Origin of the sequence: Streptomyces sp. NPDC046215 (assembly GCF_040646215.1) — a bacterium.
Taxonomy (GTDB): domain Bacteria; phylum Actinomycetota; class Actinomycetes; order Streptomycetales; family Streptomycetaceae; genus Streptomyces; species Streptomyces stramineus.
In genome coordinates, this window is the sequence record NZ_JBEYZW010000061.1 from 1 (window position 1) to 43,320 (window position 43,320).

A 43,320-nucleotide genomic window follows, 5' to 3' on the forward strand; every position below is an offset into this window, starting at 1 on the left:
CCTCTTCTCGGCCGTCGGCGGCCGGGAGATCGAGCCCCGGCTCACCCTGTCCGGCTTCCGGCCGCGGCATCTCTACCTGGGCCGCATGTCCGAACGGACCGGCCCCACGGGGTGTTGGGTGCGTTGTGCCCGCACGGCCCGGTTCGCGGGGATATCGTCTGGGAGTGGACCGGAAGACGCATGAACCAGTGCAGTTGAACCCTGAGGCCACCGAGACCGCCGAGCCGATCACGTGCGCTCGCTGTGGCACCACCGCCGACGGCGCGCCACCGACCTGGATCTGCTCCGTCGAGAACGGCAGTCGCCGCTACTTCTGCGACGACTGCGCCCGCGCCAACATCAGAGCGATCGAGAGCCGTCTCGACTCGTCCTGGTGGTGAGGCCCCGGCCCCTGGCCCCGGCCCCTGGCCCCGGCCTCCGGCTCCGGGCCTTGGCCCTGGCCCGGGGCCTGAGGCCCGGGGGCCCTGGCCTCAGGCCGAAGTCTCCCGGCTCTCGGCGGCGTCCCCGGCAGCCGCCGCGAACCCGGGCACCCACGCCTCCATCTCGTCCCTCAGCCGCACCGTCGCACCCAGCTGGCACAGCACCCCGATGGTGCTGGTCGTCACCCGGTGTATCAGCAGATAGGCCGGCGGCAGATTGAGCTGCCGCGCCAGCTGATACGCGGGGGAGCGGGGGTCGGCGATCCGGGTCGCCTGCGCGCGCATCCAGTCCCGGGTGAAGGTGAACTCCTCCGTCTGCGCCGGCTCGATGATCGGCAGCAGATACTCCAGCACCGCCCCCGGGTCCAGCTCGATGCCCGGCTTGACGAAGCCCTCGTCTCTCAGCAGCTCATGGACCGCCTCCGCCTCGCCGTGCAAGGTCATCCGCAGCGCGGTACCGATCTCCGCCGGCAGGCCCTGCGGCAGCCGGTCCACCGTGCCGAAGTCCAGCACGCCCAGGCGCCACTTCTCCGGCGGACCGTCGGGGTGGTCCCCGGTCAGCAGCCGGAAATTGCCCGGGTGCGGGTCGGCGTGCAGCAGCCCCGTGCGCGCCGCACCCGAGAACAGGAAGCGCGCCAGCAACTGCCCGGCACGGTCCCGCTGCTCCCGGGTGCCCCCGGCTATCACCTCGGACAGGGGCACGCCCTCCATCCACTCGGTGACCAGCACTTGGTCGCTCCGGTGCACCACATCCGGGACCGTCACATCGGGATCACCCGCGAACTCCCGCGCGTGCGCGCTCTGGGCGCGGGCCTCCAGCTCGTAGTCCAGCTCCTCCGACACTCGGTCGCGCAGCTCGGAGATCAGGGGCTTGATGTCCATTCCGGGGATCAGCGGCCCCAGCAGCCGGGCGAAGCGCCCCAATTGGGTGAGATCGGAGAGCAGCGCCTCTCCCGCCCCCGGGTACTGGATCTTGACAGCGACCTCGCGCCCGTCGTGCCAGACGGCCCGGTGCACCTGCCCGATCGACGCGGCCGCCGCCGGCAGGTCCTCGAACTCCTCGAACAGCTCTCGCCAGTCCTCGCCGAGGCGTTCCGCCAGCGCGGCGTGCACCGACTTCGTCGGCATCGGCGGCGCGGCCTCCTGGAGCTTGGTCAGTGCCGCCCGATAGGGGCCGGCGACCTGCTCGGGAAGCGCCGACTCGAAGACCGACAGGGCCTGTCCGAGCTTCATCGCACCCCCCTTGAGCTGCCCGAGGGTCGCGAAGAGCTGCTCGGCCGTGCGTTGCTGCAACTCCGTCGCGATGAGCTCCGCCGGCCGCCCGCCGATGCGTTTGCCGAGCCCGAGCGCCGTGCGCCCCGCGAACCCCAGCGGCAGCGCGGCCAACTTGGCGGTACGAGTGACCGCCTTGCGGGGTAGATCAGACATGCGCCCCTCCAACTAGCTGAACAGCCACGCCGCGGACGGCGGTTACCTGCTCATTGTCCCGTGCGGTGTCCCCATGGCCGAGGCATATCCGGGATCCGGGAACCCCGCCGCGCCACAAGGACACCGTGGATGCGGCTCGACGGGCCGCGGGGACCAGGCCGGACCCGGCAGGGCCAGCTCCAGCCGCACCCCCGCGGTCGCCGGGGACCCACCGTCGAGAAAGGCCAGTGCCCGCGCCACGGTCAGCCCCGCCACCACCGTGGCCAGTGCCATGTCGCACGACGGTACCCCTGAGCCGCGACCGGACCGCCACTGGGCGAGCATCCGGGGCCAGGCGGCGTCCCGCTCGGCCCGCCCGAGCTCGATACAGCCCGCGCACGCCGACCCGCCGGGCAGGACCAACGGCCCCACCAGCCCGGTGACCTCCAGGACCCCCGCGTACATGTGGGGAGTTCCGGCGGAGACGAACTCCTGTGACGCCGCGGGATCGGGTGCGTAGGCGGCGAGTCCGTCGCGCGGGGCGAACACCACCAGCCCCAGAGGCGGCTCCGCGCCGGCGTCGCCCCGGTCGCGGGGGCGCGGCCCCGGTGCCGCCTCCCGGACGACGCGCCGGGCCGCGGCGTCCCGCCGGTCCCCGATCCGCTCGGCCCCCACGCCGCCCGGCGCCACGTCCCAGGGCTCCACACAGCCGCCGTCCAGGACATCGACGTGCCCCACCCCCGAGGCGGCCAGCAGTGCCGCGACGGAGGCCCCCACCCGCCCCGCGCCCCGCACCTGGACCCGCATCGCCTGCCGCGCGCCCATCAGCCCCATCGCCGCACCCGGGCCGGGATGGAGCACGGACAGGGACGCGAGGTCGGGGCGCAGTCGCTCCACCGCCGGACCGCGCTCCCGCAAGGCCGCGGCCCTTCCGCCGCCGCCCCGCGGATCGTCCAGTAACCCGGCCCGCGTCAACCTCTCGACCAGAGCGTCCGCCCGTCCGTCCGGGAGCCCGGCCGCTCGCGCCTCCTCCCGGAGCAGCGGCAGCCCGCGGGTGCCGTCCAGCAGGCCGAGGAAGCTGCTCGTCGCGGTGTCCACCGGTCCCACCACCACGGCGTGCGCCGGGGCCACGCCGAACTGCACGGTGTCGCGATTGCGCCAGCTACGGCGCAGCGCGGGCTTGAGCATGGGATGAGCCGGATCCGTGCCCGCGGCTTCTCCGCCGGCGGTGCCCGGGCGCACCGGACCCGGGCGGGCCGAGCCCCTGCGCGGGGCGGGGCGCGTGGCGTTCCTCTGCATGGTCTTCCCCCTCCGTCGGCCTCCAGCATGGGGCCTCCGGCGGATCACTGTGCGAAGTTGTCCACAGGCACGGAGTGATTGTCATACAAGCCAAGTGCTCGGAGAGTCATTCCCACCGACAACGACCGATGGGCGGGACTTCACGCGTCGCCAGCGGGTAACGTCTGGCCCGTGCCCGTCGATCCTCTGCACAGTGCCGCGAGACCACCGCGCAGCGCCCCGAGCCCGCTCACCGGCGGCCCGGAGGCCGGCCCGGTCGAGATCCGACGGAGCGCGCGCCGCCGCAGAACGGTCTCCGCGTACCGGGAGGGCGACCGGACCGTCGTGCTCATCCCCGCCCGGATGTCGGAGGCGGAGGAGCAGCGCTGGGTGACGGTGATGCTCGACAAGCTCGCGGCGCAGGAGAGCAAGCGGATGCTCGGTGACGCCGAGCTGGCCGAGCGTGCCGGGCGGCTCTCCGCGCAGTACCTCGACGGCCGGGCCCGCCCCGCGACCGTGCGCTGGGTCACCAACCAGAACACCCGCTGGGGCTCGTGCACCCCGGCCGAGGGCAGCATCCGCCTTTCGCACCGCCTGCAGGGCATGCCCGAATACGTTGTCGACTACGTCCTCCTCCACGAGCTGGCCCACCTGCTCGTCCCCGGCCACGGCCCCGGCTTCTGGCGGCTCCTCGAGGCCTACCCCCGGACCGAGCGGGCCCGCGGGTACCTCGAAGGTGTGGTCGCCGCCGACCGGCTGCCCCACCTCCCGGCGGCTCGGAGCGAATGAGGCGCGAGCGGCCCGGAGCGGTTCCGCACGGCTCCAGCCGTTAGCCTGACGCAACGCATTCATCACATGTTCGGATGGGGGACGGTCGTTACGCATGGCCAGGGAATTCCAGCGCGGCCACAAGGCCAAGATCAGTGACCTGACGGCGGGAACCGATCTGTACGTGGGTGTGCAGATCGCCGGTCCCGGTCTCACCTTCGACATCAGCTGCTTCGGCCTCGACGTCCAGGAGAAGCTCTCCGACGACCGGTACTTCGTCTTCTTCAACCAGCCCCAGTCCCCCGAGGGCGCGATCCAGCAGCTCGGCGCGCAGGCCGGGGACACGGAGTCCTTCCGCGTCACGCTCGACCGGATCCCCGCGCAGATCCACAAGCTCAGCTTCACGGCAACGCTCGACGGCTCCGGGCAGATGTCGCAGATCGGCCCCGGCTACCTGCGCATCGTCGCGGGCGGCGAGGAAGTCGCGCGCTACTCCTTCACCGGTGCGGAATTCAGCACGGAGCGCGCGGTGATGCTCGGCGACTTCTACGTGAAGGACGTATGGCGGTTCGCCGCCGTCGGGCAGGGCTTCGACGGCGGGCTGGAGGCCCTGCTGCGGAACTTCGGCGGCGAGGTGCTGGAGGAGGAACCCGACCCCGCCGCGACCCCGCCGGCGGCTCCCGCCTTCGCGCCGCCGGCCCAGGCGAGCGCGCCCCCCGCCTTCGCCGCTCCGGCCGCCCCCGCCCCGACGCCCGCAGCCCCTGCTCCGGCCCCCGCCTTCCAGGCACCACCCCCGCAGCAGGGCTTCCCGCCCCCGCCGGGCAGCACCCCGCCGCCCACCGCACCTCAGGTGCACGCGGCGGCCACGGTCGCCGCGCCGATCGCGCCGCCCGGGTTCTTCTCCGGCCAGGGCGCACCGCCCGCCGGCCAGACGCCGCCGCCCCCGGGCCCGCCGGGAGTGCCCGGCCAGACCGGCCAGACCGGCCAGTACGGTCAGCCGCAGCCCGGTGGATACGGTCAGCCCGGCCAGGCGCAGCCCTACGGCCGGCCCGCGCCGCACCCGCACACCCCTCACCAGCCCGTCCAGCAGCCCTACCCGGGGCAGCCCGCCCCCTACGGTCAGCCCGCGGCCTCGCCCGCCACGGCCGGTGTCCAGGCGGCGCTGCAGAAGTACCGGGAAGTACCCACCGGGCAGCGCTGGACCCAGCAGAACGAGAAGCTCGTCCGTGTCGACCTCGGGGTGGACCAGCAGCCCGTACTCGCCCGCCAGGGCAGCATGGTGCTCTACCAGGGCAAGGTCGACTTCGGTTACAAGGGCGCGGGCTTCGCCGGCCGCATCGTCGGCAACGCGACGGGCCAGGAGATGCAGTTGATGCGCTGCACCGGCCGAGGACAGGTGTTCCTCGCCGAGAACTCCGCGCACGTCCACCCCATCGAACTGCAGGGTGACGCCCTGTGCGTCTCGGCGGAGGCGGTCCTCGCCTTCGACGAGTCGCTGCAGCACGAGGTCCGCCGCATCGAGGGCCACGGCATCCCCGGCGGAGCGCTGTTCACCATGCAGTTCCAGGGCCACGGCACCGTGGTGGTCAAGACCCAGGGCATCCCCGTGGTGCTGCCGGTCACCCCCACCACCTTCGCGGACAGCAACGCCGTCGTCGCCTGGTCCGCCGGCGCCCAGGTGATCGTTTCCAGCCAGGTGCGACTGCGGCGCAGCGCCTACCCCGGCCACAGCGGGGAAGCCGTGAACCTCCAGTTCCGGGGCGCACCCGGCAATTTCGTCGTCGTCCAGCCCTACGAGGTCTGAGGGAGCCCGAAATGACCATGAACCAGACACCGATCTCGGGCTACGCCCCGGCTCCCGTCGCCGCCCGCATGGAGAACCACGGCAACAGCATGCTGAGGGTCGCCATGCAGACGGGCAACGACCTCCTGGCCCGTACCGGCTCGATGGTCGCCTACGAGGGATACGTCCAGTACGAGGCGAACCCGCCGGCCGTCCGTCAGATGGCCTCCCAGTGGCTCACCGGCGAGGGCGTCCCCCTCATGCGGTGCCACGGCGACGGCCTGCTCTACCTCGCCGACTACGGGGCCGACGTCGTCTGCCTCCAGCTCAACGGCGATTCGCTCTCCGTCAACGGCACGAACGTGCTCGCCTTCGACGCCTCTCTCCAGTGGGGCGTGCAGCGCGTCAAGGGAATGGCGAAGTTCGCCGGACAGGGCCTGTTCAACGTGGCCATCTCCGGCACGGGTTGGGTCGCGCTGACCTCCCGCGGCACCCCCATCGTCGTCGACTGCGGCCGCGGCGACGACGAGACCTATGTGGACCCCGACGCGCTCGTCGCCTGGTCCACGGGTCTCAAGATGAAGGGGAAGCGCAGCTTCAAGGCGTCGTCGATGATCGGCCGGGGCAGCGGCGAAGCCTACCAACTGGGCTTCTCGGGGCAGGGATTCGTCGTCGTCCAGCCGAGCGAGGACAGCACCGACCGGCTCCGGGCCCGGGGCTGAGGGGAAAAGAGAACACCATGCAGAGCCCGCTTTTCGCCCACACCGAGGCCCAGACGCAGGACCGCTACGCCCTGCAGAACCCGCAGTTGCTGCGCGTCTCCCTCACCGGCCACGACGACGTCCTCGCCCGCAAGGGCTCGATGGTCGCCTACCAGGGCATGATCGAGTTCGACGGCGAGTACCAGACACGTGGTCAGAGCAACGCCCGGTCGCACACCGGCGAAGGCCTGGACCTGATGCGCTGCTCGGGCCAGGGCACGGTCTACCTCGCCAATCTGGCCCAGCACGTCCACGTGATCGACGTGGACCGTGACGGGCTGACCGTGGACGGCACCTACGTCCTCGCGCTGGACTCCACCCTGCACTGGGACACCATCGCGGTGGACAGCCACGCGGGGATCTCCGGGACCGGGGCGTACAACCTGGTCGTCACCGGCCAGGGCAAGATCGCCCTGATGACCTCGGGCCAGCCGCTGATGCTCCAGGTCACCCCGCAGACGGTGATCAACGCCGACGCGGACGCGGTCGTCGCCTGGTCGACGTCCTTGCGCGTGAACATGCAGGCACCGACATCCTCGTCGAACGTCTGGCGCCGCCGCGGCAGCACCGGCGAAGGCTGGGAGCTCGGCTTCACCGGCCAGGGCTACGTGCTCGTGCAGCCCAGCGAGCTGCTCCCGCCCCAGGGCGCCGAGCTCGGCCAGGGCCTCATGGCCCAGTACGGCGTCGGCCAGCAGGGCGCCCACGCCCGCAACCAGGGCAACGTCTGGTCCTGACCTCATGGGTAAGGGGCGGCCGCCATAGGCGACCGCCCCTTACCGTCAGTTTTACCGCTGCGGCTCTTTACCGTTGCGGCGCCAGACGCGCGAGCGTCCGCTTCAGCAGTTGGACGACCGAGTCGTCCGCGACCTCGCCCACCTCGGCGTAGGGGAACCAGCGAAGGTCCAGCGACTCATCGCTGATCGCCTCCACGGCTGCCTCCGGCACCAGCGCCGCGTACTGCACGTCCAGGTGCCAGTTGCAGGGCGCCGGGATCGGGTGCCGGTCGAGACGCACCGGACCGCCCGGCAGCAGCGTCAGGCCGGCGATGCCGGACTCCTCCGTGGCCTCCCGCAGCGCCGCCGCCTCCAGAGTGACGTCACCCGGCTCGCAGTGGCCGCCCATCTGGAGCCACATCCGCAGCTTGCGGTGCAGGGTGAGCAGCACACGGCCGGCAGCCGGGTCGATCACCAGCGCGCTGGCCGTGACGTGCCCGGCCGTGCACGGCTTCCACATGCCGTCCGGATGCCCGGCCAGATGGTCGAGATAGAGCCCGCGCAGCTCCTCCTGGTCCGGGTACTCCTTCAGCACCCGGACGGCGTCCTCGTGCAGGCTCACTTCGTGTCGTCGCCCTCGTCCGCGCCGGTGTCACCGGAGTCCTTCTTGAGGTCCGGCTTGGCGGGGCCCCCACCAGCGGCCTCCCCGAGCATCTTGTCGATCTCGGAGAAGTCCAGGTGCTCGCGGTGGACGAAGCCGTCCGGGTCGTCCAGGTCGGCGGCGGTCGGCAGCATGTCCGGGTGCTCCCAGAGGCCGTCACGGCCTTCCAGGCCCCGGGCGTCCGTCAGCGACGCCCAGAGGCGGGAGGCGTCCCGCAGGCGCCGGGGGCGCAGCTCCAGGCCGATCAGCGTGGCGAAGGTCTGCTCCGCCGGGCCACCGGAAGCACGCCGCCTGCGGAGCGTCTCGCGCAGCGCGCCGGCGGACGGGAGGTGCGGCGCGGCGGCCGCGTGCACGACGGCGTCCACCCAGCCCTCGACCAGCGCCAGGGCGGTCTCCAGCCGGGCCAGCGCCGCCTTCTGCTCCGGGGTGTCCTCCGGCTGGAACATGCCCTGCTGGAGAGCTTCCTGCAACTGCTCGGGGTTGCTGGGGTCGAGCTGGCCGACCACGTCCTCCAGCTTGGAGGTGTCGACCTTGATGCCCCGGGCGTAGCCCTCGACGGCACCGAAGAGGTGGGAGCGCAGCCACGGCACGTGCGCGAAGAGCCGCTGGTGAGCGGCTTCCCGCAGCGCCAGGTACAGCCGCACCTCGTCCTGCGGGACGCCGAGCCCGGAGCCGAAGGCCGCGATGTTCACCGGCAGGAGGGCCGCCTTGCCCGCGGGGCCGAGCGGCAGGCCGATGTCGGTGGACCCGACGACCTCGCCCGCCAGCACGCCCACGGCCTGGCCGATCTGGGTGCCGAACATGGCGCCGCCCATGGAGCGCATCATGCCGAGCAGCGGGCCGGCCATGGCCTGCATCTCCTCGGGCAGCACTCCGCCCATGGCCGCGCCGACGCGCTCGGCGACCGGGTCCACGAGGTCCTTCCACACCGGCAGGGTCGCCTCGACCCACTCGGCGCGGCTCCAGGCGACCGCCGTGCCGGAGCCGGAGGGCAGCGACGTCACGCCGTCCAGCCAGAGGTCGGCCAGGCGCACGGCCTCCTCGACCGCGGCCCGCTCACCGGCGGTGACGCTGGAGTCCTTGGTGCCGTCGGCGGTGCCCTGCGCGACGGTCTGCCGCGCGAGGTCCTTGGCCATGTCCCAGTTCACCGGGCCGCCCTCGTACGAGAGCATCTGCCCGAGCTGCTGGAAGGCCGCGCCCAGGTCGTTCGGGTTCAGCGAACCGAACATCGCGGCGAAGGGGTTGTCCCCCGCGCCCGCGGGCCCGCCGAACCCGAACGGATTCGCGGGTCCCTGGCCGCCCTGGCCGTCGCCCTTCTTCTTGCCGTCGCCGCCGTTCTCCGGCTCCTCCGGCGGAAGACCGAATCCGAATGGGGTGTCACTCACGGGTTTCCTCGGCTCGTAGGGCCGCCGGCTTTCAGGACCGGCGGCGAATGCCCGACAACACCACCCAGCGTAGACACCTCGCCCGTATCCGGGCTTGGTGCTTCGCCGACCCGGGGCCTGCGGCAGGATGGACGTCACCTGGTACGTACGCGTCATCGCGCGTGCGTACTGAAGACAACCGCTGGAGACGCCCGGTGAGTTCCCCCGACCGAGAAGTTCGCGCAGCGCGAAACGGTTCCGCGCGAGACCGTACGACCCCGCACGGCCGCCGACCCGTGGTCGCGGTCACGGGCGCCGCCCGCGGAGTGGGCGCGCTGCTCACCCAGCGGCTCGCCGCCTCCGAGGACGTCAGACAGGTGGTGGCCATCGACGAGCGCCTCGGCGAGGTGGCCGAGGCGCAGTGGCACGTGCTGGACGTGCGTGACCCGGTGATCGCCGAGAAGCTGCGCGGTGCCGACGTCGTGGTGCACCTCGCACTCGACCTCGACCTGGAGACCGATCCGGCCGCGCGCACCGCCTACAACGTCCGCGGCACCCAGACCGTCCTGACGGCCGCCGCGGCCGCCGGGGTGCACCGGGTGGTGCTGTGCACCTCCGCCATGGTCTACGGCGCCCTGCCGGACAACGACGTGCCCCTCGCCGAGGACGCCGAGCTGCGCGCCACCGCCGAGGCCACGGGTGTGGGCGACCTGCTCGAGATAGAGCGGCTCGCCAGGCGTGCGCCCCGCGCGCACCCCGGCCTGAACGTCACGGTGCTGCGGCCCGCCGTTCTCGTGGGCGGCACCGACACCGCCCTCACCCGCTATTTCGAGTCACCCCGGCTCCTGGTGGTCGCCGGTTCCCGGCCCACCTGGCAGTTCTGCCATGTGGACGATCTGGTGAGCGCGCTGGAGTTCGCCGCCCTGGAGAAGGCCGAGGGGGAGCTGGCCGTGGGCTGCGACGGCTGGCTGGAGCAGGAGGAGGTCGAGGAGCTCACCGGCATCCGCCGCATGGAGCTGCCCTCGGCGGTCGCCCTGGGCGCGGCCTCCCGGCTGCACCGCCTGGGCCTGACGCCGTCGCCCGCGGGCGATCTGGAGTACACGATGCACCCCTGGGTGGTCAGCGGGAGCCGGCTGCACGACGCCGGCTGGCGGCCGCGGTGGACCAACGAGGAAGTCCTCGCGGAACTGCTGGAAGAGGTCGCCGGCCGGCACACGGTCGCGGGCCGCCGGCTCGGCCGCAAGGACGCCACCGCCGCCGGGGCCGCCGGGGCGACCGTGGCGCTGCTGGGCACCGCGGCCCTGGTCCGCCGGGCCCGCAAGGCCCGCCGACGGCTGTAGGAGCCTCCACGACGGCTCTCGCACAGCCGGTCGAACACCCATTACCGGCCGCCCGCCCGGGTGCGGCACGATGGCCCCATGGCTCCCACCCACGACCACCCCGGCGAGCTCGCCGCCACGGACCCCGTCCGGCTGCTGGCGATTCGCGACACCCCGCTGTCCGTCGACGAGATCTTCGCCGCGGTGGGTGACTCCGCCGCGGGCGGCACCGCGCTCTTCGTGGGCACGGTGCGTGACCACGACGGCGGCGCGGACGTCGACGGGCTGGGCTACTCCGCCCACCCGACGGCGGAGGCCCAGCTGCGCAGGGTCGCGGAGAAGGTCGCCGCCGACTTCCCCGTGCGCGCCCTGGCCGCCGTGCACCGGGTGGGGGAACTGGCCGTCGGCGATCTGGCCGTCGTGGTGGCCGTCTCCTGCCCGCACCGGGCCGAGGCGTTCGAGGCGTGCCGCCGGCTCATCGACGACCTCAAGAGCGAGGTCCCCATCTGGAAGCACCAGAAGTTCTCCGACGGCACGGAGGACTGGGTGGGCGTATAGCGCCCACGAACCGCCACCGCCACCCCTGACGGGGGGCTCCCGGTTGCGTAACCGGCGCCCTGACGTGAGCGTTGAGGGGACAGCAGATTAATCTGCTCATCAGTCAGTCATCGTGGCAATGGGGTCGGGAGGGTGGCATGGGAGCGCTCGTGTGGTTGCTCATTCCGGTCGCCGCGGCCGTCGTCGCTGCTCTCTGGGGCACTTGGGCGGCCCGCAACCGCAAGGCCGGAGATGTCGCGGAGCTCGCCGGCTACGAGCGCTTCCGGGAAGCGATGGAGCGCTCGGACACCGGGAGCGGAGTCTCCTAGCACCGATCCGCCGGCGCCGGCGGGCAGCCGTGCGCCGGGGCGAATCGGTACGCGCCCGTCCGGTTCCCCGGACGGACCGCCCCGGGGGTGGACTGTCGGACCCGTCCCGTACTGTCGTTCCATGCCCCGCCGCACCGCGACGATGCTCGCCTCCCTGCTGATGCTGATAGCGCTGCTGTGCGCGGGCGTGCTGATCCCCGTGCCGTATTCGGAGATGTCACCGGGCCCGACGGTGAACACCCTCGGTGAGCACGACGGGGAGCCGGTACTGCAGATCTCCGGGCGCCGGACGTACCCGACCAGCGGGCACCTCAATATGACGACGGTCCGCGTCACCGGCTCGCAGTACCGGATGAATCTGGTCGAGGCCGTCGCCGGCTGGCTCGGGCACGACAACCTCGTGGTCCCGCACAGCACGCTCTACCCGGACGACAAGAGCCCGGACCAGCTGAACCAGGAGACGGCGGAGGAATTCAGCCAGTCCCAGGAGAGCGCCAAGGTCGCGGCGCTCAAGCAACTGGACATCCCGGTCGGCACCCGGGTCGTCGTCTCCTCCGTCGTCAAGGACAGCCCCGCCGAGGGTGCGCTCCACGCGGGCGACGTGATCAAGGCCGTCGACGGCACGGAGGTCAAGCAGCCCGGCGATGTCGCCAAGCTGGTCACCAAGCACCAGCCCGGTCAGCCGGTCTCCTTCCTGATCGTCCCGGCCAAGGAGGCCGCCGCGGCGGAGAAGGAGAAGCGGCAGCCGAAGGTGGAGGACACCGTCACCGTCGTCTCGGCCAAGGCCCCGGAGGACAAGCGGGCCGTCGTCGGCATCCAGGCGGGCACCGACCACACCTTCCCGTTCTCGATCAACATCAAGCTGGCCGATGTGGGCGGGCCGAGCGCCGGGCTGATGTTCGCCCTCGGGATAGTCGACAAGCTCACCCCGGACGACCTGACCGGCGGCAAGTTCGTCGCCGGCACGGGCACGATAGACGAGAACGGCAAGGTCGGCCCGATCGGCGGGATCGAGATGAAGACGGTCGGGGCGCGGGCCAAGGGCGCGCGGTACTTCCTGACGCCCAAGGACAACTGCGCGGCCGCCGCCAAAGACCGCCCCTCGGGGCTCACCCTGGTCAAGGTCGACACCATGGGTGATGCCATGAAATCTCTGGAGAAGATCCGCAAGGGCGAGTCGGGCGGCCTGCCGCTCTGCACGGCGAGCTGAGCTCCCCTCCCGGCCGCACAGCTGCCGGGAGGCTCCCTCGGTGCCCGCGGTGCAGAGCGGTCCGCCGGGTCAGTCCTCGAACGTCGCCGCCAGGGCCTCGGCCAGGCCCGGGACGAGGCCGGCGCCGGTGAGGACCTCGGTGGGGGAGTCCTTCTCCCGCAGCCGCACCGCGGACTCACGCGCGCCGTCGCGCAGCACCGCGACCGTCATCCGGACCTCCTGCCGGTCCGGGTGGGCGGCCACCCACTTGGCGAGCTGCTTCTCGCTCAGGCCGTTGGGCACGCTCCCCTCGGCGGACGGCGGCAGCATCAGCCGCTCCACGGTCAGGGCGCAGCCGGTCACGGCGTCGGGCCAGGCGATGGTGCCGAGGAACTTGTCCAGGGCGGTGCCGGCCGGCACCTCGTCCTGCTCGACCGGGGTGAGCGAGGAGGCGGCGGAGGCTTCGTCGAGGCCGAGCTGGGAGGCCAGGCCCGGCTCCTGGGCGCGCAGCTTGGCCGTGTCGACCAGGGCGAAGAGACGGGCGGGCTGGTCCCAGCCGAGGGTGGAGGCGTACTCGTCGAGCTCGAGCACGGCGCGGGTGAGCGGGCTCGCCGCCATCGGCGTGTTCGGGAGGTCGGCGCCGGAAGGGCCGACGGGGTCGGGATTGCTGGAAGTGCTGGACATGCTGAATATCGTGCCCTGAGAGTGACCAAAAGCGGGAACTGAGTAAAGCCTCGGTAAGTTGCCACACTGGGCCCTAGGATCGCTGGGCCCTGATCGAACAGCTTCCCTTACAGCGAACTTCGAGGTGCGCACCTTGGCTTTCCAGATGCCGGACCGCGGCGGAGGCCCGACAGGGCCACGGATCAGAGTCGGCCGCCCGTCCCGGCGGATCCGGACCCTGCTGACGACCCTGGGCGTGCTGGCCGCGCTGGCGATGCTCTTCGTCATGTTCGCGGGGTTCTGGACGGACTGGCTCTGGTACCGCTCCGTGGAGTACTCCTCGGTCTTCACCACCACCCTGGGTACCAAAATCGGCCTTTTCGCGGTCTTCGGCCTTCTGATGGCCCTGGCCGTGGGCTTCAACATCTGGCTGGCGCACCGGCTGCGGCCGCCGCTGAGCGCGATGTCGATGGAGCAGCAGAGCCTCGACCGCTACCGGATGAGCATCGCCCCGTACAAGAAATGGGCGCTTCTGGCCGTCGCCGCGCTCGTCGGGCTGGTGGCGGGCGCGTCCGCCGCCGGGCAGTGGCGCACCTGGCTCCAGTGGGTCAACGGCGTGTCCTTCGGCCAGAAGGACCCCCAGTTCCACAAGGACATCTCGTTCTACACGTTCGACCTGCCCTGGTACCGCTTCCTGCTGAGCTTCGGCTTCGCGGCGGCGGTCCTGTCGCTGATCGCCGCGGCCCTGGTGCACTACCTCTACGGCGGCCTGCGGCTCACCAGCCCGGGCGGGCGGGCCACGTCCGCCGCCACCGGGCACCTGTCGGTCCTGCTGGGCCTCTTCGTGGGCCTCAAGGCCATCGCGTACTGGCTCGACCGGTACGGCCTGGCGGTGAAGTCCAGCGGGCTGAAATCGACGGACGGCTGGACGGGTCTGCGCTACGTGGACGCCAACGCCTACCTGCCGGCGAAGACGATCCTGTTCATCATCGCGCTGATCTGCGCCGTGCTGTTCTTCGCGACGCTGTGGCGCCGCACCTGGCAGCTGCCGGTGATCGGGTTCGGCCTGATGGTTCTCTCGGCGGTCCTGATCGGCGGGCTCTACCCGGCGATCGTGCAGAAGTTCCAGGTCCAGCCGAACGAGCAGGCCAAGGAAGCGCCGTACATCAAGAAGAACATCACGGCCACCCGTGAGGCGTACGGCATCGACGGCTCCGACGTGAAGGACTACTCGGGCCGCAGCGAGGTGAAGGACAAGGAGAAGCTGCGCGCCGACGCGGATTCCACGGCCAGCCTCCGGCTCCTCGACCCGAACATCGTGTCGCCCACCTTCCAGCAGCAACAGCAGGTCCGTGGGTACTACCAGTTCCCGTCCACCCTGGACGTCGACCGTTACAAGGTCGACGGCAAGGAGCAGGACACGGTCATCGGTCTGCGCGAGCTCAATATCAAGGGCGTTTCCGACCGCAACTGGATCAACGACCACTTCAAGTACACCCACGGCTACGGGGCCATCACGGCGAAGGGGACGTCGACCGACAAGGCCGGCGCCCCGGACTTCACCGAGCAGAGCCTGCCGACCGAGGGTGTGCTCGGCAAGTACGAGCAGCGTGTGTACTACGGCGAGAAGACGTCGCAGTACTCCATCGTCGGCGGCCCGCAGAAGGAGCTGGACTACTCCAGCGACAAGGGCGAGAAGAGCTACAGCTACCAGGGCAAGAGCGGCGTGAGCCTCTCGAACCCGGTGAACCGCGCGGCCTACGCGGTCGCCTTCGGCGAGGCGAAGATCCTCTATTCCGGCGCCATCGGTGAGGGCTCGCGGATTCTCTACAACCGCACGCCCAAGGAGCGCGTCGAGTCGGTCGCCCCGTGGCTGACCATCGACGGTGACGCCTATCCGGCCGTGGTCGGCAACCGCATCCAGTGGATAGTGGACGCCTACACCACGACCAACGGCTATCCGTACGCCTCCCGGACCACCCTCGGTGACACGACGGCCGATTCGCTGACGACCGGACAGCGGGCGGTGGTGGCCCAGCAGAATCAGGTCAACTACATCCGCAACTCCGTCAAGGCGACCGTGGACGCCTACGACGGCACGGTGAAGCTCTACCAGTGGGACGAGAAGGACCCGGTCCTCAAGACGTGGATGAAGGCGTTCCCGGGCACGGTGAAGGCCAAGAGCACGATCAGCGGCGACCTGATGGACCACCTGCGCTACCCGCAGGACCTCTTCAAGGTGCAGCGCGAGCTGCTCACCCGCTACCACGTCACCAACCCGGGCACGTTCTACACCGGCAGCGAGCGCTGGCAGGTCCCGGACGACCCGACGACCAAAAAGGGCAACGCGGTCCCGCCGTATTACCTCAGCATGAAGATGCCGGACCAGAAGGAGCAGTCGTTCTCGCTGACGACGACCTTCACGCCCAAGAGCCGGCCCAACCTCGGTGCCTTCATGGCGGTCGACGCCGATGCGAAGAGTCCCGGGTACGGGAAAATCAGAATCCTGAAGCTGCCGTCCGAGACCACGGTATGGGGCCCGCAACAGGCGCAGAGCAAGTTCAACGGTGACCCGGACATCGCCAATCAGATCAATATTCTGCAGAGAGGCGATTCCGAGGTCGAGTACGGCAATCTGCTGACCGTACCGCTGGACGGCGGGCTGCTGTATGTCGAACCGGTCTATGTGCGGGGCGCGGGGTCGAATTACCCGCTGCTGAAGAAGGTGCTGGTCAACTACGGCGAGAAGATCGCCTTCGAGGACACCCTCGACAAGGCCCTCAACGTGGTCTTCGGGGTGAGCAGTCCCAGCACCGGCACCAAGCCGCCGGACGAGGGCACCACCAAGCCGCCGACGTCGCAGAACCCGACGGTCAAGCAGGCGGTGAAGGACGCCCAGGACGCTTACGAGGCCGGTCAGAAGGCGCTCGAGTCCAAGGACTTCTCGGCCTACGGAAAGGCCCAGAAGGACCTGAAGGACGCCCTCGACAGGATCGCAAAGGCCGAGGCCGGGAGTTCCGACAAGGCCGGCCAGGGCGATAAGCCCGAGGCCGAGAAGGACGGTAAACCCGCAGGCTGAGAAAGCTCCACCCCGCGCCGTGGTACAGTTGTTCCAACAACAGCGCGGGGTGGAGCAGCTCGGTAGCTCGCTGGGCTCATAACCCAGAGGTCGCAGGTTCAAATCCTGTCCCCGCTACTCAAAGACAAGGCCCGGAGTCCTCGGACTCCGGGCCTTGTCGTGTGCCCGGACCCGGGCGGTCAGCCGGACCGCAGGGTGTCCGGCAGGACGCGGACTGTGCGGGTTATGTGCGGGGCTTCTGTGGAGAGTTTGGAGCCCCGTCGTGTCGGGAAGTCGGGAAGTCGACAAAACGCTGAAGTGACCTCACTGGCTGCGGTATACCAGGTGTACGCGGGTTGCGGGTGGTGCGACGATGGGGCTTATGGGGGACAGGACGAGGCTGTGGGAGACACACCGGCTTGTAGAGGCTCCCGGTAGCGGGAGCGAACAGGAACTTCCGGCATACGGCCCCGAGGGCGCGGACGCCGCCGACGCGGGCGACCCCGCGGACCTTGAGCTCGAGACGGCCCGTCGCCGTGCCATGGAGAGCGGCGACCCCGCGGCGCTGAGCATGCTCGGCGCGCTCCTGCTGCGCCGTGGCGACCTCGACGGCGCCGAGCGCCACCTCCGGGCCGCCACGGCCGACGGCGACCGCTCCGCCGCCAACAACCTCGGCGTGCTCGTACACCAGCGGGGCTACGCCGACGAGGCCGCCGGCTGGTGGCGCATCGCCGCCGTCGCGGGCTCCGCGGCCGCCGCCCACGCGCTCGGCCGCTACCACCGCGAGCGCGGCGACGAGCCGGCCGCCGAGTACTGGCTGCGCCAGTCGGCGGAATCCGGGCACGCTCTCGGCGCCTACGCCCTCGCCGACCTGCTGGAGCACCGCAGTGATGTCGGTGCCGAGCGCTGGTTCCGGGCCGCCGCCGAGCGGGGGCACCGCGAGGCCGCGTACCGCCTGGCGCGCATCCTGGACGGCCGGGCGCCGCGGCCCCGCTCCGGCGGCCTCGGCGGGGCCCTGGGCCCCGGCGGGGTGGAGACCTCGGTCCGCGAGCTGCGGGCCGCCGCCGCGGACGGGCGTGAGGGCACCGGCCCGGCGCGCGAGGCCGAGCAGTGGTACCGGCAGGCGGCCGCCCGCGGCCACCGGCGCGCCGCCCTGCACCTGGGCACGCTCCTGGAGGCCCGCGGGGAGACGCAGGAGGCCGCCCGCTGGTACCTGACCTCCGCCAAGGACGGCGAGGCCCGTGCCGCGTGCGCGCTCGGCTTCCTGCTGCGCGACGCCGGTGACACCGACAGCGCCGCGGTCTGGTGGCGCCGCGCCGCCCAGGACGGCGACGGCAACGCCGCCAACGCCCTGGGCGCCCTGCACGCCGACCGGGGCGAGCCGGGCGAGGCGGAGCGCTGGTACCGCGCCGCGCTGGAGGCGGGGGACATCAACGGCGCGTACAACCTCGGGCTGCTCTGCGCCGCCCAGAACCGCACCTCGCAGGCCGAGCAGTGGTACCGCCGCGCGGCCTACGCCGGGCACCGGGAGGCGGCCAACGCGCTGGCCGTCCTGCTGCTCCAAGGGGGTGATGCGGCCGGCGCCGAGCCGTGGTTCTCCAAGGCGGCCGAGGCGGGCAGCGTCGACGCCGCCTTCAACCTGGGCATCCTCTACGCCGGCCGCGACGAGGACCGCATGGCCTTCCAGTGGTACGAGCGCGCCGCCACCGCCGGGCACACCGACGCCGCCCTTCAGGTCGCCATGGCCCTGATGCGGGACGGTGACGAGGAGGCGGCGGAGCGCCATCTGCGGGTCGCGGTGCGCGGGGGCAACGCCGAGGCCGCGTTCCGGCTGGGGGCGCTGCTCGACCGTGACGACGACGCCCGGGAGGAGTGCGAGGAGTGGTACGGACGCGCCGCCCGGCAGGGACACCGCCGGGCCCAGGTGCGCCTCGGCATGCTCGTCGCCGAGCGCGGCGACGTGGTCGAGGCGGCGCACTGGTACCGCGAGGCCGCCGAGGCCGGCAGCCGCAACGGTGCCTTCAACCTCGGTCTGCTGCTCGCCCGGGAGGGCAGTGAGCCCGAAGCGGCCCTGTGGTGGGCCCGTGCCGCCGAGGCCGGACACGGGCGGGCGGCGCTGCGGCTCGCCCTCCTGGCGGCCCGGCGGGGCGATCTGACCGAGGGGCGTCACTGGTGCGACCGCGCCGTCGAGCTGGGCCCCGCGGAGGTCGCGGAGCGCGCGGCACGGCTGCGGGACGCGCTGCAGCAGGAGCTGTCGGCATGAGGGCTTCCGGGCTTCCCGGAAGCCGTTTGCCATGGTCGCTACCGCCGGGTTAAGGTTGGGTCAACGACGCGGGGTGGAGCAGCTCGGTAGCTCGCTGGGCTCATAACCCAGAGGTCGCAGGTTCAAATCCTGTCCCCGCTACTCGGTACGAAGGCCCGGATCCTTACAGGATCCGGGCCTTCGTCATTCCCGTGTCCCTGCGGGCCCCGGGGCGGCGGAGGCCGCCCCGGCTCACCCCGCGGCGCAGTTCGGGCACACGCCCCGGTAGGTCACCTCGACGGCCGCCACCTGGAAGCCGAAGCGCTCGGACACCGGGAGCTCCGCGAGGAGGTCACCCGAAGGGTGGACGTCGCGGATCGTGCCGCACTGGGAGCACACCAGGTGCTGGTGCGCGTGGTGCGCGTTCGGGTCGTAGCGCTTGGCGCGCCGGTCCGTGCTCACCTCCATGATCTCGCCCAGGGAGACCAGCTCCCCAAGGGTGTTGTACACCGTCGCACGCGAGATCTCCGGCAGTAGCTCCGCCGCCTTGGCGTGTACTTCGTCCGCGGTGTAGTGCACGTGGTCCCCGTCGAGGACCTCGGCGACGACGCGTCGCTGTGCGGTCAGTCGCCAGCCGCGTCCCCGGAGCCGTTCCAGCAGGTCACTCATGCCATTCACCTATCAGTCAGATAGGACCAGCGTAGCAGCGGGCCCTGTCCACCCTTGGATCTGGTACTTACCTCACTTCCATCTTGACTTAGACTGAGTCCAATGTAGGATCGAGCTCGGCTCAGGCCAAGGTGGCAGGACGATTTGACGGAGGCGCACGTGTCGGTTCAGGACGAGGCCATTACCCGGACGGGTCCGCTGACCACGGAGTCCGGTGCTCCGGTCGCGGACAACCAGAACAGTGAGACCGCGGGCATCGGCGGTCCCGTCCTCATTCAGGACCAGTCGCTGCTCGAGAAGCTCGCGCACTTCAACCGGGAGCGGATCCCGGAGCGCGTCGTGCACGCTCGCGGCGCCGGCGCGTACGGCACCTTCACGCTCACCCGTGACGTGTCGCAGTGGACCCGGGCGAAGTTCCTCTCCGAGGTCGGCAAGCAGACCGAGACGTTCCTGAGGTTCTCCACCGTCGCCGGCAACCTCGGCTCGGCGGACGCGGTGCGCGACCCGCGCGGCTTCGCGCTGAAGTTCTACACCGAAGAGGGCAACTACGACCTCGTCGGCAACAACACCCCGGTGTTCTTCATCAAGGACGCCATCAAGTTCCCCGACTTCATCCACACCCAGAAGCGCGACCCGTACACCGGCTCGCAGGAGGCGGACAACGTCTGGGACTTCTGGGGGCTGTCGCCGGAGTCCACGCACCAGGTGACCTGGCTGTTCGGTGACCGTGGCATCCCGGCCACGCTGCGCCACATGAACGGCTACGGCTCGCACACCTACCAGTGGAACAACGAGGCCGGCGAGGTCTTCTGGGTCAAGTACCACTTCAAGACCGACCAGGGCATCAAGAACCTCACGACCGAAGAGGCCAACCAGCTCTCCGGCATGGACCCCGACAGTCACCAGCGTGATCTGCGCGAGTCGATCGAGCGCGGCGACTTCCCGTCCTGGACCGTGCAGGTGCAGATCATGCCCGCGGCCGAAGCGGCGACCTACCGCTTCAACCCGTTCGACCTCACCAGGGTGTGGCCGCACGCGGACTACCCGCCGATCGAGATCGGGAAGCTGGAGCTCAACCGCAACCCGGAGAACATCTTCGCCGAGGTGGAGCAGTCCATCTTCTCGCCGGCGCACTTCGTGCCGGGCATCGGCCCGTCCCCGGACAAGATGCTCCAGGGCCGGCTCTTCGCCTACGGCGACGCCCACCGGTACCGTGTCGGCATCAACGCCGACCACCTGCCGGTGAACCGCCCGCACGCCACCGAGGCGCGCACCAACAGCCGGGACGGCTACGCCTACGACGGGCGCCACGGCGGGGCCAAGAACTACGAGCCGAACAGCTTCGGCGGGCCGGCGGAGACGGGCCGGCCGCTGTGGCAGCCGATCTCCGTCACCGGCTACACGGGCACCACCACCGTCCCTTCGCACGCCGAGGACAACGACTTCGTCCAGGCGGGCAACCTCTACCGGCTGATGTCGGAGGAGGAGAAGGGGCGTCTGATCGACAACCTCGCGGGCTTCATCGCCAAGGTGTCGCGTGACGACATCGCCGAGCGCGCGATCAACAACTTCCGCCAGGCGGATCCCGACTACGGCAAGCGGCTCGAAGCCGCGGTCCAGGCCCTGCGCGGCTGACCCCGGGCGGTCGGGGCCGCCACCGCTTCCGAGGGGTGGCGGCTCCGCCGTGGGGGTAGTCCCAACGGGCCGCTTGCCGTATTGACCCGGAGAGGCCGGACGCCAGTGGGCTCCGGCCTCTCCGGCTGCCCGGGCGCGGCCGGCCGTCGCCGATTCAGACCGGCAGCGCGCTCGCCGGCGACCGTGCGGGCACCAGACAGCGGATGATGTCGCGCACCGACACCACGCCGACCGGGCCCTCGCCGTCCAGGACGATCAGGTGCCGGAAACCGCCGCCGGTCATGGCGGACGCGGCTTCGTCCAGCGTCCACTCGGGGGCCGCGAAGACGACATCGGTCGTGGTGTGGGACTGGGCGGTCTCCCGGTCGGGGTCCTGGCCCGCCCCGACCGAGTTGAGTATGTCGCGCTCGGTGAGTATGCCGAGCACGCTGGTGTCGGGGTCGAAGACGACTGCCGCGCCTATCCTGCGCGCGGACATCAGCCGTGCCGCCTGTCGGAGGGTGTGTGCGGGACCGATGGTGAGGACCACCGTGCTCATGGCGTCGCGGACGAGCATGGTCGGAGCCACCTCCTTGATGGACCGTGAAACCCGAGCGGGCATTCACAAGTTCACAAGCATGGGCCACTCATCGTCACACGGTTGTCGGGGGCGCAACAAGGGGCGTACGGAGCTGGAATTCCGCTTCGACGCGCTCCCGTACCCGTGAATGAACGGAAGTGCGCCGAAGGCCACCCCCGACGCCAGATCATGCGGAAGCCGCGGACGGGGCCGGCGGCGGCGTCACGTGCGGAGGTAGCCCAGCAGCTCGTCATGGAGCAGGCCGTTCGACGCGGCGGCGTTGCCGCTGTGCGGTCCCGGGCGGCCGTCGAGTCCGGTGAAGCGGCCTCCGGCCTCCTCGACGATGACGACATTGGCCGCCATGTCCCACAGCGACAGCTCAGGCTCCGCGCAGATGTCCACGGATCCCTCGGCGACCATCATGTACGGCCAGAAGTCGCCGTAGCCGCGCGTCCGCCAGCAGTCGCGCGTCAGGTCCAGGAAGCCCGGCAGCATCCCGCGCTCCTCCCAGCCCGACAGCGAGGAGTACGCGAAGGACGCGTCCTCGATGCGCCCCACGTGCGACGTCTGCAGGCGGGTCGCCGACAGCAGGCTGCGTCCGGTGAAGGCGCCCGAGTCCTTCGCCGCCCACCAGCGCCGGCCCAGCGCCGGTGCCGACACCACGCCGACCACGGGCTCGAAGCCCCCGTCGATCTGCACCATCAGGGAGATCAGGGTGGCCCAGACCGGCACCCCGCGGACGTAGTTCTTGGTCCCGTCGATCGGGTCGATGACCCAGCGGCGCGGCCCGGTGCCGTCGCTGCCGAACTCCTCGCCCAGGACGGCGTCACGCGGACGGGCCCGCTGCAGATGGCCGCGGATCAGCTCCTCGGCGGCCTTGTCCGCCTCGCTCACCGGCGTCATGTCCGGTTTGGTCTCGACCTTGAGGTCGAGAGCCTTGAACCGGTCCATGGTCACCGCGTCGGCGGCATCCGCCAGAACGTGGGCCAGGCGCAGATCATCGTGGTAGTCGGACATGGCTGAACAGTACCTGTGGCCACGGCCTGTGCAGCTGCGGCCCGCCCGGGACTCTTGACACCGTCTGGCGGCACGTCAATTCTGTGGCCACTACCGCCGTGCGGTGGCACGGCCGGGGAGGCGACGATGCCTGCGGCACGAGAGCTCTTGCTGGACGCGGCCTTCGAGGCGCTGGGCGCCCGGCCCTGGAACGGGGTCCGGATGGTCGACGTCGCGGCTGCCGCCGGAGTGTCCCGGCAGACGCTCTACAACGAGTTCGGCAGTAAGAACGGCCTCGCGCGCGCCCTGGTGCGCCGCGAGACGGAGGCGTTCCTCGCGGGGGTCGAGCGCGCCCTCGCGGAGGCGGCGGACGACGCGGGCGCGGGGGAGCGGTGTGCCGCGGCGGCGGGCTGGATCCTGCGGACGGCCCGCGCCAACCCCCTGGTGCGGGCCGCGCTGACCGGGTGCCGCGGCGAGCGCCTCCCGGCGGCAGCGGCCCCCGCCGTTCCCGCGCCGCGCACCCCGGCCGGGCCCCGGGTGCCGCGCGGCATCCCCACGCCGGGGGCGCTGGCCGTGGCGGTCCGTGACCGCGCGGTCCGGGCGGTCACGGGAGGCCCCGGGGTGCGGGACGCGGAGGCGGCGCTGTGGGCCTGTGAGACGGCGGTCCGGCTGACCCTTTCCTACGTGATCGCCCCCGCCGCCTCGGACGAGGACGCAACCCGACAAATCGCCCGCTTGGTCCGCGCCCTGATGGGTGATGACACGGCCGACGGGGTCACCTGAGCCGGTCGACAGCCGGCCGGTGCGGGTGCTGTTCGTCTCGCGGGGGCGAGGGCGGCCGCGTTCGCCGTTTTTGATCTCTGCCTCTGCGCCCCCACCCACCGGCCTCTGCGCCCCACCTACCGATTTTCCCGCCGTGCAACCGTCCCCGCGGGGCCGGTGTTAAAGGGGTGTGGGGCGGGGGCCCGTGGATCTTTCCACCGCGACAGCGCACGCTCATGACATCGGTCGTACGGGGAGGTCGCGGGTGAAAGACTCGATGCGTTCGGTCGGGCGCTGGGGCGCAATGGCAGGGCCCCTGCTCGTCCTCGCCTACTGCGTCATCAACTCCGTCAAGTCGGTGGTCGAGGGCGCCCTGGTCCAGGAACTCTCGCCGGAGTACTTGGCGTTCAACGAATTCGTGATCGCCCAGCTCTTCTACCTGGCCGTCTGCAAGGACAAGCCGGGGCTCGTGGGCGCTGTCCGCCGCTCCTGGCCGACGATCCTCGTCTTCAATGTGACGACCACCCTCAGCTGGGTCGCCGTCCTCTACGCCCTGGTGGTCTTCGAGCCGGTCGTGGCCAACTCGATCATCGTCGGCCTGGTGCCGACGATCACGATCGTGATGGGCATACGGCTCCGGTCGGGCGCCAAGGTGCTGCGGTGGGAGCTGGTCGCGGCGGCCGGCATCCTGGCCTCCTTGGTCTACCTGGCCATGGCGGCCTGGAGCGGTGAGTCGGGCATCGGCTCGCTGTCGACGGGCGAGTTCGTCTTCGGGTTGCTGACGTGCCTGGTCACCGCGGTGGCGGTCGCCGGGAACACCTTCTGCACCAAGCACCTCAGCCAGGCCGGCATGACGGTCGGTCAGATGATGGCCTGCCGCTTCGTCCTCCTGATCGCCGTCACCTTCGGCACCCTGCTGGTCCGGGATTCCTTCTCGCCGTACTCCGCGCACAACGTCCTGACGATCCTGGCGCTCAGCGGACTAGGGGTCATCACCTCCCTCTACCTCCTCCAGCAGGGCATCGTGCGGACCGAGGCCACGACCGTCTCCATGCTGTTCGGCACCAACCTCCTGATCACCTACGCGGCGCAGCTCTTCGACCCGAGGCTGGAGCGGTCCGGGGCGACGTTGACCGGCATCCTTCTCCTGTCGGCCTCCATGCTCCTGGGGGTGTGGGCACGGGCGAGGGCGGCGGCGAAGCCCGCGGCCGCCCCGGAGCCGGAGTCTCCGCAGCAGCCCCAGCCGGTGGGATCCACCGAGGCGACGTGACCCGCCGGCGGCCGGCCTGGCAGCACCGCCACCTTCCCACCCGTCCGATACCGACACGGTCCGATACCGACACCAGCCGCCCGCAATCCGCAGACCCGACACCAGCTGATTTCCCACCGGCAGACTGCTACGACCCGAGCCCCGCGAGCCGCGACCCGAGCCCCTCGACCCGAGTCCCGCGGCCCACTTCCCACGGCGCACCCGATCCTTCGTCCCCCACTGGAGTGTGAGACATGACGGACAACATCACCGGCCGGCCGATCGTGATCGTCGACCCCTTCTCATCGGGCGGGCTGTACGCCTCGGCGTTCGCGGCGGAGGGGCTGACGGCCGTCGCCGTCATCTCGTACCCCGAGATCCCGGCGGCCTATGCGGCCGCCTTCGAGCCCGGCGACTACACCGAAGTTCTCACTTACGACGGGGATTTCGGCGCCCTGGTGGCCCGGCTGCGGGCCCTCGACCCCCTCGGCGTGCTGCCGGGCACCGAGATCGCGGTGGAGTTCGCCGACGCCCTGGCCGCGGAGGTCACCCCCGGCCTGGCCAACGACGCCAAGCTCACCAGCGCCCGCCGCCACAAGTACGACATGGCCCGGGCCGTGGCCCGGGCCGGGCTGCCGGTGCTGCGGCAGATCGCCACCGACTCCGAGGAGGAGGTCGCCGCCTGGATCGAGGAGCAGGGGCTCGCCGGCCGCGACCTGGTGGTGAAACCCCCCAAGAGCGGCAGCACCGACGGTGTCACCCGCATCGCGGGCGGCGAGGGCTGGCAGGAGGCGTTCCGCGCCCAGCTGGGGCAGCTCAACCAATGGCAGGTGCTCAACGAACAGATGCTGGTGCAGGAGTACGCCGAGGGCACGGAGTACGTCATCGACGTCTTCAGCCACGCCGGCCGGCACACCGTCGCCGACATCTGCCGGTACCGGAAGATCTCCAACGGACCGCACATGGCCGTCTACGAATCCATGGACTGGGTCGACCCGGCCCAGCCCTTCGTCCCGGAGCTCATCCGCTATGTCGAAGGGGTCCTCGACGCCGTCGGCTTCCGCTTCGGCGCGGCGCATGTGGAGGTCATGCGGACGGCCGACGGGCCCCGGCTGATCGAGGTGAACGCCCGCCCGCACGGAGGGGGCCACCCCCAGTTCTGCCGGGCGGGGACGGGGGACAGCCAGGTCGACCGGGCGGCCCGCAGTTTCACCCGGCCCGAGACGATCCCCGACACCTACGAGCTGCGCCGGAATGTCCGGGTCGTCTTCCTGATGAGCCGGTCCGAGGGCGTGGTGCGCAACGCCGAGATCCTCGGCGCCATAGGTGAGCTGCCCAGCCACCACTTCTCCGCGGTCCACGTCCGCAACGGCGACCGGCTCACCGTCACCAAGGACCTGCTCAACACCATGGCCCTGGGCTTCGTGGTGCTCGTCCACGACGATCCGGCCCGCCTCCAGGCCGATCACGACACCGTGCGGAGGCTGGAGGGCGAGCTCATACTCGTCCCGTAAGGGCGGCCGTGTCCCCCGTGCCGGGGCCGCCGTCCGGTCCGGGCCCGTGCAACCGACGACGAATCCCCGGTGTTTCTGTGGTGATGAGCGAAAAGGACGGCCTCCTGGCCGACCGCTTGGCCATGGATGTGGACGACGGCTTCGCGGAGCTGGTCCGCCTGCATGCCTCCGCGGTCCGGATGTACCTGTTACGGCTCTCCGGCTCGGCCGCCGACGCCGACGACCTGGGACAGGACACCTTCCTGCGTGCCTACAAGGCCCTGCAGAGCTATTCGGCGGACCGCCGCCGCGCCCTGCGCCCCAGGGCCTGGCTGATGAGCATCGCCACCAATGTGTGGCGCAATGACGTCCGCGCGAAGTCCAGACGGCCGGTGTCGGCCGGGCGGGTGGAGGATTCCTCCGACACCTGGCCCGACCACCGGCCGGGCCCGGGGGAGCGCGCGGACACCGCCGCCGACCGAAGAGTGCTGGTCGGCGCGCTGGCCCAGCTGCCGGAGGCCTACCGGGTCGCCGTGGTGCTGCGCCATGTGGTGGGGATGAGCTACGCGGAGGTGGCCGAGGTCCAGGAATGCCCGGTCGGCACGGTCAAGGCCCAGGTGTCCCGGGGCCTCGGGCGGCTGCGGGAGCTGCTGAATCCGGAAGAGGTCACGCTCAGGGAGGTGACGATGTGAGCACAGGGACCGGAAGAACCGACGCGGACCCCGCCGGGTCCGGGCTGGAAGCCGCCCTGGCACGGCTCGGGGAGCGCTCGGAGCCGACCGACTTCGAGCTGAGGGTGCTGCGGCACGTAGGCGTACCGCAGAGCCGCTATGACGCGTACGCCCTCCTCGACGCACCGGCCGGCGGGCTGTACGTGGCACACGGCCCCGCCGGGGTGACAGGTGCCGCGCTGGGCGCCGAGGTGGCGGACGGCAGGGCGTTCGAGGAGCTGCACCGGGGGCGCACCGGCCGGGCGGCGATCCCCGCGGCGACACCACCGCCGGGGGTCCGAGGGGCCCTGCGCACCGGGCGGGCGAAGCAGCTGCGGATCGACCTGTCCGGTCTGACGCCGGTCGAGCGCTCGGTGCTCACCGCCGTCCGGGAGATTCCGCGCGGTCAGCTCCGTCCCGTCTCCTGGGTGGCCCGGGAGGCAGGGCTTCACGACGGCGAGCCGGTGCCGGAGGCCCTCGCCCGCAATCCCGTCCATCTGCTGGTGCCCTGCCACCGGGTCGCCCATGACGCCGGGCCGCCGTGCGATGCCGCCTACGGCCCCCGGGTGGGGGAGGCGCTACGGCGCGACGAAGGCATCGAGCCGGAGTACCTGCGGGATCTGCTCCGGGGGAACACCGTGTTCCTCGGCAGCGACACCACCCACATCTACTGCCATCCGACCTGCGCGCACGCGCGCCGGATCACCCCGCCGCACCGCGTGCCCTTCCGGACCGTCGGAGCGGCCCGGAGCGCCGGCTACCGCCCCTGCAAAAGCTGCCGGCCCCTCGCGGCATGAGAGGGCAGGCGCCAAGGAGACTCCCGAAGGAGGTGCCCCTCGTCACGCCACACCCATTCTTCGCCCCGCCCGATAAAGGACCCCGGTCCCTCGCCTCACCCGCTCAGGGCCAGCCGTACGGCGAAGGCGATGAAGACGACACCCGCTGTCCCCTCGAAGATCCGTTTGGCCCGGCCGGTCCGGGGCGCTGTCCGCCGCAGCGCCACCCGGCTCCGGGACAGATGGATCACCGAGATGACAAAGGTGAGCCAGAGCGCCGCCAGGCTCAGGTGGACGGCCGCCAGGACGGCCATGCTGCTGGTCCGCGGCGCGCCCTCGGGGACGAACTGCGGCAGGTACGCGAGGAGAAACAGCCCTACGTTGGGGTTGGTTCCCGTGCAGAGCAGCCCCAGGGTGAAATGGCGGCGGGCCGAGGGAGTGACGCCCTTGCCCGCGTCCGGGGCAGGTTCGTCGTCAGGCGCTGCGGGGCGGAGGGCGCCTTTGACCGCCAGCAGGCCCCAGGCGACCATGACGGCCGCGCCGCACCACTGGACGGCCGTGAACAGTGCGGGTTCGGCGCGCAGGATCAGCGAGACGCCGGTCAGGGCCAGCACACCGTGGATCACACCGGCGCTGATCATGCCGAGGGCGGCGGCCGCCGCCGGGCGCCAGCGGCCGGTTCGCAGCACCAGTTGCGCCGCCAGGGCCGAGTCCGGGCCCGGCGCGGCGATCAGCATCATCGAGGTGCCCAGGAAGAGGCCACTGACCACCTGAACCATCCGCTCTCCCTCCAGAGGCACGCACCGCCCCGCCCGTACAGGCCCCGTGCACAGGCCGTGTCCGGGGCCCGGTGAGCGTGGGCCCCGGACACGGGTCGTATACGGTGCGGCCCGTTCAGCCGGCCAGGTCCACGGACAGCGGCCGGTAGCTCAGACGGACGTCGGCCTCCGCGGTGCCGGGGAACACCGCGGTCACGGTGTCGCCGCTGCGAACGGCCGGGATTTCCTGGCGCATTCGGCTCATGGACGTCTTACGGGTGTGCCAGGGACACACCAGCCGGTTTCCCTCGGGTTCCAGAGTGGCCAGGTGCAGCGGTCCGCCGCGATGCGGGCAGGTGGCCCGCATGACGAATGACCCCTCGGAGGTGCGGGCGTAGACGTACGGTGTGCCGGCGATTTCCGCACAGTTTTCCCGGCCGGCCACCGAGAAGCTCACGACAGGCACTTCTTGTAATCCCCCACGGAGTGGATCTGGTAGACGCATTCGTCGGATTCGATGATGGCGCCGTGCAGCCGGTTCCGTTCGATGACGGTGCCCTCGCCCGCTTCCAGGATCTGGTACGAGTCGAAGCCGCTGACGAATTTCATCGTCCCGGAGACGATGTGGCAGAGCTCGTCACCCTCGTGGCTATGGGTGTTGGAGAGTTCCGCGTGCGGCTCGACGATATCGGCGACGGGCGCGGTGACCCGTCCGCTGGTGATCGCCTCCCATACCGGGGCGTGCAGCTTCTTGTTCTCCGGGCCGTTGTCCATCCAGGCGATCTGCCGGGCGAAGTCCTCGTCCGCGATGGTCTGGATGACGCGGTACTCCTCGATTCCCCGCACGATCTCGGGTATCACGCTCTCGCCGTGGGCCTCGATGAGGGGCTCGATCAGCTTTTCCAGTGCCATGCGCCCGTGGTGCTGGTCGATGTGCACGTGCTCGGTGAAGTACCGGGCGTCCACGCCGTCGCCGAAGACCTCGGTGAGCAGGGCGGCGGCACGGCGGCAGAAGTCCACCAGGGTGGCTTCGGTGTAGTACAAGGCGCCCACGTACCGGAAGAACAGTTCGTGGTTCTTCCCCAGGTAGTGGAAGTAATTGTTCACCATCAGGCTGCTGACGAGGTAGTACTGCCAGTACCGGTGGATGTCCGACTGCAGCCCTGCGGATTCCAGGGTCTGCTCGAAGAGCCGGCTGTGCTTGGTGTCGTGGACGCCGTAGCCGTATTCGTCGATGACTATCTTGAACCACTCCGACTGCGGCGCCCCGTAGTGGCCGAGCACGTTGCGGATCATCGGCGACGCCTCGGAGAGGAAGTCGGGGGCGAACTGGATCAGCCACATCCGGGCGGCCCGCTCGCGGTCGCCGGAGGAGAGGATGGCCTTCTCCGAGAGCGAGGGCTCAGCGGGGCTGTCGGCGTCCAGCGAGGTGATGTACGAGGCGAAGCTCTCCTTGGTCCACTTTCCCGAGACCTCCACCTCCTCGTCGAGGAAGCCGAAGGAGAAACGTTCCAGCGCGGGCCGGATCATTTCGCCCAGCGCGCGGTTGCCCGGGCTGTAGAACTGCCGGAAGTCCTCGTACTTGTCCTTGAGGCCGCCCTTGGGCAGGAACATGAGGTCGGCTTCATAGATGCTGGTGAGCAGCCGCTGGGCGGCGAGGCTGCTGTACTCCAGGATCCGGTCGCGCCCGGGCACCCGGTCGAAGTCCAGGTGCGGGAGAACCTGGGGGCGTAACTGCCGCCGGTAGGGGTTGTCGCTGTTCTCCCACTCCTCGTTGTCGAGGTAGATGGGGTTGGTCGCGTATCGCACGATCGCTTCGCGCAGCGCGTCGCCGTGCAGCTCGAACGGCTCGTACCGCGGGGGCTGGTAATTCATGGGATCCCGTCAATCTGTGCTGAGGAAAAAGGGGAACGGGCGATAGCGCCGAGCGCCCGTCAGGAAACGGACAGGTGCCAGTCGGTCCAGCCGAGTTCGGCGTCGAGGCGCCCGCCCGCGGTGACCGAGGTCGGCTTCTCGAACGGGACCAGCGCCTGCATCCAGTGGGAGTGGGCGTTCTCCGGCGCGTTGCGCAGGGTGATCCCCGCGCCCAGATCCATCTCGAACCACACCGCGAGCGCCTGCGCCTCACCGTCGGCGGTGGTCGGGATCGACACCGCTCTGCTGCCGGGTCCGAGCGACCCCGACACCAGGTCGAAGGCGGCGAGTTCCACGGGCGCGGACAGCGTCTCGTGCGGCCAGGTGGTGAGCCGCACCGGGAAGTGGCCCCGGGTGGCCGCGACGTTCATCAGCGAGACGTCGAAACCGTCGGCGGTGCTCACCCTGTTCAGCCCGGTGATCGCGTCGCTGCGGATCACCTGCCCGTACAGCCGGGCCGCCACGGGCATCATGACCCCGCCGGGGGCCAGCAGGTGGGCGCGGGCGTGCCGCACCGTGGGCAGCAGCCCCTCGCCGATCAGCCCGCAGTCGACGATCTCGGAGATGAGCACGTCGACGCGGCGCGGGAGTTCGCGCCCCACCACCAGCTCGGTCGACCTTTTGTTCAGCACGGTGATGCTGTCCGACATGCCGTGCTCGGCGATGATCTGCCGGGCTATTTCGGCGAGCAGGGGATTCGCCTCGCAGGTATAGACGTGCGAGGCCCCGGCCCGTACGGCGCCCATGGCCAGCAGCCCGGTGCCGGTGCCGATGTCCAGCACGGTGGCCCCGGCGGGGATCGTGCGCCGCACGGCCTCGCCCAGGGCTTCGTTGCGCTCGGTGTCGTTCAGCATCGCGAAATGCCAGCGTGGAACGGCGTTCCTGGCGATGTCGGCGATGAGCGTGGAATCGGGCCGGAGCCATTCCTGCGGGCGGGACAGAGCCTCCACGGAAGCGCCTATGAGGCGCTCTATCTCCTGAGCCTGTGTCTGTAATGCGGCCAGCGTCAGGCGTAAGCCCGGTGAGGTGTCGAGGATCGAACCGGTGGGGGAGCCGGACGCGGAGGCGTTCCTTTCGTCCGGCAGTTCAATGATGGTGCGACTCATGACGGGCGGTGCACACTCCTTCAGCCTACGTGCAAGACGTGCAATCCCTCGGGCAGCAGAGGGAGTTCGCCGAACGGTGGTACGCGAATTTCTCCGTGCGAAGAGCGACAGCGGGGGGTGCGTCCGGGGGCGAGGGACGGGATGCGACGGCGGTATTCGGCGGGCGGTATTCGACGGGCGGTATTCGTCAGGGCGCACGAGCAGAGGGGCAACGAGCGGCGGGAAGCGAACGCCGTGGGTTCGACTTCATATCCGCTGCCGAGAGCGGCGGACGGCTCATGCCGGATTGTCGACGGTGATCAGCACGGTGCGGGGCTGCTACGCGGGTGCCGGCCGGGCTCCGCGTATGTCGAGGAGGTTACATGGACGAGAGCCACGTCACAGTGGCACAGGTCACACGCATGTGCGAGTGGGTGCTCGGCGCCCGGACCGCGGCGCCCCCGGGCGGCTCAGTGCGACGAGCCGGACAGCTGGAGCCCGATGACGCCGACGATCACGAAGGAGATCGACACGATCTTGAGCGTGGACACCAGGTCGTCCAGGAAGACCATGCCGTAGATCGCCGTGCCGGCCGCCCCGATGCCCGTCCACACGGCGTAGGCCGGGCCGACGTCCAGCTTCTTCAGAGAGAGCGTCAGCAGCCCGAAGCTGCCGAGCGCGAAGCAGGCGAAGGCGATGGTCGGCCAGAGCCTGGTGAAGCCGTGCGAGAGCTTGAGGCAGACGGCGAAGCCGGTTTCCAGCAGCCCGGCGACCACGACCAGCAGCCACGCCATCAGTTTGCCTCCCGTTGCTCGGCGACATGAGCGGCGACCGCCGTCCGTCCCGGTGTGCTTGTTGCACTTGCCGCTCACGGTCACTGGCAAACGTAGGCGATCAATCGCCTTCGCGCCGCTCCCGGGTCGCGAGCAGCCGCCGCAGGGAGTAGAGCCGCTGCGGATCGGCGTGCCCGTCGGCCACCCACTGGTCCAGCGCGCAGCCCTGCTCGTCGTGACTGCACGCGCGCGGGCAGCCTTCCGTGCCGGGCTCCAGGTCGGGGAAGGCGTGGATGACGCGCGAGGGGTCCACGTGGTGGAGCCCGAAGGACCGCACGCCCGGGGTGTCGATGACCCAGCCCGAGCCGCCGGGCAGGGGCAGCGCGAGCGCCGAGGTCGTGGTGTGCCGGCCCCGGCCCGTGACGGCGTTGACGTGACCGGTGGCCCGCTGCCGCTCGACGAGGGCGTTGACGAGGGTGGTCTTGCCGACGCCGGAGTGCCCGACGAAGGCGGTGACCCGGCCGGCCAGCCGCTCGCGGACCCGCTCGGCGGCGGAGTCCGCCCCGGTGGCGGTCAGCTCCTCACGGCTGGTGACGACGTGCGGGACGCCCAGCGCACCGTAGGCCTCCAGCAGCTTCTCCGCCGGGGCGAGGTCCGACTTCGTCAGGACGAGCAGCGGCTCCAGCCCGGCGTCGTACGCGGCGACCAGGCAGCGGTCGATCAGGCGCGGCCGCGGCTCGGGGTCGGCCAGGGCGGTGACGATGGCGAGCTGGTCGGCGTTGGCGACGACGACCCGCTCGTAGGGGTCGTCGTCGTCGGCCGTCCGGCGCAGCACGGACGAGCGCTCCTCGACGCGGACGATGCGGGCCAGGGTGTCCTTGGCGCCGCTGAGGTCGCCGACCACCGCGACCCGGTCACCGACCACTGCTCCCTTGCGCCCCAGCTCGCGCGCCTTCATCGCGATGATCGTGCGGTCCTCGACGAGGACGTGCAGCCGCCCGCGGTCCACGGTGAGGACGAAGCCCTCGGCGGCGTCCTCGTGCTTGGGGCGGATGGTGGTGCGGGGCCGGTTGCCCTTGCGGTTGGGGCGGACGCGGATGTCGTCCTCGTCGGGGTTCTTGCCGTAGCGACGCATGGTGCTCTTGTTTCTCTCAGGCTCTCGGCACCGTCGTGGCCCCCGGCACCGGCCCGAGCATCCCCGTCCACAGCTCCGGGAAGTCGGGGAGGGTCTTGGCGGTGGTCGCGACGTTCTCCACCTGGACGCCCTCGACGGCCAGGCCGATGACGGCGGCGGCGGTGGCCAGCCGGTGGTCCTCGTAGGTGTGGAAGACGCCGCCGTGCAGGGGGCGCGGGCGGATGCGCAGCCCGTCGGCGGTCTCGGTGACGTCGCCGCCGAGCTCGTTGATCTCCTTGGCCAGGGCGGCCAGCCGGTCCGTCTCGTGCAGCCGCAGGTGCGCGATGCCGTGCAGGACGGACTCGGAGTCGGCGAGCGCGGCGACCGCGGCGATCACCGGGGTGAGCTCCCCGACCTCGTGCAGGTCGGCGTCGATGCCGGTGATGCGGCCCGTGCCGGTGAAGGTCAGGCCCTCCTCGGTCAGCTCGCAGGAGCCGCCCATGGCGGTGAAGATGTCGCGCAGCGCGTCGCCCGGCTGGGTGGTGTGCTCGGGCCAGTCGGGGATGGTGACCCGGCCGCCGGTGACCAGGGCGGCCGCCAGGAACGGTGCCGCGTTCGACAGGTCGGGCTCCACCACGATGTCCCGGCCGAGCAGGGCGCTGGGGGAGACCCGCCAGACGTTCGGCTCGCCGCCGGACTCCGGGGTGTCGACCTGGGCGCCGGCCATCCGCAGCATGTCCACGGTCATCCGGATGTGCGGCATCGACGGCAGCACGGCGCCGGTGTGCCGGACCTCGACGCCCTGGTTGAAGCGCGGGCCCGAGAGCAGCAGCGCGCTGACGAACTGGGAGGACGAGGACGCGTCGATCTCGACCGTCCCGCCGTCCAGGGCGCCGCCGCCGTGCACGGTCAGGGGGAGCGCGCCGCGCTCGTTGTCGTCTATGCGGGCGCCCAGGGCGCGCAGCGCGTCGATCACGCCGTGCAGGGGGCGCTCGTAGCTGCGCGGGTCGCCGTCGAAGCGGATGGGGCCGTCGGCGAGGGTGGCCACGGGCGGCAGGAAGCGCATGACCGTGCCGGCGTTGCCGACGTCGACGGTGGCCGGGCCGTGCAGCCGGGCGGGGATGACGCGCCAGGCCTCACCGGCGCCGGCGACGCTCGCGGTGGAGCCGGCGTCACTGGAGGAGGAGACCGTCTCCTCGATGCCGACGCCGAGGGAGCGCAGCGCCTCGGCCATCAGCAGGGTGTCGCGGGAGCGGAGCGGGCGGCGCACCCAGCCGGGCTCGGCGGCCAGGGCGGCCAGCACGAGCGCGCGGTTGGTGACGGATTTCGAACCGGGCACGGTGACGGTCGCGTCGACGGCCCCAGTCGCGAGGGGGGCAGGCCAAAGGTCGGTGTGCACGGGGCTCTCGGTCATGTCTTTACCTTAGTGGCTCTTACCGGGTCACAGCCCGAGCAGCCAGCGGCCCCCTCCGGTCAGGGCGCACAGCGAGATGACGTGGAAGAAGCCCAGCCAGACCACGGCGGGGACGTTGGTGAGCCGGGCCAGCTGATCGGCGTCGGAGTCCGGGGCCCCGCCGTGGCGGCGCTTGCCCTGGAGCTCGAAGGCCGGCCGGACGCCGCCCAGCAGCAGGAACCAGACGACTCCGTACGCGAAAAGCGCCTGGACAGCCGGGCCGGCCAGCCAGGAGACGAGGACGAACGCGGCGCCGCTGACCACCACGGTCAGCATGCCGAAGGCGTTGCGGACCATGACCAGCAGGGCGGCGAGCAGGGCGGTGGCGCCCCACAGCAGGGCCGTGATGTGCCCGGCCGCCAGCAGCCAGGCCCCCGCCAGGCCGAGCAGCGAAGCGGCCGGATAGCCCGCCAGGGCGGTCAGGATCATGCCGATTCCGGCCGGTTTTCCTCGCGAGACGGTCAGACCGGAGGTGTCGGAGTGCAGCCGGATGCCCTCCAGGCGGCGGCCGCTGAGCAGGGCCACGAGCCCGTGGCCGCCCTCGTGGGCGATGGTGATCGCGTTGCGGGTGATCAGCCACAGGCCGCGCGGGGCCACCGCCGCCAGCGCGACGACCCCGGTGACGATCACCAGCCAGGTCGCGGGGTCGGGCTGGGTCGCGACCACGCGGTCCCACAGGTCGGTCGCGTTGGTGCTGTCCATTTGTGCGCGGCTCCTCGGAGGTCCGTGGCAGGGTGACGATATGTGTGGTCGATACGCGGCGAGCCGCAGCCCCGAGGATCTCGTGGAGCTGTTCGGGGTCGAGACATGGGAACCGGCGGAGACGCTCGCCCCGGACTGGAACGTGGCGCCGACGAAGAGCGTGTACGCCGTGCTCGAACGTCCTCTGAAAGACGCCGCCGATCGGCGTCCGGTTCGCCAGCTGCGCGCGCTGCGCTGGGGATTGGTCCCGTCATGGGCGAAATCTCCCGAGGGTGCGGCGAAGATGATCAACGCGCGGGCGGAGACGGTCCACGAGAAGCCGTCCTTTCGGCAGGCGTTCGAGTCACGGCGCTGCCTGATACCGGCCGACGGCTACTTCGAGTGGGTCACCGGGGCGGCGGAGCGGGAGCTGGAGGAGCGGGGCCGGAAGAAGCGCTCCCGGAAACAGCCGTATTTCGTGACGCCCGTCGACGGTTCCGTCCTGGCGATGGCCGGGCTGTACGAGTTCTGGCGCGATCCGGCGCTGCCGGGGGATCACCCGCGGGCGTGGTGGGTGACGTGCTCGGTGATTACTACGGAGGCGTCGCCCGAGCCGTTCGCCTCCGGCGGGGGGTCCGGGGGCGGCGAGCCCGAGCCCGAGTCCGAGCCCGAGGCGGGGCCGGGGTCTTTGGCGGAGATTCATCCGAGGATGCCGGTGGTGCTGCCGCCGGAGCGGTGGAGTGCGTGGCTGGATCCGGCGCGCAGGTCGGCGGAGGAGCTGCTGGGGTTGCTGGACGTGCCGGCCTCGGGGGTGCGGGCTTATCCGGTGGGGACGGCGGTCAGTGACGTGCGGAATAACGGGCCGGAGCTGGTGGTGGAACTGGCGGCGCCGGAGGAGGCGACGCTGTTCTGAGGGGGTGGGGGGGTGTTCCCCTGACCCGCCCCTTCCCGAAACCGGGGGCAGGCCCCCGGGCCCCCTTTGCCCTCAAGCGCCGGGCGGGCTGGGTGGGGTGTCGGCCGGGGGGAGTCCGCGGGTCCCTGCTGCCCTCAAGCGTCGGGCGGGCTGAGTGGGTGCGCCGGCCGGGTGAGCCCGCGGGTCCCCGTCGCTCTCAAACGCCGAGCGGGCTCAATCAGGCTGTGTGGGCAGGCGCCCGGCCCGGCAGCGACCGGCCCGGCAGGCCCCGGGCCCCCATTCGCCCCCCCGGCGCGGGCCCGCGCCGCCCCCCGTCGGGCGGGGCGTCGCCCTCCCCGGGCGGGGCGTCGGCCCCCCGACGGGCCGTCGGCCACCCCCGGACAAGGGCGTCCGCCTCCCCCGGACAAGGGCGTCGGCCACCCCCCAGACGGGGCTCCGGCCCTCCGAACAGGGCGTCGGCCACCCTCCCCCGGACGGGGCTCCGGCAAAATGGGGCCGTGATCGACACTCTCCCCACCCCCGTCGGCGACGCCCGTCTTCACTGGTATTCCGCCTCCGCGCCCCGGCTCGTGCTCGCGCTCGGGCATGGGGCCGGTGGGGGTGTCGAGGCCCGTGATCTGCTGGCGCTCGCCGGTGCCCTGCCGTCGCGCGGTGTCACGGTCGCCCTCGTCGAGCAGCCCTGGCGGGTCGCGGGCAAGAAGGTCGCCCCCGCGCCCAGGACGCTGGACGCCGCCTGGGCCGCCCTGTGGCCCGCGCTCGCCGCGGCCGGGCCGCCCGTCGTCGCCGGCGGGCGCAGCGCGGGAGCCCGGGTCGCCTGCCGGACCGGGCGCGAGCTGGGCGCCGTCGGCGTCCTCGCCCTGAGTTTTCCGCTGCACCCGCCCGGCAAGCCGGAGAAGTCCCGGGCGGACGAGCTCACCGGCGCGGGCCTGCCGACCCTCGTCGTCCAGGGCGCGAAGGACCCCTTCGGGCGGCCGGAGGAGTTCCCGCCGGGCATCCGCCCGGTGTCCGTGCCGGACGCCGACCACGGCTTCGCGGTGCCCAAACGTGCCCCCGCCGGCCAGGAGGGGGCGCTGACGGTGATCACCGAAGCCGTCGCCGACTGGCTCACGGCGCTCCCCGTCTGACCCGTTCGGCCGGAGACCGCGTGGAGTTCCCCGCACCGGGAATGCGACACCGGGCGTCACTGTTGTGCAAGTCGTCATTGAGTACTGGTAAGGCACTGGCACGACAGAGGAATGGGAGCTCGCCGCATGGGTTCGACCGCATGCCTGTCCCGCCCGCAGACGGCCGACGTGGAGTGGTCGGCACTGCATGTGGCGCAGCCCGCCCCTGCTGGAGCGGCGGACGGGCGGGATCGTCGTCTATTCTCCGATTCGAGCGGTTCCGCGTCGGGTTCCGCCACGGTGTTGGAGGAGGTGGGTCCGGTCACTGGGACCGACGAGGGGACCGATGACGGCACCACCCGTGCCGAGAGTGCCGCCGAGCGCAACGCCCGCTTCGAGCGGGACGCGCTCACCTTCCTCGACCAGATGTACTCGGCCGCCCTCCGCATGACGCGCAACCCCGCCGACGCGGAGGACCTGGTGCAGGAGACGTACGCCAAGGCGTACGCGTCGTTCCACCAGTTCCGTGACGGTACGAATCTCAAGGCGTGGCTGTACCGCATCCTGACCAACACGTTCATCAACTCCTACCGCAAGAAGCAGCGCGAGCCGCTGCGCAGCGCGTCGGAGGAGATCGAGGACTGGCAGCTGGCCCGCGCCGAGTCGCACATGTCGACCGGTCTGCGCTCCGCCGAGTCCCAGGCTCTGGACCACCTGCCCGACTCCGATGTCAAGGAGGCCCTTCAGGCCATCCCCGAGGAATTCCGCATAGCGGTGTACCTCGCGGACGTCGAGGGCTTTGCGTACAAGGAGATCGCGGACATCATGGGTACGCCCATCGGCACGGTCATGTCCCGGCTGCACCGGGGCCGCCGCCAGCTGCGCGGCATGCTGGAGGACTATGCCCGCGATCGCGGTCTGGTCCCGGCCGGCACCGCCCCGGCGCCGAATGGTTCCGACGAGTCGCACAATCGGAAAGGCTCGGACTCATGAGCTGCGGAGAGCCGCACGAGACGGACTGCTCTGAAGTCCTCGATCATCTCTACGAATTCCTCGATCACGAGATGCCCGACGGTGACTGCGCCAAGTTCGAGGTGCACATCGACGAGTGCAACCCCTGCCTGGAGAAGTACGGCCTGGAGCAGGCGGTGAAGAAGCTTGTCAAGCGCTGCTGCGGCCACGACGACGTTCCCGCCGACCTCCGGTCCAAGGTCATGGGCCGGATCGAGCTGATCCGTGCCGGGCAGGCGGTGCCCGAGCAGGACGTCGTGGCCGAGGCGCGGGCGGCCGAGGCCGCCGGTGCCGCGGAGGCCGCACGCACGGTCCCCCAGGACTGACGAGGCGCCCGGCGCGAGCGCCGAGGCCCTGGCGACACCGGAGAACCGGAGCCCCCGGCCCCCCCGGTCCGCCGGTTTTCCGGCGGGAAACACCCTCCCCCGGGAACATCACCCGAAGGTGTGCAACCGCTCGGTAGCAGCGGGGTAATACCCCCATGCGCCGTTCCCCGGGCTTTTCCGGAGCCTATTCTCCCCTTCCTGACGGCAAGCTTGCCGCGACCCGACGGGACGGGAAGGACGCGCGATGGGGGCACTTCCGACGGCGGGGCGTGCCTGCGTCGCCTTCGCCGTACTCGCCGCGGCGGTGTGCGCCGCTCCCGCCGCCCGGCCCGGCGCGGCCGTCCCGTGGGCCGCGGCCGGCCTGCTCGCCGCGGTCTGCGCCGTCTGTGAGCGGCTGCCCCGCCGCACCCTGACCCTCCCCGTGCTGCTCGCCGGGGCGTTCCTGCTGCCACCGGCCGCCGCCGGGCTCGTCGCCGTGCCGGGCGCGCTCGCCGGCCGGGTGGGCAAGCGCCCGGCGGGGGCCCGGCGGGTGTGGCACGCGGCCCGGCTCGCGCTCGCCGCCTCCACCGCCTCGTACGTCTTCGCGCTCGGCACCGGCCCGTCCCCGGGCGTGCCCGGCTGCCCCGGGGCCCTGCCCGCGGCGCTGGCCGCGGCCCTCGCCTTCTCGCTCGTGGCCGCCGCCCTCGACGGCGCCATCCGGGTCGCCGCCGAGGGCCGATCCCCGCGCGCGGCCTGGGGCGGCCTGCTGCCGGCCGCCCTGCTGCCGGCCCTGGTGTACGGGCCGACGGGGCTGATGACGGCGGTGCTGTGGCGCAGCGCCTACGGGCCCGTCGCCGCGCTGCTCGTCCTGCTGCCGATGTCGGTCTCCTCCTGGTTCCTGGACCGCTACGAGCGCGAGCGCGCCGCCCACCAGGCGACGATCCGGGCGCTGGTGCAGGCCGTCGACCTCAAGGACCGCTACACGCGCGGCCACAGCGAGCGCGTGGGGCGCGCCTCGGTGCTGATCGCCCGGGAGCTGGGCATGGCCGGCGAGCGGCTCGAAGCCCTGCGCTTCGCCGGCATCCTCCACGACGTCGGCAAACTCGGCATCCCCACCCGGCTGTTGCGCAAGGACGGCCCGCTGACGCCCGAGGAGCGGCGGGTCATCGAGCTCCACCCCGAGTACGGGCACGAGATGGTGCGGGGCATCGGCTTCCTGGACGAGGCCCGGGCGGCGATCCTGCACCACCACGAGCGGCTGGACGGCAGCGGCTACCCCTACGGCCTGAAGGGTCATCAGATTCCGCAGTTCGCCCGGATCGTGGCCGTCGCCGACGCGTTCGACGCCATGACCTCCACCCGCAGTTACAGCCGCGCCCGGCCCGTGCCCGCCGCCGTCGCGGAGCTCCACCGGTGCTCCGGCACCCAGTTCGACCCCCGGATGGTGGAGGCGCTGGCGGACGCGCTCGACCGCCACGGCTGGCACCCCGTGGTCACCTCGGACGGCTCGTCGCTCACGGAATGCATAATTCTGCCCAGCGGAAACGTCCCTCCTGCCCGGAATTCGGTCACCGGATCGACTCGTCACGGGGGTGAGGGATGAGCGCACGCCCGAACGGCGCAGGCGCCGTCCGCTGTGTGCACGCCACCGCGGCGGCCGTCGCCGTGGCCGGATTCGCCTGGACCGCCCGGCACGGCGTCGCCCAGCCGCAAGTGGCCCTCGCCTTCGGCGCATTGATCGCCCTCGGCGAGGCGGTCCGGGGGCGCGCGGGCGCCGGGGGCCGGGAGACCGCGCCCGTCGGCGCCGCCGGGGCGCTCGCCTACGCCCTGCTCGGCGAGGTCGGCGGCGCGCCCGCCACCCACGGCACGCCCCAGGTGGTCGCCGTCGTCCTGGCCGCGACGCTCGCCGGCGCACTCGGCCGTCCGCCCGCGCGCGACCACCTGGCGCGCCGCCTGCTCACCACCGCCTTCGCCGCCACCTGCTTCCAGCCCCTGCACAACGCCGGCACGCTCGACCACTGGCCCGCCCGCGGCCCGTACTACGCGCCGTGCCTGCTGCTCCTCCTGGCGCTGACGGCCCTGTGCGACGCCGTGCTCGCCGCCGTCCTCGCCCGGGGGCGCGAGGGCGGCTCCTACGGAACGGCGCTCCGGGACGAGCTGCGGGCCCTGCCCGGCATCGGCACGGCGATCTGCGCGACCGGCGTCGTCATGGCGCTCGCCGTGGCCGTCGCCGGCCTCTGGGCGCTGCCGGTGTTCTGCCTGCCGCTGCTGCTCACCCAGCTGTCCTTCCGCCGCTACACGGCCGTCCGGGCCACCTGCCACCAGACCGTCGCCTCGCTCGCCCGCTCCACGGAGATCGCGGGGCACACCCCCGCCGGGCACGCCCGCCGGGTCGCCGCCCTGAGCCGGGCCACCGGCCGTGAGCTGGGCCTGGCCGAGGCGGACCTCACCGTTCTGGAGTACGCGGCCCTCATGCACGACATCGGCCAGCTCTCGCTCCTGGACCCCGTGCCCGCCGGGGCGACGGAGCCGCTGCCGCCCGCCGAGCGGCGCCGCATCGCCCAGCTGGGCGGGGCGGTCGTGCGGCAGACCGGCGTGCACAGCGATGTCGCGGTCGTCGTGGAACGCCAGGCGGATCCCTACCGTGACCAGCCGCTCACGGCGCGCATCGTGCGGACCGTCAATGCCTTCGACGACCTGACCGGTGACATCGGGTGCGGGCCCCTGCGCGCCCTGGAGCGGCTGCGCCTGGCCACGGCGCGTGATCACGACCCCCGGGTCGTGGAAGCCCTGGCCAGGGTCCTGGCCCGCGGTGCCCCCGCTCCCACGGGCCGGTGAGCCGCCCGCGGGGGCCCGGCGGGTACGGGGCCGGCGGGCTGAACCCACGGGTAATGAGCGGGCGTCCAAAGGGGCATGGTTGGATGCGAAGAGAAGAGAAAAAGCGGCTCCACGGGGAGAACGCGGACTACGGGGGGTGTCAGGCGCGCCGCCGTCGGCAAGGAGGTCTGGTGGGCGCAGCTTCCCGGAGCAAGTGAGATGTGGCAGGTTGTCGTCAGGGAGGACGGCGGCCGTCACCTGGGTCATCGGGCGTGGTCGCACGCAGAAACCGGCAGGCGGGAATCGTGAGGATCTTCGGCAAGGTACGGCATCGGCCTTCCGCCTCGTGGCGGCAGGCCACCGACCGCGCTTTCACTTTGATCGGCGACGGCCGGTACGAGGACGCGGGCGCGCTGCTGACCCGCGCCGCCGACATGGAGCCCTGGCTGTCCGAGTCGTGGTTCAACCTCGCCCTGCTCCACAAGTTCCGGCACGACTGGGAGCAGGCCCGCGCCGCCGGGCTGCGGGCCGTGGCGCTGCTGGACCGCGAGACGGGCGCCCCCGACTGGTGGAACGTGGGCATCGCCGCCACCGCCCTGCAGGACTGGCCGCTGGCCCGCCGCGCCTGGCAGGCGTACGGGCTGCGGGTCCCGGGCGAGGGCACCCCGGCCGGTGAGCCGGTCGGCATGGAGCTGGGCAGTGCGGCCGTGCGCCTCTCCCCGGAGGGCGAGGCGGAGGTCGTGTGGGGCCGCCGGCTGGACCCGGCCCGGATGGAGGTCCTATCCATCCCGCTGCCGTCCTCCGGGCGCCGCTGGGGCGAGGTCGTCCTGCACGACGGCGTCCCGCACGGCGAGCGGGTCACCGCCGCCGGGCCCTCCTACCCCGTCTTCGACGAGATCGAGCTGTGGGCGCCCTCGCCGGTGCCGACCTGGGTCGTCCTCCTGGAGGCCGCCACCGAGACCGACCGGGACGCCCTGGAGCGGCTCGCCGCCGACGCGGGCTTCGCCGCCGAGGACTGGTCCTCGTCCGTGCGGCTGCTGTGCCGCACGTGCTCCGAGAGCCGGATGCCCAGCGACGAGGGCGACGGCGAGCACCTGGACCCCCACGACCACAGCGAGCCGGGCCACCCGGGCCCCCTCGGCCACCGCACGGCCGGTTCCGGCTCCCTGTGGGTGCCCGAGCGCGAGTGCGGCATCGCCGCGCCGCCCGGCCTCGTCAGGGGCCTGCTGGACGGCTGGGTGGCGGACAGCCCCGATACGCGCGAGTGGCGGGATCTCGAGGAAGTCTGCTGACGGCGACGGGTGCCCCTTACCCTGTATAGGCACCGTTTTTGGGTTTGGGTTTTGAGAGAGGCATAACGGCGGACATGGCGCAGCAAGAGACTGAGCAGCCGGTGAACAGCGAGTTCATCGTGGACACCGAGGACTGCGAGGCGCGCGAGCTCGCGCACCGCGAGCGCGGCACCTCCCGCCCGATCACGGTCGTCGGCAACCCCGTCCTGCACCGCGAGTGCAAGGACGTCACCGAGTTCGACGAGAAGCTCGCGCAGCTCATCGACGACATGTTCGCCAGCCAGAAGACCGCCGAGGGCGTGGGCCTGGCCGCGAACCAGATCGGTGTCGACCTGAAGGTCTTCGTCTACGACTGCCCCGACGACGAGGGCGTCCGCCACACCGGCGCGATCTGCAACCCCGTCCTGGACGAGCTCCCCGCCGGCCGGCGGGTCCTGGACGACTCCAACGAGGGCTGCCTGTCGGTCCCGACCGCCTACGCGGCCCTCGCCCGCCCCGACTACGCCGTGGTGCGCGGCCAGAACGCCAAGGGCGAGCCCATCGCGATCGAGGGCACCGGCTACTTCGCCCGCTGCCTCCAGCACGAGACCGACCACCTCTACGGCCGGCTCTACATCGACCGCCTCTCCAAGCGCGACCGCAAGGACGCGCTGAAGCAGATGGCGGAGGGCACCCCCCGCTACCCGATCGTCGAGAACGGCTGACCTCAGCCGCCGCGGGCTCCCCGGTGGAGGTCGACGTCGAGCCCGCCGACGCGACCG

41 protein-coding genes and 2 tRNA genes are annotated in these 43,320 nt (G+C 71.7%); 27 read left to right on the top strand and 16 right to left on the bottom strand.

Annotation, left to right across the window (positions count from 1 at the left end; genetic code table 11):
* Window positions 1-194 precede the first annotated feature (194 nt).
* Window positions 195-380 (top strand): hypothetical protein, encoded by a 186-nt coding sequence (locus ABZ951_RS23620; protein WP_344091719.1) that lies wholly within the window; start codon window positions 195-197, stop codon window positions 378-380.
* A gap of 90 nt (window positions 381-470) precedes the next feature.
* Here ABZ951_RS23620 and ABZ951_RS23625 read toward each other — a convergent pair whose 3' ends face one another.
* Window positions 471-1,847, bottom strand: a complete 1,377-nt coding sequence (locus tag ABZ951_RS23625; RefSeq protein WP_344091668.1) for an AarF/ABC1/UbiB kinase family protein — start codon at window positions 1,845-1,847, stop codon at window positions 471-473.
* 42 nt (window positions 1,848-1,889) lie between these two features.
* Window positions 1,890-3,014, bottom strand: a complete 1,125-nt coding sequence (locus ABZ951_RS23630; RefSeq protein ID WP_344091717.1) for a ThiF family adenylyltransferase — start codon at window positions 3,012-3,014, stop codon at window positions 1,890-1,892.
* Window positions 3,015-3,296: 282 nt separating this feature from the next.
* Here ABZ951_RS23630 and ABZ951_RS23635 point away from each other — a divergent pair, with 282 nt between their 5' ends.
* The 4 genes from ABZ951_RS23635 to ABZ951_RS23650 all read left to right on the top strand — a co-directional run bounded on the left by ABZ951_RS23635 (window position 3,297) and on the right by ABZ951_RS23650 (window position 7,150).
* Entirely contained in the window at window positions 3,297-3,893 is a 597-nt protein-coding gene (locus tag ABZ951_RS23635) for a M48 family metallopeptidase (RefSeq protein ID WP_344091666.1), read from the top strand.
* A 94-nt stretch (window positions 3,894-3,987) separates the two neighbouring features.
* The gene (locus tag ABZ951_RS23640; protein ID WP_344091664.1) at window positions 3,988-5,676 is read left to right on the top strand and encodes a TerD family protein; all 1,689 of its coding nucleotides are present in this window, start codon (window positions 3,988-3,990) and stop codon (window positions 5,674-5,676) included.
* 17 nt (window positions 5,677-5,693) lie between these two features.
* Complete coding sequence (locus tag ABZ951_RS23645; RefSeq protein WP_344091662.1) at window positions 5,694-6,377, top strand: AIM24 family protein; 684 nt, start codon at window positions 5,694-5,696, stop codon at window positions 6,375-6,377.
* 17 nt (window positions 6,378-6,394) lie between these two features.
* Complete coding sequence (locus tag ABZ951_RS23650) at window positions 6,395-7,150, top strand: AIM24 family protein (protein WP_344091660.1); 756 nt, start codon at window positions 6,395-6,397, stop codon at window positions 7,148-7,150.
* A 67-nt stretch (window positions 7,151-7,217) separates the two neighbouring features.
* On the opposite strand, the gene ABZ951_RS23655 is transcribed toward ABZ951_RS23650, so the two are convergent.
* A complete protein-coding gene (locus tag ABZ951_RS23655; protein WP_344091657.1) occupies window positions 7,218-7,751 on the bottom strand; it encodes an NUDIX hydrolase in 534 nt (177 codons plus the stop codon).
* Window positions 7,748-9,175, bottom strand: coding sequence for a zinc-dependent metalloprotease (locus ABZ951_RS23660; protein ID WP_344091654.1), 1,428 nt, complete (start codon window positions 9,173-9,175; stop codon window positions 7,748-7,750). Before ABZ951_RS23660 ends, ABZ951_RS23655 begins: the two co-directional genes overlap by 4 nt.
* A gap of 194 nt (window positions 9,176-9,369) precedes the next feature.
* Here ABZ951_RS23660 and ABZ951_RS23665 point away from each other — a divergent pair, with 194 nt between their 5' ends.
* The 4 genes from ABZ951_RS23665 to ABZ951_RS23680 all read left to right on the top strand — a co-directional run bounded on the left by ABZ951_RS23665 (window position 9,370) and on the right by ABZ951_RS23680 (window position 12,549).
* Window positions 9,370-10,494, top strand: a complete 1,125-nt coding sequence (locus tag ABZ951_RS23665; protein ID WP_344091652.1) for an SDR family oxidoreductase — start codon at window positions 9,370-9,372, stop codon at window positions 10,492-10,494.
* A 78-nt stretch (window positions 10,495-10,572) separates the two neighbouring features.
* Window positions 10,573-11,031 (top strand): molybdenum cofactor biosynthesis protein MoaE, encoded by a 459-nt coding sequence (locus tag ABZ951_RS23670; RefSeq protein WP_344091650.1) that lies wholly within the window; start codon window positions 10,573-10,575, stop codon window positions 11,029-11,031.
* A 137-nt stretch (window positions 11,032-11,168) separates the two neighbouring features.
* Complete coding sequence (locus tag ABZ951_RS23675) at window positions 11,169-11,339, top strand: hypothetical protein (protein WP_344091648.1); 171 nt, start codon at window positions 11,169-11,171, stop codon at window positions 11,337-11,339.
* A 121-nt stretch (window positions 11,340-11,460) separates the two neighbouring features.
* Entirely contained in the window at window positions 11,461-12,549 is a 1,089-nt protein-coding gene (locus ABZ951_RS23680) for a PDZ domain-containing protein (RefSeq protein ID WP_344091646.1), read from the top strand.
* Between the two features lie 69 nt (window positions 12,550-12,618).
* On the opposite strand, the gene ABZ951_RS23685 is transcribed toward ABZ951_RS23680, so the two are convergent.
* Window positions 12,619-13,146: a PPA1309 family protein gene (locus ABZ951_RS23685; RefSeq protein WP_344091715.1), complete on the bottom strand. Its 528-nt coding sequence runs from the start codon at window positions 13,144-13,146 to the stop codon at window positions 12,619-12,621.
* Window positions 13,147-13,357: 211 nt separating this feature from the next.
* On the opposite strand from ABZ951_RS23685, the gene ABZ951_RS23690 reads away from it, so the two are divergent.
* From ABZ951_RS23690 to ABZ951_RS23705, 4 genes are all read left to right on the top strand, one after another.
* Complete coding sequence (locus ABZ951_RS23690; RefSeq protein WP_344091713.1) at window positions 13,358-16,270, top strand: UPF0182 family protein; 2,913 nt, start codon at window positions 13,358-13,360, stop codon at window positions 16,268-16,270.
* A 43-nt stretch (window positions 16,271-16,313) separates the two neighbouring features.
* Window positions 16,314-16,387: transfer RNA gene (locus ABZ951_RS23695), tRNA-Met, on the top strand.
* A 235-nt stretch (window positions 16,388-16,622) separates the two neighbouring features.
* On the top strand, window positions 16,623-18,512 hold the full coding sequence (locus ABZ951_RS23700) for a tetratricopeptide repeat protein (RefSeq protein WP_344091644.1): 1,890 nt from the start codon (window positions 16,623-16,625) through the stop codon (window positions 18,510-18,512).
* Between the two features lie 67 nt (window positions 18,513-18,579).
* Window positions 18,580-18,653, top strand: a tRNA-Met gene (locus tag ABZ951_RS23705).
* A 90-nt stretch (window positions 18,654-18,743) separates the two neighbouring features.
* On the opposite strand, the gene ABZ951_RS23710 is transcribed toward ABZ951_RS23705, so the two are convergent.
* Window positions 18,744-19,160, bottom strand: a complete 417-nt coding sequence (locus ABZ951_RS23710; protein ID WP_344091642.1) for a Fur family transcriptional regulator — start codon at window positions 19,158-19,160, stop codon at window positions 18,744-18,746.
* 159 nt (window positions 19,161-19,319) lie between these two features.
* Between ABZ951_RS23710 and ABZ951_RS23715 the strand changes: the two genes are divergently transcribed.
* Window positions 19,320-20,795, top strand: a complete 1,476-nt coding sequence (locus tag ABZ951_RS23715) for a catalase (RefSeq protein WP_344091640.1) — start codon at window positions 19,320-19,322, stop codon at window positions 20,793-20,795.
* 154 nt (window positions 20,796-20,949) lie between these two features.
* Here the strand turns inward: ABZ951_RS23715 and ABZ951_RS23720 are convergent, their stop codons facing one another.
* Both ABZ951_RS23720 and hisN read right to left on the bottom strand, forming a co-directional pair.
* Window positions 20,950-21,351: a CBS domain-containing protein gene (locus ABZ951_RS23720; protein WP_344091638.1), complete on the bottom strand. Its 402-nt coding sequence runs from the start codon at window positions 21,349-21,351 to the stop codon at window positions 20,950-20,952.
* 225 nt (window positions 21,352-21,576) lie between these two features.
* Complete coding sequence (gene hisN / locus ABZ951_RS23725) at window positions 21,577-22,371, bottom strand: histidinol-phosphatase (protein WP_344091635.1); 795 nt, start codon at window positions 22,369-22,371, stop codon at window positions 21,577-21,579.
* A gap of 126 nt (window positions 22,372-22,497) precedes the next feature.
* On the opposite strand from hisN, the gene ABZ951_RS23730 reads away from it, so the two are divergent.
* From ABZ951_RS23730 to ABZ951_RS23750, 5 genes are all read left to right on the top strand, one after another.
* Window positions 22,498-23,133 (top strand): TetR family transcriptional regulator, encoded by a 636-nt coding sequence (locus ABZ951_RS23730; protein ID WP_344091633.1) that lies wholly within the window; start codon window positions 22,498-22,500, stop codon window positions 23,131-23,133.
* A gap of 283 nt (window positions 23,134-23,416) precedes the next feature.
* Entirely contained in the window at window positions 23,417-24,382 is a 966-nt protein-coding gene (locus ABZ951_RS23735) for a DMT family transporter (protein ID WP_344091631.1), read from the top strand.
* Between the two features lie 233 nt (window positions 24,383-24,615).
* Entirely contained in the window at window positions 24,616-25,875 is a 1,260-nt protein-coding gene (locus ABZ951_RS23740) for an ATP-grasp domain-containing protein (protein ID WP_344091629.1), read from the top strand.
* Between the two features lie 83 nt (window positions 25,876-25,958).
* Window positions 25,959-26,546, top strand: a complete 588-nt coding sequence (locus ABZ951_RS23745; RefSeq protein ID WP_344091627.1) for an RNA polymerase sigma factor — start codon at window positions 25,959-25,961, stop codon at window positions 26,544-26,546.
* Window positions 26,543-27,361 carry an MGMT family protein gene (locus ABZ951_RS23750; RefSeq protein ID WP_344091625.1) on the top strand — a complete coding sequence of 273 codons (819 nt, stop codon included), beginning with the start codon at window positions 26,543-26,545 and terminating at the stop codon, window positions 27,359-27,361. Before ABZ951_RS23745 ends, ABZ951_RS23750 begins: the two co-directional genes overlap by 4 nt.
* A gap of 95 nt (window positions 27,362-27,456) precedes the next feature.
* Here the strand turns inward: ABZ951_RS23750 and ABZ951_RS23755 are convergent, their stop codons facing one another.
* The 8 genes from ABZ951_RS23755 to ABZ951_RS23790 form a co-directional block, all read right to left on the bottom strand.
* Complete coding sequence (locus tag ABZ951_RS23755) at window positions 27,457-28,119, bottom strand: LysE family translocator (RefSeq protein ID WP_344091623.1); 663 nt, start codon at window positions 28,117-28,119, stop codon at window positions 27,457-27,459.
* A gap of 115 nt (window positions 28,120-28,234) precedes the next feature.
* Window positions 28,235-28,555 carry a Rieske (2Fe-2S) protein gene (locus ABZ951_RS23760; protein WP_344091621.1) on the bottom strand — a complete coding sequence of 107 codons (321 nt, stop codon included), beginning with the start codon at window positions 28,553-28,555 and terminating at the stop codon, window positions 28,235-28,237.
* On the bottom strand, window positions 28,552-29,973 hold the full coding sequence (locus ABZ951_RS23765; RefSeq protein WP_344091619.1) for an iron-containing redox enzyme family protein: 1,422 nt from the start codon (window positions 29,971-29,973) through the stop codon (window positions 28,552-28,554). Before ABZ951_RS23765 ends, ABZ951_RS23760 begins: the two co-directional genes overlap by 4 nt.
* A 59-nt stretch (window positions 29,974-30,032) precedes the next feature.
* Complete coding sequence (locus ABZ951_RS23770) at window positions 30,033-31,118, bottom strand: 50S ribosomal protein L11 methyltransferase (protein ID WP_344091616.1); 1,086 nt, start codon at window positions 31,116-31,118, stop codon at window positions 30,033-30,035.
* Between the two features lie 449 nt (window positions 31,119-31,567).
* Window positions 31,568-31,891 (bottom strand): multidrug efflux SMR transporter, encoded by a 324-nt coding sequence (locus ABZ951_RS23775; RefSeq protein ID WP_344091613.1) that lies wholly within the window; start codon window positions 31,889-31,891, stop codon window positions 31,568-31,570.
* Window positions 31,892-31,991: 100 nt separating this feature from the next.
* A complete protein-coding gene (gene rsgA, locus ABZ951_RS23780; RefSeq protein ID WP_344091611.1) occupies window positions 31,992-33,005 on the bottom strand; it encodes a ribosome small subunit-dependent GTPase A in 1,014 nt (337 codons plus the stop codon).
* Between the two features lie 16 nt (window positions 33,006-33,021).
* Window positions 33,022-34,398 carry a 3-phosphoshikimate 1-carboxyvinyltransferase gene (aroA, locus tag ABZ951_RS23785; protein WP_344091609.1) on the bottom strand — a complete coding sequence of 459 codons (1,377 nt, stop codon included), beginning with the start codon at window positions 34,396-34,398 and terminating at the stop codon, window positions 33,022-33,024.
* A gap of 27 nt (window positions 34,399-34,425) precedes the next feature.
* Window positions 34,426-35,139, bottom strand: a complete 714-nt coding sequence (locus tag ABZ951_RS23790) for a M50 family metallopeptidase (RefSeq protein ID WP_344091607.1) — start codon at window positions 35,137-35,139, stop codon at window positions 34,426-34,428.
* Between the two features lie 40 nt (window positions 35,140-35,179).
* On the opposite strand from ABZ951_RS23790, the gene ABZ951_RS23795 reads away from it, so the two are divergent.
* From ABZ951_RS23795 to def, 8 genes are all read left to right on the top strand, one after another.
* Window positions 35,180-36,031, top strand: a complete 852-nt coding sequence (locus tag ABZ951_RS23795) for an SOS response-associated peptidase (protein WP_344091605.1) — start codon at window positions 35,180-35,182, stop codon at window positions 36,029-36,031.
* A gap of 497 nt (window positions 36,032-36,528) precedes the next feature.
* On the top strand, window positions 36,529-37,155 hold the full coding sequence (locus tag ABZ951_RS23800; protein ID WP_344098187.1) for an alpha/beta family hydrolase: 627 nt from the start codon (window positions 36,529-36,531) through the stop codon (window positions 37,153-37,155).
* A gap of 291 nt (window positions 37,156-37,446) precedes the next feature.
* Window positions 37,447-38,127, top strand: coding sequence for a sigma-70 family RNA polymerase sigma factor (locus tag ABZ951_RS23805; protein ID WP_344098189.1), 681 nt, complete (start codon window positions 37,447-37,449; stop codon window positions 38,125-38,127).
* Window positions 38,124-38,471, top strand: coding sequence for a mycothiol system anti-sigma-R factor (gene rsrA / locus ABZ951_RS23810; protein ID WP_344098188.1), 348 nt, complete (start codon window positions 38,124-38,126; stop codon window positions 38,469-38,471). The genes ABZ951_RS23805 and rsrA overlap by 4 nt, the downstream gene beginning before the upstream one ends.
* A gap of 244 nt (window positions 38,472-38,715) precedes the next feature.
* Window positions 38,716-40,053, top strand: coding sequence for an HD-GYP domain-containing protein (locus ABZ951_RS23815; protein WP_361280634.1), 1,338 nt, complete (start codon window positions 38,716-38,718; stop codon window positions 40,051-40,053).
* Entirely contained in the window at window positions 40,050-41,288 is a 1,239-nt protein-coding gene (locus ABZ951_RS23820; protein WP_344091734.1) for an HD domain-containing protein, read from the top strand. Before ABZ951_RS23815 ends, ABZ951_RS23820 begins: the two co-directional genes overlap by 4 nt.
* Before the next feature lie 284 nt (window positions 41,289-41,572).
* Entirely contained in the window at window positions 41,573-42,559 is a 987-nt protein-coding gene (locus ABZ951_RS23825; protein WP_344091737.1) for a hypothetical protein, read from the top strand.
* Window positions 42,560-42,633: 74 nt separating this feature from the next.
* The gene (gene def, locus ABZ951_RS23830; protein ID WP_344091740.1) at window positions 42,634-43,263 is read left to right on the top strand and encodes a peptide deformylase; all 630 of its coding nucleotides are present in this window, start codon (window positions 42,634-42,636) and stop codon (window positions 43,261-43,263) included.
* Window positions 43,264-43,320 lie beyond the last annotated feature (57 nt).

Bases quoted from the DNA above. Each gene is read 5' to 3' on its own strand.
- ABZ951_RS23700 (WP_344091644.1), top strand. From the start codon at position 16,623: ATGGGGCTTATGGGGGACAGGACGAGGCTGTGGGAGACACACCGGCTT.
- ABZ951_RS23650 (WP_344091660.1), top strand. From the start codon at position 6,395: ATGCAGAGCCCGCTTTTCGCCCACACCGAGGCCCAGACGCAGGACCGC.
- ABZ951_RS23770 (WP_344091616.1), bottom strand. From the start codon at position 31,118: ATGAGTCGCACCATCATTGAACTGCCGGACGAAAGGAACGCCTCCGCG.
- aroA (WP_344091609.1), bottom strand. From the start codon at position 34,398: ATGACCGAGAGCCCCGTGCACACCGACCTTTGGCCTGCCCCCCTCGCG.
- ABZ951_RS23745 (WP_344091627.1), top strand. From the start codon at position 25,959: ATGAGCGAAAAGGACGGCCTCCTGGCCGACCGCTTGGCCATGGATGTG.
- ABZ951_RS23645 (WP_344091662.1), top strand. From the start codon at position 5,694: ATGAACCAGACACCGATCTCGGGCTACGCCCCGGCTCCCGTCGCCGCC.
- ABZ951_RS23765 (WP_344091619.1), bottom strand. From the start codon at position 29,973: ATGAATTACCAGCCCCCGCGGTACGAGCCGTTCGAGCTGCACGGCGAC.
- ABZ951_RS23675 (WP_344091648.1), top strand. From the start codon at position 11,169: ATGGGAGCGCTCGTGTGGTTGCTCATTCCGGTCGCCGCGGCCGTCGTC.
- rsrA (WP_344098188.1), top strand. From the start codon at position 38,124: ATGAGCTGCGGAGAGCCGCACGAGACGGACTGCTCTGAAGTCCTCGAT.
- ABZ951_RS23735 (WP_344091631.1), top strand. From the start codon at position 23,417: ATGGCAGGGCCCCTGCTCGTCCTCGCCTACTGCGTCATCAACTCCGTC.
- ABZ951_RS23710 (WP_344091642.1), bottom strand. From the start codon at position 19,160: ATGAGTGACCTGCTGGAACGGCTCCGGGGACGCGGCTGGCGACTGACC.
- hisN (WP_344091635.1), bottom strand. From the start codon at position 22,371: ATGTCCGACTACCACGATGATCTGCGCCTGGCCCACGTTCTGGCGGAT.
- ABZ951_RS23795 (WP_344091605.1), top strand. From the start codon at position 35,180: ATGTGTGGTCGATACGCGGCGAGCCGCAGCCCCGAGGATCTCGTGGAG.
- def (WP_344091740.1), top strand. From the start codon at position 42,634: ATGGCGCAGCAAGAGACTGAGCAGCCGGTGAACAGCGAGTTCATCGTG.
- ABZ951_RS23790 (WP_344091607.1), bottom strand. From the start codon at position 35,139: ATGGACAGCACCAACGCGACCGACCTGTGGGACCGCGTGGTCGCGACC.
- ABZ951_RS23690 (WP_344091713.1), top strand. From the start codon at position 13,358: ATGCCGGACCGCGGCGGAGGCCCGACAGGGCCACGGATCAGAGTCGGC.
- rsgA (WP_344091611.1), bottom strand. From the start codon at position 33,005: ATGCGTCGCTACGGCAAGAACCCCGACGAGGACGACATCCGCGTCCGC.
- ABZ951_RS23730 (WP_344091633.1), top strand. From the start codon at position 22,498: ATGCCTGCGGCACGAGAGCTCTTGCTGGACGCGGCCTTCGAGGCGCTG.
- ABZ951_RS23680 (WP_344091646.1), top strand. From the start codon at position 11,461: ATGCCCCGCCGCACCGCGACGATGCTCGCCTCCCTGCTGATGCTGATA.
- ABZ951_RS23755 (WP_344091623.1), bottom strand. From the start codon at position 28,119: ATGGTTCAGGTGGTCAGTGGCCTCTTCCTGGGCACCTCGATGATGCTG.
- ABZ951_RS23775 (WP_344091613.1), bottom strand. From the start codon at position 31,891: ATGGCGTGGCTGCTGGTCGTGGTCGCCGGGCTGCTGGAAACCGGCTTC.
- ABZ951_RS23720 (WP_344091638.1), bottom strand. From the start codon at position 21,351: ATGCTCGTCCGCGACGCCATGAGCACGGTGGTCCTCACCATCGGTCCC.
- ABZ951_RS23640 (WP_344091664.1), top strand. From the start codon at position 3,988: ATGGCCAGGGAATTCCAGCGCGGCCACAAGGCCAAGATCAGTGACCTG.
- ABZ951_RS23685 (WP_344091715.1), bottom strand. From the start codon at position 13,146: ATGGCGGCGAGCCCGCTCACCCGCGCCGTGCTCGAGCTCGACGAGTAC.
- ABZ951_RS23670 (WP_344091650.1), top strand. From the start codon at position 10,573: ATGGCTCCCACCCACGACCACCCCGGCGAGCTCGCCGCCACGGACCCC.
- ABZ951_RS23630 (WP_344091717.1), bottom strand. From the start codon at position 3,014: ATGCTCAAGCCCGCGCTGCGCCGTAGCTGGCGCAATCGCGACACCGTG.
- ABZ951_RS23815 (WP_361280634.1), top strand. From the start codon at position 38,716: ATGGGGGCACTTCCGACGGCGGGGCGTGCCTGCGTCGCCTTCGCCGTA.
- ABZ951_RS23625 (WP_344091668.1), bottom strand. From the start codon at position 1,847: ATGTCTGATCTACCCCGCAAGGCGGTCACTCGTACCGCCAAGTTGGCC.
- ABZ951_RS23740 (WP_344091629.1), top strand. From the start codon at position 24,616: ATGACGGACAACATCACCGGCCGGCCGATCGTGATCGTCGACCCCTTC.
- ABZ951_RS23820 (WP_344091734.1), top strand. From the start codon at position 40,050: ATGAGCGCACGCCCGAACGGCGCAGGCGCCGTCCGCTGTGTGCACGCC.